Below are 57,671 nucleotides of genomic sequence, written 5' to 3' on the forward strand. Positions count from 1 at the left end.
CCTGATGCCAATTCTTCGGTTTCCAGGCGGATCAAAGCATCGGCATCGACCCGGAACGGATCGACAGGATCCGAAGAAAACGAGCCTGCAGCGAACATATTGATAGCGGCCAGCGCCGTGGCTTGCCGGCCAGTTGCAACTGTTCCGGCCATCGTGTCTTCATAGGACCAGCCAGGTGGTGTCGAAACATCCATATAGACTGCAAGAATCGCGAGGTCGGAAGCTGCGGTCAGCAACTCATCGGCAGTCTGGAACTCTCTTGCAGAGGCCAGAGCACTCCAGCGATCAACACCGCCAGCTTCAAACAAGCGCCAGACCCCGTAGGGAGGGATCTGGAAGTCGGGATACGTTTGTTTGGTGATCTCCAGGGTTTTGATTAGGGCCTGATCCAGCTTGCTGGAATCAACCGTTACATATTGGAGGTCGCCGCGTACCGCGCGGTTTAAAAACTCTTTCGAGAGTTTGCGAACGTATTCGGCCTTAAAGATCTCCAAAAGGCCGTTGTCATTTTGCGCTTTTGTTGTCATGGCCGGTGTATCTATCCGCCATTTTTTGCACTGTCGAGGCGAACCAGCAGCCTATTCCTCGTAGTCTCGTCACAAAAGGCAGCATCGATCGCCGTTCGGGTTACATCCAACTGGTCGTCGAGTGTCCAGCTGAACGTCTCGGCCACTGAAGAGTACTCTTTGCCCAAGGTGGTTCCAAAGAACGGCGGATCATCAGAGTTCAAGGTTATCTTGACGCCTTCCCGGCGCAGGATGTTCACCGGATGGAACCGCAGGACCGTATAAACGCCAAGCGCCGTGTTCGACCCGGGACAGACCTCGAGCACGATCTTCTCGTCCGCAAGGCGTTTGACAAGATCTTTGTCTTCAATGGCCCGGACACCGTGACCAAGCCGCTTGACCCGCAAAAACTCTAAGGCTGCGGTGATGCTCTCCGGCCCGCCGAATTCGCCCGCATGAGCCGTCGTTCCAAGTCCAGCTTCCTCGGCCATCCGGAACGCTTTTGCGAAATTGGCCGGATGCCCGGACCGCTCATCCCCAGCAAGACCAAATCCAGTTACCAGCGGATGCGGATTTCCGATGACTTCCTTTGCGACCCGCTCCACGGACGCAGCACCAAAGTGGCGTACACCAATGGCGATCATCCGCCCCTCAATGGCCGTGTCGGTCTTGGCCCGTTCTATCCCAGCCGCCAAGCCCTCGACATAAGACCGGTACGATAAGCCAGCGGCCTGCGCATGGTCTGGAGAGATAAAAATCTCGCCATAAATCGCTCCTTCAGCTGCCAGCATGCGAAAATAAGTTTCGGAAAGCAGCGAATAGTCGGCCGGAGTTTTGAAGACCGAACTGGCAACGTCATAGGCCTTCAAGAAGGTCGTGAAATCGGACCAGACATATTGCCCATTACCGTCGATGATCTCCGAGACATCAACTCCGTGCTGATCTGCAAACTGCAGAACGAGACGCGGCGGTGCGGCGCCCTCAATGTGACAATGCAGTTCGGCCTTGGGAACGCCGACGGTCTCGTTCATAGCTGGTCCTGCCACTTTCGTCCTTCGTCTTTGCCGTTACAGAAAACTGGTTCCGTGCGGCCCCAGAGCAATACCGAGGTGATCTGCAACGCTTTCGCCTATATCGGCATAGGTATTGCGTCCGCCGATTTTTTTGCCTGCGATCCCTGGCCCGGTTGCGATCACCGGAACATGTTCCCGCGTGTGATCCGTTCCTGGCCACGTTGGATCGCAGCCATGGTCAGCAGTTAAGATCAATAGATCACCATCCCGCATTTTGTCGATCATCTCAGGCAAACGCCGGTCAAAGTGTTCAAGAGCGGCCGCATAACCAGGAACGTCGCGCCGGTGGCCATAGAGCGAGTCGAAATCGATGAAGTTGGCAAAGATAAGATCCCCATCTTCCGCCAAATCCATCGCTTCCAATGTTTTGTCGAAAAGCTGATCGTTACCCGCGCCTTTCAAGACTTTGGCAACCCCTTGATGGGCAAAAATATCAGAGATCTTACCAATCCCGTAAACGGTCCGGCCTTCCGCCGTCAACCTGTCGAGAAGGGTCGGTTCTGGCGGGAGGACGGAATAATCCCTGCGGTTTGCCGTACGCTCAAACGTATCGGCGTTTTCGCCTAAGAATGGGCGGGCAATGACCCGGCCGATATTGTAAGGATCGGCAAATTCGCGTGTGATTTCACAAAGCTTATAGAGGTTCTCCAGCCCGAAATGCTGTTCGTGGGCGGCGATTTGAATGACCGAATCCGCGGAGGTATAAAAGATCGGCTTGCCGGTTTTGACATGTTCTTCGCCGAGTTCGGCAATGATTTCCGTCCCCGAGGCATGTTTGTCACCCAAAACACCGCTCAGGCCTGCCTTGTCACTAACCTTGGCAATCAGGTCAGCCGGAAACGTTGGGATGGTTTCCGGGAAATAGCCCCAATCGAACCGGACCGGGACACCGGCAATTTCCCAATGTCCAGACGGGGTATCCTTACCGTTGGAAACTTCAGCGGCATAACCCCAAAGACCTTCCGGCTCACCGGAAAAAGTTAGGCCCGGAATGTGTTCACCGGTCGATAAACGACCGGCCGCACCAAGACCCAGCCGGTCCATGTTTGGAACCGACAGAAGCCCGGATCGAAGATCCTCGCGGTCGCCTTTATCAGCGGCACAATGCTGCGCAATGTGGCCCAGCGTGTCGGAGCCCGCGTCGCCAAAGGCGTCCGCATCCGCTGCGCCGCCAATCCCGAAACTGTCCAGCACGCACAAGATCGCACGGGGCATGAGCATCTCCTCATTTTTTGTTGCCGGCAGCTTGCGCCGGAGATGGCCGGGATTTTTCCTCGGCCGGGCCGCGATCAGGGCGCGATGCGCTCCACGACACACGGCCGGTCAATCACATCGGCAGCTGCGCCAACTGTGTAGGCATTGCGCACCGCAATTGCAGCTTGCTCTGCATCTGCTTCACTCTTTGCATGAACAATCGCCAGCGGAGCATCTGCATCCACCGAATTGCCAATGCCTGCGAGCTCTACCAGACCAACGGACGGGTCGATGACATCTGCCGCTACCTTCCGGCCGCCGCCCAGTTCGACAACGGCAACCCCGACAGCGCGGGCGTCAATGCCGGTCACTACGCCCTCATGTCTGGCATAGATCGGAGCTTGAACCGGCGCCTTGGCAAGATAGACTTCGCTCTTGTCCATAAAGTCTGCCGGACCGCCAAGGGCATGGACCATCTGAGCGAATTTCTCAGCGGCTTGACCGCTCTCAAATGCAGCCCGCATCATGTCACAGCCCGCTTCTGCGGATGGCGCAAGGTTGCCGGTGGCCAGCAGCTCACCACCTTGGGCGACGGTGATGTCCCACAGCCGGTTGTCGACGGCGGTGCCTTTTAGGAAATCGACCGCGTTCTGCATTTCGATCGCGTTGCCGGCAGCTGATGCCAACGGCTCGTTCATGTCCGTCAGAAGCGCCGTTGTCTTCAAACCGGCACCATTGGCGACCAGAACCAGACTTTCCGCAAGGCCGCGCGCTTCTTCCAGCGACGCCATGAAAGCACCGGTTCCCCATTTCACATCGAGAACCAAGCCTTGAAGGCCGGCCGCCAGCTTTTTGGACAGGATCGATGCCGTGATCAGATCGATGCTTTCGACCGTCGCGGTCACGTCCCGGATGCCGTAAAAACGTTTGTCGGCAGGGGCCAAATTGCCGGTCTGGCCGATAACTGCACAGCCGACTTCCTTGACCACTTTCTTGAAGAGTGCGTTGTCCGGCTGGGTTTGGTAGCCTGGAATACTATCAAACTTATCGAGCGTACCGCCGGTGTGACCAAGGCCACGTCCGGAAATCATCGGCACAGCCGCACCGCAGGCCGCAAGCGCGGGCGCCAACATCAACGACACATTGTCGCCCACACCACCCGTAGAGTGCTTGTCGAGGACAGGCGCTTCAATATCGGACCAGTCCAGCACATCGCCGCTGTCCCGCATGGCAAGCGTCAGGGCAACCCGTTCGTCTATGGTCAGTCCCTTGAAAAAGACCGCCATGGCGAGCGCGGAGACCTGCCCTTCGCTGACGGATCCATCGGCAAGGCCCTTGACGAAGAAAGCGATTTCCTCAGCGCTCAATGCACCGCCATCGCGTTTTGTGCGAATGAGTTCTTGTGCAAGCATGCTCAGTACCCTTCACTTGCAGAGGCTTCTTGGCCTTCTATCGTCGCAATCAAAGCATCGAGCAGGCCACTTGCACCGAAGCGGAAGGTGGACGCCGCCACCCAATTGTGGCCCATGATCTTATCGGCAAGCGCGAGATAGGCAGCCGCATCTGCCGACGTCTTGATCCCGCCAGCTGGCTTGAAACCGATCACACGCTCGGCATGGTCCCGGCGCGCCTCTTCAATCGCGGTGAGCATGATTTCTGCTGCTTCCAAAGTCGCGTTCACAGCGACCTTGCCTGTCGAAGTTTTGATGAAATCAGCACCAGCGGCGATCGCAACATTGGACGCTGCGTGAATTAAAAGCGGATCTTCGATCTCACCCGTTTCCAGAATGACCTTCAGGATCGCAGGTGCCGGAATGGCATCCTTTACCTGGATGATCTGTTCCTCGGCGAACCCCTTTCGGCCTTCAACAAAGGCTTTATAGGGCATGACGAGATCGATCTCATCCGCGCCGTCGGCGATCGCCTGCCGGGTCTCAGCAACGACAGCCTCATTGTCCTCACCACCGGTCGGGAAGTTGACCACCGTCGCAACTTTCACGCCGGTTCCAGCCAGCTCTTTAACTGCTTGCGCTACAAAACGCGGCCACACGCAAACAGCAGCGACTGCGCCGTGTTGTGTCACAGTCCGTCCGGTCAGCTTGGTTATGTCTTCCGCTGTGCAATCGTCATTCAGGTTGGTGAGATCCACCAGACCCAATGCGCGTTTGGCCACTTCAATCATATCGGTCATTGTCCGACCTCTTTCACAAATGCGCGCACGAGCTGTTTCATCCGCTCCATGCCTTTGAGGGCCACAGACTTGGTTTCATCGTGAGACAAGGCATGTGTCTGCATACCGGCGCCGTAGTTGGTAATGATCGACATAGCGGCGACACGCATCCCGAGGAACCGGGCCATGATGACTTCCGGGACCGTCGACATGCCAACAGCATCGGCACCAACCATCTTGGCCATGCGAATCTCGGCCGGTGTCTCAAAAGACGGGCCGGAGAACCACATGTAGACGCCTTCAGCGACAGCATCACCGGTCCCTGCGGCGACTTTTTTCATCACCGCGCGCAACTCCGGATCATAAGCGGTGCTCATATCCAAAAAACGCTTTTCGTCTTCTTCACCGATCAGCGGATTTTTTCCGGACCAGTTGATGTGATCAGAAATCAGCATCGGATTGCCCGGAGCGACGTCTTCACGCAAAGAGCCTGCGGCATTGGTGGCCAGCAGGATCTCGCAACCTAGTTCCTTCAAGGTCTCAACCGGGGTGCGCATTACCGTCGGATCACCGCCTTCATAATAGTGCGCCCGTCCGGACAGGATCACGACGGGAACACCAGCGAGTGTCCCAGCCACCAATTCGCTGGAATGCGAGGTTACAGTGGACACTGGAAATTCAGTCAGATGGCCATAAGGGACGCGAACTGCATCCTCCACTTCCTCTGCCAAGGACCCAAGTCCGGAGCCAAGGATCATGCCAACTTTGTACGAACCCTCACGGGCGGCGCGGACAATATCCGCACACTCACGGCCATAACCACTCATAGTGATCAGTCCCTTTTGTCTTCAAGTTCAAATGCCGCCGGCAGCAACTCTTCCAAGGTAAAGCTGCGGCGAATGCCATTGAGGTCCGCAACATGGACCACAAGATTTTTTGTTCCGAATTCCGCGAACCGCTGGCGGCACATGCCGCACGGTGTGCAGAGTGCGGCGTCGCCAATGACCACCGCTTCTTCAATTTCCCGATAGCCAGCAGCTATCATCGCGCTGGCGGCACCGCCTTCAGCACAGACACTCACTGGATAAGACGCGTTCTCAACGTTGCACCCGGTAAAGATGGTGCCGTCCGGAGTGCGGAAGGCCGCCCCAACTAGAAAATTGGAATACGGGGCATAAGCCTTTTCACGCACCGCCTTGGCGGCTTCAAAAAGCCTATCCAGATCGCTCATGACCGCTCCTTCAGGTAAGGAATGCCGGCTGCTTTTGGCGGGATGGCTTTACCAATAAATCCAGCCAGAAGAATGACCGTCAGGATGTAAGGCAGCGCCTGGAAGAACTGGACCGGAATTTCACCAATGCCCGGCAGTTCCTGGCCTTGCATCCGGATCGCTGTTGCATCCAGGAAACCGAACAGCAAGCAGGCAAACATCGCACTTGCCGGCCGCCATTTGGCAAAGATAAGTGCGGCCAGAGCGATAAAGCCCTTACCAGCGGTCATATCCTTGATGAAGCCGGACGATTGCGCGATCGACAAATAGCTCCCCGCGAGACCACACAGGATCCCGCAAGCGATGACCGCCCGGTAACGCAGCCAGGTGACCGAAATCCCTGCCGTATCCACCGCAGCTGGGTTTTCACCAACAGCGCGCAGGCGCAAACCGAAGCGCGTGCGGAATAATATCCACCAGGTGACCGGAACGGCGATGAAAGCGGCATAAACCAGGATGTTGTGGCCGGATAAAAGTTCGGAATAGATCGGGCCGATGATAGGCGTGTCCCGCATCTGCTCAGCACCAGGCCAGACAACATCGCGGAACCGGCCGCCATCTGGTAGCGAAGGTGTTCGCCCCCCTTGCCTGAACCAGGTTTGGCCGAGCAGTGCCGTCAAACCAGCTGCAAGAAAGTTGATCGCCACACCAGAAACGATCTGGTTGCCGCGGTTGGTGATTGATGCAAAGCCATGGATCAGCGCCAAGCCGATCGATACGCCGATCCCGGCCAGCATACCAATCCAGGCATTTCCTGTGATGTAGGCCACCGCACCAGCACCAAAAGCAGCGCCAAGCATTTTGCCTTCAAGGCCAATGTCAACAATGCCGGACCGTTCGGAGTACAGCCCCGCCAGACAGGCCAACAGCAACGGTGTGGACAGGCGGACGGTGGAATCGAGCGTCAGGATTAAAGTCTCAAACATGATCAAGCCTCCTTCGCCGTTTTGGCCCGGGAGGGCATGAAGAAGCTGGCAATCGCCGGCCGGAACATATGTTCAAGTGCACCGGCAAAGAGGATCACCAGACCCTGGATCACGATGATCATGTCGCGGGTGATGTTCGGCATTTCAAAGGAGAGTTCAGCGCCGCCCTGATAGAGCATGCCGAACAGGATCGAAGCCAGCACAATACCTACCGGATGAGCCCGTCCCATCAATGCAACCGCGATGCCGACAAAACCGTAACCGGTGACAAAGTCGATCAGCAGCCGGTGCTGAGATCCCATGATTTCATTGATAGCCATCATCCCAGCGAGGCCACCCGAAATCAGCATCGTGATGACAATCGTGCGAACGGGTGAAATCCCGGCATAGACGGCAGCGGTCGCGTTGGCGCCAAATGACCGGATCTCAAAACCAAGTTTGGTCCGCCAGATCAACAACCAAACCAGAACACAAGCCCCCAGCGCCACAAACAGAGACAAGTTCACCGGCGCATAACCAAAACCGAAAGACGGGAACAGATCGTTCAAGAACGGCAGCCGTCCGCCATCTTCGAATGTGCGTGTCTCATTCTGCATGGATCCTGGTTTCTTCAAGAAACCGTTCAACAGATAGACCATCAACGACGAAGCGATGAAGTTGAACATGATGGTGGTGATCACCACGTGGCTGCCACGGGTCGCTTGCAGCCATGCCGGAATAAACGCCCAGGCAGCGCCCATCGCAGCAGATCCGAGGATCGCAAAGGGCAGCGTCACATACCAAGGTACATATTGGTCCAAGGCAAGGCACGCAAAGGCAACACCGAGACCGCCAATATAGGCCTGGCCTTCACCACCGATGTTGAACAGCCCGGCGTGGAACGCGACGGCCACAGCCAGTCCGGTGAAAATGAAGTTGGTCGCGTAAAAGAGCGTATATCCAAACCCTTCAGTGTATCCGAGTGAGCCCCAGACAAGGATCTTCACCGCATCCAGCGGGTTCTCGCCAATCAGGATCACGACGAGACCGGACACCAAAAAGGCGGCGGCTAGATTGAGAAATGGAATCAGGCCGTAATCGACCCAACGTGGCAGCTGCCCCCCACTCATTGGATGCCTCCTTGACCGGTGGTCTTATTGTCTTCAATCCCGGCCATGAGCAGACCAAGGTCACTTTCTTCCGCGTTGGCGCCACGTTCTCCGACGATCCTGCCATCGAACATCACCAGAACACGGTCGGACATGCCTCGGATTTCATCGAGTTCTACGGACACGAGCAGAATGCCTTTGCCGGCATCTCGCAGTTCAATCAAACGCTTATGAATGAACTCGATTGCACCGATGTCGACGCCGCGGGTCGGCTGCCCCACCAGGAGAACCTCAGGATCGCGTTCAATCTCACGGGCCAGGACGATTTTTTGCTGGTTGCCGCCTGAGAAATTGGCTGTCTTCAACATCGGGTTGGGTGGACGGATGTCGTACTTCTCGATCTCGTTGACCGCAGCTTTCTTGATCTCCGCCAGATCCAGCAACATGCCTTTGGAATAGGCTGGATCGCGGTGATAACCGAGAATAGAATTCTCGTATTCGGCAAAACTGTTGATCAAGCCCATGCGATGCCGGTCTTCCGGAACATGGCCCATGTTCTTGGCCCGCATATCCGCCGCATCTGGCGCACTCGCCGCCAAGTCGATGACCTCTCCATTGATCTTGATCGTGCCCCGGGTGGCCCTCCGGATGCCGGACAGGGTTTCCAGAAGTTCCGACTGGCCATTGCCCGAGACGCCGGCAACGCCGACAATCTCCCCGGCGTGCACTTTGAACGACACGTCCTTAACGACTTCAACACCGCGGCTGTCAGTGACCGTGAGGTTCTCCACCTCAAGCACTGGCGCTTCGGGTTCGGCCGGTTTCTTGTCGACGCGCAACAAAACACTGCGGCCGACCATCAGTTCGGCCAGCTCTTCCATCGAGGTGTTTTTTGTTTCCCGGGTCGCGACCATTTCACCGCGGCGCATGACAGACACTTCATCGGTGGCCGCCATGATTTCACGCAGTTTGTGCGTGATCAGCAGGATCGTTTTGCCTTCGTTTTTCAGAACATTGAGGATCTTAAAAAGGTGATCGGCTTCGGCCGGTGTCAGCACGCCTGTCGGTTCATCCAGGATTAAAACCTCAGCACTGCGGTAAAGCGCCTTCAGAATTTCCACACGCTGCTGCAAACCAACCGGGAGTTCACCTGTGATGGCCTCCGGATCGACGCGCAGTTCATATTCCATTTCCAGCCGTTGAAGTTCGGTTCTGGCTCGGGTCAGCCCACCGGCCAGAAGCGCGCTGTCTTCGGCACCCAGTACGACATTTTCCAAAACCGTGAAATTGTCGACCAGCATGAAGTGCTGGTGAACCATCCCGATCCCCATACCGATCGCGGCTTTTGAATCGGCGATCGTGACCTTGTTGCCATTGACAATAATGTCGCCACTGTCAGCTTGATAGAAGCCGTACAAAATGGACATCAAGGTGGACTTACCGGCGCCGTTTTCGCCGATAATACCGTGGATCGATCCTTTTTTCACCACAAGGTCAATGTCCTTGTTGGCGTGAACCGCTCCAAAGCTCTTGTTTATGTTGCGCAGTTCGATTGCCGGTGTTTCGCTCATGCCATCCCCCAGGCGTGACGATTGTTTTTTGTCATTGTTGTGCCCCGTTTGGTTGTCCAGGCTGCCCTTAGAAAGGGCAAGGTCCACCCGTCACCACATCATGGACTTCGATCTCGCCATTTGAGATCGCTTGGACCGCAGCTTCTGCCGCGGTTTTCATATCTTCCGTAATCAGGACTTCGTTGTTGTCGTCCAGCACCCAGTCCATGCCGCCTTCCTTAAGACCCAGAACCTGGATGCCCGGCACGAACTTTCCGTCTTTTGCAGCTGAAAAACTGTCATAGACCGCATTATCGACGCGCTTCCGGATGGAAGTCAGCACCTTTCCCGGGTGCAGACCATTTTGGTTGCTGTCAGTTCCAACACCCAGAATGTTCGCATCTGCCGCAGCCTGCAAAACACCAATGCCCGTGCCGCCGGCAGCTTGAATGATGACATCGGCACCTTGGTTGATCTGACCGCGGGCCAGTTCAGCCCCGCGCACCGGATCGGCAAAGGCGGCTGGCGTATCGCCGGTCATATTGGAGAGAACTTTGATTTGCGGATTGGCTGCCAGAGCGCCCTGTTTGTAGCCGCACAAAAACCGCTGGATGATCGGAATGTCCATTCCGCCAACAAAACCAATTGTGCCTGATTTGGATGCCATCGCAGCCAGCAAACCGCCAATGTACGAGCCTTCATGTTCCTTGAACACGTAGGACCGGACATTGGGCTGGTCGACGACCATATCGGCGATCGCAAAATCCGTTTCAGGAAAGTCTTGAGCCACTTGGCCAAGCGCATTTGCCTGGTTAAAACCAATGGCAACAACAGGTGCATGTCCACGGCTGGCGAAATTGCGCAAGGCCTGAAGGCTCTGCGCATCGCGCTCCAGCTCAAACTCACGCACTGTTTGACCGGTTTCGCTGGCATAGCGCGACACCCCGGTATAGGCGCTTTCATTAAAAGAGCCATCAAACTTGCCGCCAACAGAATAGACGATTGCCGGATCTGCCTGTGCCGGTAAAACCGTCAGGCAGCCGACCACTGCCGCCAATAGTCCTGAACGAAAACGGATCATGAGATCCCCGCTAGTATTATCCGGGAGAAATTCAAGCAAAGTAGACCCCGCGCGAAACCACGCGCGAGGCCCGATTGACTATCTAATTAAGATGGGCACTTCTGATCGGACATGTAATCGTGAACCACGATTTCGCCGGATTTGATCTTAGCGGATGCCTGCTCAACTGCCGCTTTCATCTCATCATTGATGAGTTCGGCATTGTTGTCGTCGAGCGCCCAATCAACGCCGCCCTCTTTCAGGCCAAGAACCTCAAAGCCAGAAGACCAGGCATCGTTGGAAGCATCTTCAAACGCCTGATAAACAGCAATGTCGACGCGCTTGAGCATGGAGGTCAAAACGGACCCCGGATGCAGACCGTTCTGGTTGCTGTCCACGCCGATGCCGAGTTTGCCAGCGTCAGCTGCAGCTTGGAGTACACCAATGCCGGTGCCGCCCGCAGCGTGGTAAACAACGTCTGCACCGCGATCGAACTGAGATTTCGCAAGTTCGCCACCCTTAACCGGGTCGTTCCATGCAGCGCCGGTAGTACCGGTCATGTTTTCGAAAACTTCTGCGTTGGGTGCAGCAGCCAGGACGCCCTGCTTGTAACCACAAGCAAAACGGCGGATCAGCGGGATGTCCATGCCGCCAACAAAACCGACCTTGTCAGCTTCCGATGCCATAGCAGCCAGCATGCCGACAATGTAGGAACCTTCGTGTTCTTTAAAGAGAATGGAGCGAACGTTCGGCAGATCGACAACCATGTCAACGATGGCGAACTGAAGGTCCGGGAATTCCTTGGCAACTTTCTCAACCGCATTCGCCTGCGAGAAACCGATCGCAACGATCGGGTTCATGCCGCGCTTGGCAAAGTTCCGCAGAGCCTGCTCACGCTGGCTGTCGTTCTGGATTTCAAAGTCGCGGTATTCAATGTTGTAGTCAGTCTTGAATTGCTCCGCGCCAGTGTAGGCGGCTTCATTGAAAGACTTATCGAAACGGCCACCCAGATCATAGAGCACTGCCGGTTTGATGTCTGCCGCAGAAGCTGCAACTGCCGAAATAGCCAGACCGGCCAAAGCCGTTCCAATGGTAAGAAACTTTTTCACTTATATGTCCTCCGACATGTGCGGGGGCCTGCGTTTTGCCGGCCCGTTTCCCCTCGAGACTCAGCTGCTTTATGCAGACTGTGCCAAGTTTAAGCCGACCTTGGCGCTGAGAGCCTTAGCAAGGGTCTCATCCGCCACTAGATCGGTAATGACACCGGTACGCAGCGCAGCAAGTGTTGCATCCACCTTGCTTTCGCCGCCTACCAGCGCAATCACCCGGCTCCCGCGCACTTCATCGAAATGAAGGCCGACCGCGCAATCTCCGAGCGGGTCGGGAGCCAATTCTCCGTCAATCGTCAAAAAGCGCCCCATCAAATCACAAACGGCGCCACCCGACATTAGATTTTCTTGTTCCTGCTTGGAGATCATTCCACGCTGAACCAAATGCCCTTCATTTTCGACCGAGCCGATGCCAATCAGAAAAGCATCCGACTGGCGCGCGCGGTTCATAAGGTCCTGGACACTGCGCTGCGTGAGAAACATGGCTTTTTCCTCCCGATTTTCAGCGAAATAAGGCACAGGAAGGTAATAACCGACACCGCCGGTACGGGCTTGAATCTTTTGAATGATATCGTACGGGTTCGCAGCCAGAGTGCGGGTCAAGGACCCGCAGATCGACATGATCTCCAGATCGCTGCGCTGGATTTTGGGCAACGCCTCTACGGAAGCGGTCAATGTACGGCCCATACCAACGCCAAGACGCTTGACGCCCGAGCCACTCAACAGCCCGGTGAGGAATTGAGACGCTGAGACAGATACAGCGCGCAGGGCACTGTCTTCATCATGGCCGCCAAGCTCCGGCGCGATGATGCAATTGGACAGATTAAAGTGTGCAGTCAGCTCTTTCTCCAACTGCAAACACTCAAGCGGCCGGCCATCAATTTGAAACTTCACGTGACCTGCCTTTTGGGCATGCGCAATCAGGCGGTGGACTTTGGCCGGCGACACACCGAGCTGGACCGCGATCTCTCCTTGGGTGCGCCCGCCGACAAATGACAGCCAGGCAGCCCGGATCGCCATATAGGAGGCCCAATCGTCGTCCCGCACCGTCATTGATATTTACGCTCCCCCAAATTTTTCAGTCTGGCCCTTCCGCTAATTCAAATCCGCAATCAGCTTCACAGCCTCTCCACGGCCTCGAATCATCGGCACCCATCCAGTCTGAAAAATTCTTCACCAAATGAGAATTTCTTCAGATCATGGTCTGACGGAGCGGCAGCGTCAATAAGAAAAGTTTACAAAAATGCAGCAAACAGCCGCCTTTTTAGGCAATTCAGAGTCAGGCCAGCCTGATTCTCGATAGGCAATTACTGCCCACCACCACCTAACAGTTGCAACCAGACCGGAAAAATATGCCTAGCAATCCGGCACTTAATTCCCATCTGTGGAATAAATGCACTCTGTGCGCGTCTGATTTTGCCGGTTAAACAGAAACCTAGTACAATTGGCACATCACTTGCTGAGTAAAACTCTAATAACCAGCAGGTCAGGATAAGACCCTAAGTAGGAATCGCGAGAAACGAAAAACTAATAAATTAGAATAGAAAATAACAAAAAGGGGAGACGTGGCAAAAGGTCAAAAAGACCTAATGATGGAGAAACCAATGCGTCTCGAAAAAACTAGACACTGTGCACATAACGTCGGCAGAATACTGCCCTTCCTTTGCGTGGCCTTCGCTTTAGCCATGCCAGCTCAAGCCCGGGATTACCTCCCGTCAAAGCTGTTTGCGAAACAGTACACCTATAATCCCGCCAACGAGGTTGATGTGGAATTGGTGCTTGCTGTTGATATTTCCCAATCCATGGACACCGAAGAGCAGGAGATCCAGCGTGCTGGCTATGTCTCTGCACTCACGTCCCAAGAGTTTCTAGATGCGATCCAGGTAGGGCCGATTGGCAAGATAGCCATCACCTATATGGAGTGGGGCGGTGTGGACGAACACTTTGTCGTCGCCGACTGGACCATCGTCCAGGATGCCACTTCTGCATCTCATTTTGCTTCTAAGATATCTGAAGCCCCCCTTCGCCAGGTTCAAAGAACCTCAATCGCCTCCGCTCTGGAGAAATCCGTTTGGATGGTTCAGCACAACGAATACCAAGGCCTGCGCCAGGTGATCGATATCTCTGGCGACGGCCCGAACAACCAAGGTGGCTCCGTGACAGAAATGCGTGACCGTATGGTGCAAGCCGGTGTCACGATCAACGGCCTGCCGCTGATGATGAAGTCGAACAAGAACACCTGGCAAGCCATGCTGAACCTTGATCACTACTACGAAGATTGTGTGATTGGCGGTCCTGGTTCTTTCGCGATCCCTGTCCGGTCCAAGGAAGGTTTCGCCGATGCCATTCGCATGAAACTGGTCATGGAAATTGCCGGGATCTCAATGCCGGAACCGGATAACTACTTCCAAAAAGTCGCCATGCGCGAACCGGTCCGCTGCAACCTGTTTGACTAACTTCCACGTCTCCATCGCGGTTCCTCAGGCTGCGCCTTGCAAAAGGCGCGGCTCTTTTTTGTTGGTGCAAACCCTTCACTCTTCCATTTTTTTTGATAGTTGAATAAAATCTCAGTTCTCCAAAGCGCATCTCCCTTTGCGCCCGGACCGCTTTGGCGTTAAACACTGGGACATTCCCCATTTCCTTGCTCAAAGGACGAGCCTCATGCCCGCAATCCCAACGCTTGCCCTGGTCGCTCACGATGCAAAAAAAGACGCCATGGTCGAGTTTGCTAAGCATCATGAGGAAAAGCTACGTGGGTTCGATCTGGTCGCGACCGGCACAACAGGAGGCCGGATACTTGAGGCGTGTCCTAATCTGAATATCAATCGATTTAAGAGCGGACCTCTGGGCGGCGATCAGCAAATTGGCGCTATGATTGCCGAGGGCCGATTACATGGCCTTATCTTTTTTGTCGATCCTCTGTCGCCGATGCCTCATGACGTTGATGTCAAAGCTCTGATGCGCCTTGCGGTCGTCTACGATATGCCCATGGCCCTCAATCCATCGACTGCGGCGATCTTGTTGCGTTCATCCCGGCTCACCGGACTGACAACGACATCCGATACGCCTGAAGTGAGCGTTGCTTCTTAATGACTCTCCAAGACCAAAACCCGTTCTCCTATCCAGTTCTGGTGGCCGATATTGGCGGTACCAATGCGCGTTTTGCGATGGTGGACAACGCAACGGCCCCGACCCGCATGTGTGCAAAAACGGCGACTGCAGATCATGCGGATATCTCCGCGGCCATTCGGGAAACGGTTTTGGCGGAAGCCGAAAAGAAACCAAGAACAGCAATCATTGCCGTTGCAGGCCCGGTCACTGGCAATACGATTCCGCTGACCAATGCCGCCTGGATAATCGAACCCTTGAAAATGATTGCGGAACTCGGCGTCGAACAGGTCATCGTGCTGAACGACTTTGAGGCGCAGGCCCTCGCGCTCCCTGGTTATCAAGGTGCCGATGTCGAGCAGGTCGGCCAAGGGTCACTGCGTGCAGATGCCACCAAATTTGTGCTCGGACCAGGCACAGGCCTTGGCGCTGCAGCGATGATCTTTGCAGCCGACACCTGGATACCGGTTCCAGGGGAAGGTGGCCATGTAGAACTCGGCCCAGTCACACCTGAGGACTTTGAAATCTGGCCGCACATAGCGCGCCGCAATGGCCGGATTGGCGCCGAAGAGATTTTGAGCGGCACTGGCCTGCCAAAACTTGCTCAAGCTGTGTCAGCTTGGATGGACGCTGACCGCGATTTTGGAACACCAGCCAGCATCACCAAAGCTGCAGACGAAAACGACGCTGTTGCTGTGAAAACACTGGAAGTGTTCGCCCGGGCACTCGGCAGAGTCGCAGGTGATTTTGCCCTGACCACTCTCGCGCGCGGTGGGGTATATTTAACCGGCGGCATCACACCGCGGATACCACGGTTTCTAACAGATGGAAATTTCAGAGCGGCCTTTGAGGCGAAGGCACCTCATGAAGCCTTAATGAACAAAATTCCGACCTTTATTGTACGCCACCCTGATCCGGCGCTTGAAGGTCTTGCTTCCTATGCCAGAGCGCCGGAGCAATTCGCTGTCGACCGGCGCGGCCGTGAATGGACCACCAACCCGGCTCAACAACCTGCCTAAGGTCAATAAACGTGGTCAAGGCAAAGACTTTCACGACCGCCCTTCCGATTGATGATGTGCTTCCAGAAGTTCTGGAAGCCCTCGAAACGACTGTGAATGCTGTTCTTGTGGCAGAACCGGGAGCGGGCAAGACCACCCGCGTTCCCTTGGCACTTCTCGATGCTGACTGGCGGCAGGACGGCAAAATCCTGGTTTTGGAGCCACGCCGTCTGGCCGCCCGGGCAGCCGCCCGCCGCATGGCAAGCGAGCTCGGCGAAAGAGCTGGCGAGACCGTCGGTTACCGCGTCCGCATGGAAAGTAAGGTCAGTTCAAAAACACGGATCGAGGTGGTAACGGAGGGTGTTTTCACCCGCATGATCCTGGATGACCCGGAACTCACAGGCGTTGCAGCCATCCTGTTCGATGAATTCCATGAACGGTCTCTTGATGGCGACCTTGGTCTGGCGTTGAGCCTGGAAGTGCAGTCTGCCTTGCGTGAAGATCTGCGCCTTATGCCCATGTCCGCCACCATTGATGCGGCCGGGATATCGAAACTACTCGGCGAAGCGCCTGTGATTATGAGCAAGGGTCGAAGTTTTCCAGTTGAAACCCGTTATCTCGGACGGTCCCAACAAGAGCGCATCGAACCGCAAATTGCGCGGGTCGTCCAGCAGGCCCTTCGCGAAGAAACCGGGTCCATCCTCGTATTCCTACCTGGCCAAGGTGAGATCAAACGGACGGCAGACCTTCTGTCCGGCAAAGTTCCCGGAAATTGTCAGATCGCTCCGCTTTATGGCGGTCTCGACAGCAAGACGCAGGATGCCGCCATCCGGCCCGCTTCCGACGGCACCAGAAAAATCGTCCTCTCAAGCGCGGTCGCACAAACGTCCCTGACCATCGAAGGCGTCCGGGTCGTTATCGACAGCGGGCAGGCCAGAGTGCCGAGATATGAACCACAAACCGGCCTGACACGGCTGGAAACCGTCAGAGTGTCTCGCGCTTCAGCCGACCAGCGCCGCGGCCGGGCTGGACGGACAGAGCCCGGTGTCTGTTACCGTCTTTGGGATGAAGCGCAAACCATCTCATTACCCGTTGCTGAAACGCCGGAAATTCTGGAAGCGGATTTGACCGGTTTGGCATTGGACCTTGCAGCCTGGGGAACGGCCAATCCGAGTTCGCTGATATTTCCGGACCCGCCCCCAGCTGCAGCTTGGCGCGAAGCAACAACACTGCTGACGGACCTCCATGCCCTCGATGGCACCGGCCGGTTGACGCCTGAAGGCAAAGCCCTAGCCAAACTGCCCTTACACCCGCGGCTGGCGCATATGTTGATCGAGGGCGTTACACGAGACTTGGGCAATACGGCTGCACTGATCGCGCTTATCCTTTCTGAACCCGGTCTAGGCGGCCGAAATCCAGATCTGCGGGCACGGCTTCAAGCCTTGAAGAACGACAAGAGCCAACGAGCCAAAGATGGCCGAGCTCTTGCCACCAGGTGGTTGAAACAGGCAGGCGGCACCGGCAACGCAATCGACGTGGAAGTGGCCGGCGTGTTGCTCGCTCTTGCGTATCCGGACCGGGTCGCGCAAGCCCGCGGGCAAACCGGCCGGTTCCGGCTGGCAAACGGCCGCGGCGCGGAGCTGCCTGTAGAACATGCCCTCTCCACAGCCCAATTTTTGACTGTTGCCGAAGTCCAGGGCAAAGCGGCAAGCGGGCGGATCCAGCTATGCGCACCAATCGCACGGACCGACATCGAAGACCTGTTTGCTGATGACATCGTCGAAGAAGACGAGGTTCAGCTTACCAAGGACGGCAATCTTAAAGCCCGCCGCGTAACACGCTATAAAGCAGTTGAACTGCAAGCCGTCACGATCGCTGCTCCGGATCCGGCCGCGATTGAAAGAGCACTGTTGGCCGAAGTGAAGCGCCGCGGTGTTTCACGACTCCCTTGGAGTAAGGATCAAGAGCGCTTGCGCAAGCGCCTAGCCTATGCCCGTGCCAATGGCGCCGAAGACTTGCCTGACTTGTCAGACACCGCCTTGAACAAGGATCTGGACACTTGGCTGGGCCCGTTTCTGGCAGGCATGCCAAACTTGTCCGCCATCGACGCTCAGGTGCTTGGAACTGCACTGGCCGCCCGACTCCCCTATGACGCTTCGGAGAAGATTAACGCCATTGCGCCCTCCCATTTCACCGCACCGACCGGCAGTAAAGTTCCGATCGATTACGGCGCAGCAGCCGGCCCCACCCTGTCGATCCGGGTTCAAGAACTTTTTGGCTTGAAAGACCATCCGTCCGTCTGCAATGGACAGCTGCCACTTCTCCTGGAGCTGTTGTCGCCGGCCCAGCGCCCGATCCAGATCACCAAGGACTTGCCTGGCTTCTGGGCCGGATCTTGGGCGGACGTTAAGGCAGACATGAAAGGCCGGTATCCCAAGCATCCTTGGCCGGACGACCCGACTTCGGCAGAGGCAACAAGACGGGCAAAACCTCGAGGCACCTAAAACTCCGAACGCTACCTGTGATAGAATGTTACTAGAGGATTCTTATGGACCGTTGGAACATTCTTGAAGATTTGGCGAGCCGAAACGCCTTTCCGGTAGAGACAATTCCATATTGTCTAAACAATCCCGAGAGGTCCGCAGCTATTTTCCTGCCGCTTCTGGGCAAGGCGGCTTCTGGGAGAGCATTGGAGGCGACCGAAGAAAAGTCGCTCTATCTCGGGATACATCTCCTCGCTGCTCTAAGGATTTCTGCCGCCTTCTCGCCCTTACTTGATCTGGCGACCAAACAGCCGCAACTGCTTTTTCAGATCCTTGGGGAAGTCGGCATTGCAACGACGCTCCCGCGTATTCTGATGTGCCTGGCAGACGGACGGGATGATGCCTTGTGGCAGGTGGTGAAACGCCATGAGCTCGACTTCCTGATTCGCGATGCGTGCTTACGAGCCTGGACATATGAAGCTTTGAACGACCGCATAAGTGCTGTTGCTGTAACGCAGGCACTTCGGGCCTACCTAGACGAGGACGATGCGCCTGAGCCTGACGATCCGATTTGGAGTGGCTGGCTGATCGCCATTGCAGATTTGGGACATTCCGAACTGGCACCAATCGCAGTGCGGGCAATTGAAACAGGCCGTATCCTTGCTGAGGATGGCGGCCGAGCGGAAAATGACGTCGCGGGTTTTAAGACTGCGTTGCAAGAAACAATATCGGCCACAGACCTTTCAGCTTGGCTTGAAAGGCGCGGTTACGTTCCCTTTGGAAAAGGGGAGCGTGACTGGGGCGATTGTTTCCTGAATGCACCCCAGCCGCCGCATGTGCTCTAATCGTCTGATGCGGCCACCAGGCTTGCATTGCCTCCGGCCGCAGCCGTGTTGATCGACACAACTTGTTCAAGCGCAAAGCGGGTCAGATAGGCCGGCCCACCTGCCTTGGGCCCGGTGCCCGACAGGCCCGAACCGCCAAACGGCTGGGTTCCGACAACCGCGCCAATCGTGTTGCGGTTGACGTAGACATTGCCGACCGACAGCCTGTCGACAACTTTCTTGACCGTTGCATCGATCCGGCTGTGCACACCTAGGGTCAGGCCATAGCCGGAGCCGGCAATCTGATCGAGGACGGCGTCAATGTCTTTGGATTTGTAACGCACCACATGCAGCACCGGTCCAAAGACTTCCCGGGTCAGAGCTTCGGCTTTGTCCAACTCGATGATGTGCGGCGCAATCCAGGATCCATTGGCCAGTTTTCCAGCTGGCGTTTCTCCGGCAAAACGCAGTGTCTGCCTCTCGCGCATTTCATCAATATGGGACTGAATGCCGGACTTGGCCTCATCATCAATCACCGGTCCAATGTCCGTGGACGGCAGGCGCGGGTCTCCAAGTTCAAGTTCCTTGGCTGCCCCTTCCAGCATAGCCAGCAGGCTGTCGGCCACATCATCCTGCACATAGAGCAGCCGCAGCGCTGAACATCTCTGCCCGGCAGAGCGGAAGGCCGACATCATGACGTCGTCGCACACCTGCTCCGGCAAGGCCGTTGCATCCACCAGCATGGCGTTGATACCGCCGGTTTCCGCAATCAGCGGCACAATAGGACCGCGTTTCATTGCCAGCGTTTTGTTGATCGCCCATGCCGTCTCGGTTGATCCGGTAAAAGCAACACCGGCGACCTTTGGATGCGCAGTCAAAGCTGCACCAACAGCACCATCACCCGGCACCAGAAGGAAAACATCTTCCGGCACACCGGCTTCATAAAGAAGCTTGGCGGTCTCATAAGCAATCAGAGGCGTCTGCTCGGCTGGTTTTGCGACAACCGCATTGCCGGCCAGCAGAGCGGCACTGATCTGGCCAAGGAAAATCGCCAGTGGGAAGTTCCAGGGCGAAATACACACAAACACGCCGCGGCCGCGATGGCGGTAGCGATTCTCTTCGCCCGTTGGCCCAGGCATCAGGCGTCCGTCACCAAATTGCGTGCGGGCTTCGTTGGCATAGTACCGGCAGAAATCTACTGCTTCCCGTATCTCGGCAATGCCGTCCGGCAAGCACTTGCCCGCTTCGATCGATAAGATCGACATGAGGCGATCTCGGTTTTCTTCAAGAAGATCCCCAACTTTCGACAAGATCGCAGCACGCTCTTCGACCGGACGGCGGGACCAGCTTTCAAATCCGGCTTGGGCGATCTCGATGGCCGTTTCTGCCATCGCCTTGTCTGCAAAACAGACGCTGCCAGCCTTGGTCGTTCCATCCATCGGCGCAAACACGGGATTTGCCTCGCCGGACGTTGCCAGGCCCTTGCCAAGAGGCGTTGCTGCCGTGAACGGTGCCGTCGTCTTTGCCATCCCCGAGACAAGCATTGTACGCTCTGCCGCCCAACCGAACTCAACACCGTCGGAATTCTTGCGGCTGTCGCCATAAAGGCCGTCAGGCATCGGAATCGACCGGTTCACTGCGTGATGGCCGTTGTCCAGAATTTCCTTTGGCCGCTGCAGCATGCTTTCGACCGGCACGGACATATCGCCCACAATCGTGACGAAAGACGAGTTAGCGCCATTTTCCAGAAGGCGGCGGACAAGATAGGCCAGCAGATCCTTATGACCGCCCACCGGTGCGTAGATACGGGTCGGGAACCCATCCCTTTCGCAGACCGATTTGAACAGGCTTTCGCCCATGCCGTGGAGGCGTTGGAATTCATAGCCTTCGGAGCTGCCTCCGGCCAATTCGATGATTTGTGCAACAGTCAGCGCGTTGTGGGTCGCAAACTGCGGATACAAAACATCGCGGGCCGCCAGCATCCGTTTTGCGCAGCAGAGATACGATAGATCCGTTGCCGCTTTACGGGAAAACACCGGATAACCGTCAGCCCCATTTTCCTGAGCATGTTTGATTTCCGTGTCCCAATAAGCGCCCTTAACCAGACGCACCATGAGTTTGCGGTTGGTTTTACGGGCAGCGGTGATCAGCCAATCAATAACATCGACACCCCGCTTTTGATATGCCTGAACGGCCAGGCCGAAGCCATCCCAGCCTTCGGTGACCGGATCAGACAACAGGGCGGCAATCACATCGAGCGAAATCTCAAGCCGGTCGGCTTCTTCCGCATCAACGGTAAAATTCAAGTCCCGGTCACGGGCCATCTGCGCTAGTTCTTTCAAGCGCGGCAACAGTTCTTCGCGGACCCTGTCACCCTTGATGGCTTCATAACGCGGATGCAGAGCGGAGAGTTTGACAGAGATTCCCGGACGGTCCGGCAAATTCTTGTCACCAGCCGATTTGCCGATGGCTTCAATGGCATCAGCATAGGATTTGAAATAGCGCTCGGCGTCCTTCTGGGTGCGGGCGCCCTCGCCCAACATGTCGTAGGAATAACGATAGCCTTTGGCTTCCTGTGTTTTTGCCCGCTCTAGCGCTTTGCCGATGGTTTCGCCAAGCACAAACTGGTGGCCGAGCAGCTGCATGGCTTTCCGGGTCGCAACGCGGACGGTCGGCATGCCCATGCGCTTGACAAGACTGGAAAGAATGTTCTGCGGCGTATCACCGGGGTGCAGCAGGCGGGAGGTGATGCCCAGTGCCCAGGAGGAAGCCGACACAAGCCAGGTGTCGGATTTCGGCCCACTCGGATCATCAAACTTTGCGGCAGCCAATTTGTCTTCAATCAGCCTATCTGCAGTCTCAGCATCCGGCACGCGCAACAAAGCTTCGGCCAAAACCATCATTGCCAGGCCTTCGCGGGTCGTCAGCCCGAACTCACGCATGAAATCTTCGACACCACCAAGACCGACTTGGACAGACCGCATGTCGTCGATGTATCCGCGAGCGCGTTGATCGATCAGTTTTTCGACCACCGGATCTCCGGCCGCTTCTTTTATAAGCGCTTCGACTAGCGGTTTATCGTCCGGCGCATAAGCAGCCCGGAACGGCTCCAAGCCAATTTCTTCGCCTCCCGGCAAGACAGCAGCTGTCACAGACATAGGCACCTCCCTTCAGGCCCTAAAGCCAAAACCAAACATTTCCCTAAATTACCTTTTTATTTCTCGCGTTTTTCTCTATTTTTTGCCTAATTACTCGCCTATTTCCCGGTTAAAATCAAAATTTCGGAGAATATTCACTATGCTGGATGCCACAGACCGGCGTATTCTGAAGGTGCTTCAGGAAGATGGCCGCATCACCAACACCGAGCTGTCGGAACGGGTTAGCCTTTCAGCCACCGCAACGGCTGAACGGGTGAAGCGTTTGACCCGCGAAAAATACATTGAGCGGTTCTCTGCCAGCCTTGATCCGAAGAAGGTGGACCGCGGACTGCTGGTCTTTGTTGAAATCAGATTGGAACGAACTTCGCCGGAGATATTTGATGCGTTCAAGCGGGCCGTTGAACGGTCACCCGATATTCTGGAATGCCATATGGTTGCCGGCGGTTTCGATTACTTGATGAAAAGCCGGGTCAAGGACATGGAGGCCTATCGCGCGTTCCTGTCCGATGTGGTTCTCGCGCTACCTGGTGTTCGAGAAACACATACGTATGCGGTCATGGAAGAGATAAAGGACACACATATTCTCCCTGTCTAAGGCCGCCTTGGGATCGGAGCATCGATCACAAAGCCTTGTCTTGACCGTGTCCGTCGGCCTGCAGGAGAGAGAACGCAACATTCTCGTGAGGTCTCATATGAAACGCTTGTTTACAGCCTGGACTGCCCTGCTAGCTCTCTCTGTCTCAATACTGCAGGCTTCTGCGCAGGATCGAGATTGGCAAGCGACCGAGACTGAAGCGAATGGCCAGACCGTCTACTTTCATGCGTGGGGCGGAGAGCCACGGATCAATGCTTACATTCAGTGGGCGGCAAGAGAAGTCAAAGACCGGTATGGTGTTCGTGTTGTTCATGTGAAAGTCAGCGACACAGCAAGTGTCGTATCGCAAGTTCTGGCTGAAAAATCCGTCGGGAAAACAAGTGGTGGCGCTGTAGATCTCGTCTGGATCAATGGCGAAAACTTCGCCGCTATGAAAAAGCATGATCTACTTGCCGAAGCTGGATGGGCTCATAGCCTGCCCAACTGGTCCTTTGTCGACACAGAAAACAAGCCGACTGTCTTGATGGACTTCACCGTTCCAACCGACGGTTTGGAAAGCCCCTGGGGCATGGCCAAGTTGGTTTTTATGCATGATAGCAGCCGGCTCAAAACACCTCCGAAAACTCTTGATGACTTCCTGAATTTCGCAAAAGCCGATCCCGGCCGGTTTGCCTATCCGCAGCCGCCTAACTTCTATGGCACCACGTTCTTGAAACAGATCCTGATCAGCACAATCAAGGATCCATCCTTGCTAAGCAAACCCGTTGACCCGGCGCTGTTTGGCAAACACACAGCCCCGCTATTTGATTACCTCGACGCCTTGCACCCGCATCTTTGGCGGAAAGGCCAAGCTTTTCCAAAGAACGCCGCGCACATGCGCCAACTGCTGGCTGACAGCGAACTGGATATCGCGTTTTCCTTCAATCCTGGAGATGCGTCCGGTGCAATCGCCAACGGCGAACTGCCGCCAACGGTGCGCACATTTGTGCTGAATGGCGGCACAGTCGGCAACACGCATTTTGTTGCCATTCCTTTTAACAGCTCCGCGCAAGAAGGTGCCAAGGTTTTTGCCAACTATCTGTTGTCGCCCATAGCACAAATGCGCAAACAAGATCCACAGATCTGGGGTGATCCCACAGTTCTCAATGTTGCGGATCTGCCGGCAAATGAAAAAGCGCTGTTTGACACTTTGGATCTTGGCCCCACGACACTTTCACCTGAAGACCTTGGTCCGGTGCTGCCCGAACCTCACCCAAGCTGGGTGACGGAACTGGAGCAAGCCTGGGCAACCCGTTACGGTGCTGGAGGGGAGTAAGCCTTTGGCTGTGGCCCTGCCAGTGTCCAAAGCTCCAACATTGGTAGTGACATTGTTGCTCGCTGGACCGGTCATTGCAGGCTTCGCCGGAACCATCTTACCGGCTTTTGGGTTTCTACCGGCACTTGGTGAAACCCACTGGTCGCTGGCCCCTTTCAAGCGGCTGCTCGCTATGCCGGGCCTGGAACATTCCATTGCCTTGAGTTTTGCGACCGGACTGATTGCGTCGCTGTTATCTCTTTCAATCGTGCTCTTGTTCGCAGCCGGATGGAGCGGAACGCCCACCTTTCAAGCCATCAGCAGGTTTTTGTCTCCCCTTCTATCAGTTCCGCATGCAGCGGCGGCGATTGGCCTTGCTCTCTTAATCGCGCCGTCCGGTTTTTTAGTCAGGCTGAGTTCTCCCTGGGCCACGGGTTGGAACCGGCCGCCGGACCTGTTGTTGATCAATGACTCGCTTGGGATTGCCTTGACCTTTGGTCTGGTGGCCAAAGAGGTTCCTTTTTTATTTCTTATGACCCTTGCTGCCTTGAACAAGCCGGGTATCAAGGACTTTGCCAAAGCAGGCACCAGCCTGGGTTACGGCCGAATGGCAACTTTCTTTAAAGTGGTTCTGCCGCAAATCTATCCCTTGATCCGCTTACCGATACTTGCAGTGATTGCCTACGCGACTTCTGTCGTTGATGTAGCGCTCATTCTTGGGCCAACCACTCCGGCCCCGTTAGCCCCACGCCTAATCGGCTGGATGAACGACCCGGATCTTTCTATGCGGCTAACTGCTTCGGCAGGCGCGATTGTTCAACTGGCTGTCAGCATTTGCGCAATCTTGGTCTACCTGGTTCTGGAATTTACGATCACGCAGCAGGCCAGACGCCGGCTATCACTCGGACGGAGGAAACCTGCGGATCAGTACGCAAGAGGGATTGCCCTCGGAATGATGGCTGCAATCATCGGCGCAATGTTACTGGCGTTTCTGGTGCTGTGCTTGTGGGCAGTCGCCAAATCCTGGTGGTATCCGGCAGTCTTGCCACAAAGCTGGGACTTCACGGCATTTACAAAAGCACTGCCTGAGACAAGGGGAATTTTCGCAACATCACTTATATTGGGGATCCTCGCAGCCGTGCTCAGCACGGGCCTGACGTTGTGGCTTTTGGAAAGCCATACCAATCAAAGCAAACAGACTGGCATATGGCTGCGGACCCTAATCTTTGTGCCACTTGTGCTGCCTCAGGTCGCATTCCTATTCGGACTTCAGATCCTGTTTCTAACGCTCGGACTAGATGGCAGTTATCTTGCCGTGTTGCTCGCCCATCTGGTTTTTGTCCTTCCGTATGCCTTTCTTGCCCTCAGTGACCCCTGGCAGCGGCTCGATCCGCGTTATGCACGACTCGCGGCCTCCATGGGCGCTTCCCGGCTCAGGATCTTTTTCAAAGTGCACATACCAATGCTTCTAAGACCGATCCTGGTGACTTGTGCAGTCGCGCTGGCTGTCTCCATCAGCCAATATCTGCCAACCCTTTTGATTGGCGCTGGCCGACTGATAACTGTCACGACCGAAAGTGTTGCCTTGGCCAGCGGTGGCAATCGGCAATTCGCGGCACTCTACGCCCTATTGCAACTTTTAATTCCGCTGGCCGGGTTTGCACTGGCCGCGTTGATCCCGGCCATCGTCTACAGACATCGCAGCGCAATGCGCCTGGAGCCATGACGTCATGATTGCCCCGACTTCCAGCTCAACAGCCGGCCTTGTCTTTAAGAAGGTATCGCTGCGCCTTGATGACCGGCTGTTGCTGACATTCGATCATGTCATCCGCCCAGGAACCGTGCTCACTGTGATGGGTGAAAGCGGCAGCGGCAAATCTACTTTGCTTGACTTTGTCGCCGGTTTCCTCAAGCCGGACTTCTCGGCCTCAGGGCAGATCCTGTTGGACGGGAAAGATATCACCAGCCTGCCCCCACAGAACCGGCACATTGGGTTGATGTTTCAAACACCGCTCCTGTTTCCGCATATGTCCGTTTTGCAGAACCTGATGTTCGCAATTCCGCAACACATCAAAGACAAACACAAGCGCAGGAGTTTGGCAGAAGAGGCTTTGCAAGCCGTCGGTCTTTCAGGTTCGGGTCTAAAAGACCCGGCAAAACTGTCCGGCGGACAGCAAACCCGGATAGCCTTGATGCGCACACTTCTGGCCGAGCCTAAAGCGCTTTTGTTGGACGAACCTTTTTCCAGCCTTGATCAGTCGCGGCGCGCAACCGTCCGCGAGCTGGTCTTTTCCGTTGCGCGCGACAAGAATCTTCCCATTTTACTGGTTACCCATGACGAAGAGGATGCAGAGGTCGCTGGCGGGCAAGTTTTCCGGCTGGAAAACAATAAGGCCGGTCCCTCAACCTGACTGCAATCCATTATTCAGCTGAGTCTGCAGACTTCGCCTGAAGCAGGGAGTAGTTGTCGATCCCGATCCGTTCAATGAGGCCAAGCTGAGTTTCGAGGAAGTCGATATGGCCTTCTTCATCGCTCAGCAGCTGCTCAAACAGCGCCATCGATACATAGTCGCCCTCTTCCCGGCACACTTCGCGGGCTTCGTGATAAAGAGACCGTGCAACATATTCGGCCGCAAGATCGCCCTCCAGGCATTCTTTCACAGATTGACCAATGCGCAGCGGATCGAGGGTCTGCAGATTTGGAAAGCCTTCCAGAAACAGGATCCGATCCATCAGATCCTGCGCATGCTGGCGCTCTTCTTCAGCTTCCTCCAGCTCCTTATCGGCAAGATTGCCGAAGCCCCAGTCAGACAGAAGCCGTGCGTGCATCCAGTATTGATTAACCGCAGTCAACTCGTGCCGGAGAGCCTTGTTCAAATAGTCAATGACCCGCGCTTCACCCTTCATCAGTCCCTCTCAATGCTCAACCAGCTGCTGCCGAGCGCCTGCGCCGCGCAGGCTTTTCGTTTTTCACTTCACTCTCTGGAGCATCTTCATGAATGATGTCAATAACACTTGGAAAACATCCACCACAGCGCGGCCGGCATCCCAGATGGCGGAAAACCGCGCCAGGGGTCGGAATTTTACCGTTTGGATCTGCACGCATTTCAGCCGCGGCTTCGCGCAGCTGCTTGTCAGTCAACACATTACAAGAACAAATGAGCATTCTAGGGTCTGGCCGTCACCGGGTCTTGAGAGCATATTGTGGTTGACTGATTGCAGCGCAATACAGAAACCATACTATAAGAGTCAACTTTTATGTCCACGGTCTTGTTTTGGTAGGCGAACGAATGAACATTGAAAACCCTTCTGACGAACGGCGTACGTTGGTTTTAACAGGAGCAAGCCGGGGCATTGGCCATGCAACGGTTAAAAAATTCTCGGCGGAAAACTGGCGGGTGATTTCCTGCTCCCGCCAAGCCTTCTCGGAAAAATGCCCCTGGCCGATGGGACCGGAAGATCACATTCAGGTCGACTTAGCGGACCCCGAAAACCTGGGCTTTGCCGTTCAGGAGATCAGGAAACGGCTTGAGGCCCACGGCTCCCGCCTTCACGCCCTGGTCAATAATGCTGGCATCAGCCCTAAAGGAAATGACGGAGAACGCCTGATGTCGTTGAATACGCCAATGCATGAGTGGCGCAATGTTTTCCAAGTGAACTTTTTTGCCCCAATCCTATTAGCGCGCGGCCTCTTTGAAGAACTCAAAGCTGCATCTGGTTCAGTGGTGAATGTCACCTCGATTGCCGGTGTCAGGGTTCATCCGTTTGCCGGAACCGCCTATGCGACCTCCAAGGCAGCCCTCGCGTCCCTGACCCGCGAAATGGCTGCAGACTTCGGACCACATGGGGTGCGAGTCAACGCAATTGCCCCTGGGGAAATTGATACGTCAATCCTGTCTCCTGGAACAGAAAAACTGGTCGAGGAAATCCCTCTGCGGCGTCTTGGCCAAACAAACGAAGTCGCGGATACGATTTTCTATTTATGCAGCGAAAACTCGTCCTACGTCACCGGCTCTGAAATACACATCAACGGTGGCCAACATGTTTAACAGGAAGGAAATTCAGTCAACCAGAAATAGTATTGGATAATGTTCCTTGATAAAATTATTGAGACTGTCTGGCGGAACACTAAAATACCGCATAGTAATTTTCCGCATTTTTACCTAATCTTCACAGCTCTCATCGAATTTAAGCCTAATGGACGAGGTTTACCGGTAGCACGGGGTTTTCGATGAGACGCGCATTGAAATGGTTGGTTGATCTGAAATTTGGTTACAAGGTCAGCGGCGGGTTCGCAGCAATTCTTTTGCTGACAGCGGTAGTTGGTGGTGTCGGTTACTTTGCGATATCCACTCTCTCCGGACGTTTTGAAGTTGCGGATCAATCCGCAGATGTCAGCAGAATGGTTCAATCGACCTCTCTGGTTCGCGAGAATTATCTGAATTCTCCTTCCTCTGAGCTAGCCGATACAACGCGTCAGGAAATCTCTGGATTGAATGGCGCCTTAGATACTCTGGCACAAAGTGTTGCCGGAGATACCGAGGCGGCGGAACAGGTAAACACTGCAAAAGCAGCTGTCGGACAATTTGCTTCTACATTTGATGAGGTGGTGGAGCAAACCAACCAGCAAGCGGAGCGCCTGGCAACAGTGCGTAGCAGCGTCCACGATCTGGAAAAACTGGCCGCCTCTATTACCGAAGCCGTTCTGACTGAAGAAAAGAAAGTCAGTGCTGAGGTGTTTTCTGCAAACGGCACTTTGGAAGATGCCAATTTAATGCTGCGCAGCGTTTTTGATTTGCAGGGTGAAGTATCCACCATTCAGTTTGCCTACCTGAAAGGCAGCGGCAATCTAGATGGTGATGATCTGAAGCAAAGCATGGAAATCAGTTTTGCGCTCGTCGACCGCACGAAGGAAATGCGGTACCGGCAAATTGAAGGTATCGAGCGCAAGACCGTAAGCAAACTGGCCGGTGCAGCTAAGAAACTAGACAAGGCGATTGCACGGCTTGGAGACGACTTGGGCTTTGCCGAGGCTTATGAAGCACGGACTGCCGTTGGCACTCACCTCGATGCTATTACCGCTCTGGCCGAAAGCATCCGTGAGCAGGCAATTTCTGCTGTCAGCAAATCCAAAGCGACGGTTCTGACTGCCAATACCCGACTTGCCACTATTAAAGCCATCATGGAACAAGCGGCCGAGCTGGACCAATATGCTCTAAAGGCCGAAGCTGAAACGTACAATTTGTTCGGCAACTTTGGTGTCACAGACCCTGCTGGTGTGCAGGAGCAAATCGCTGGGCTAGTAAAGCTGGACGAAAAACTCGTCACTTACGCAGACGCACTGCCTGCGGCCGCTGACGCTATCAATGGTATCGCGGTGTCCGTCGCGACTTTTGATCGCGCATTCAAGGAAATGCTGACGACAAAAGCAGATCTTCAAGCGAAGAGAAATCAACTTGATACGCTGACCAAACAAGTCAGCGCGGATATTGCTGGAATTTCACAAGCACAATCGGCAGCAGCCAAATCAGCGGCCACTGCAGCAGAAGTGCAAATCGCAATGACCGTTCTCCTTTCAATCCTTGGCGGCATCGGTCTGGCGATTGTTCTCAATCTGGCAATTACACGTCCAATCCGCACCATCACAAATGTGATGAACAGCCTGGCTGGCGGCGACAATGAAGTCACCATTCCTGGACTTGACCGCGGTGACGAGATTGGCGACATGAGCCGAACAGTTCAGGTCTTCCGGGACAATGCAATCGAGCGCGCAAATCTACAGGCGCAAAACGCACAGGAAGAAGCCTCACGCCAGGAACGGCAGCAGCGGATCGACAGTTTGATCAACAACTTCCGCGCAACTGCAGAAGATGCGATTGGCTCTGTTGCAACAACCGCCGGCAGCTTGGACACGACCGCGCAGGCATTGACCGATATTGCCCGCGACAGCGCGGGACACGCCAGCGAAACACAAGATTCCTCCAATGAAACCACCCACAATGTTCAGACCGTTGCAAGTGCGGCGGAAGAACTGGCGGCATCCATTGGTGAAATCTCGCGGCAGGTTTCCCAGACGACCGAGATCGTCGAACGGGCGACTGTTGGTACACGGGAAACCAATGACAAGGTCGAGGGCCTTGCCGAAGCTGCCACAAAGATCGGCGAAGTCGTCACGCTCATCCAGGCTATTGCCGAGCAAACCAACCTTTTGGCACTCAACGCAACTATTGAGGCAGCGCGTGCTGGTGAAGCAGGCAAAGGCTTTGCTGTGGTCGCCGCAGAGGTGAAGGAATTGGCGACACAGACCTCCAAAGCAACAGAGGAAATCAGTTCGCAAATTACCGCCATCCAAACTGCGACCAAAGATTCTGTTGTTGCAATCGGCGAAATCGCCGAGACCATGGACGAAGTCAACAACTATACTGCAGCGATCGCTTCGGCTGTTGAACAGCAGGGCGCGGCAACTGCGGAAATCTCGCAGAATGTCCAGCGTGCGGCAGAAGCCACTGGGACCGTTTCCAACAATATGACTCAGTTGTCTCAAGCCGTTGATCAGACCGCCTCCTCTGCGGACATGGTTTTGTCTGCGTCAGGCGAATTGACCGAGAAGACCGATGAGTTGAAGACTGAGGTCGAGAGCTTCCTGTCTGAAGTCGCAGCTGCGTAAACGGATATTCATCACTTAAGAAAAAGGCGGGCGTGCCAGGCACCCCGCCTTTTTTGTTGCCGAGCCAATGCCACAGCGTTGACGTTGGAACGTCAGACGACTAAGGCGTGGACAAGACCCTTTGCGCAAGAATTGAGAGAGAATCGTGGCGGAGAAAACCGACGCGCCAACCTTTGCCCCAACCGGCCAGCCTCCCGTACAGGCCTGGCCCGTGATCCTGGAAACCCCAGGCTGGAAGGACTACCGCCTTCTAGATATGGGCGAGGGTCAAAAACTGGAACGCTACGGACGCTACACGATCGTTCGGCCGGAACCCCAGGCCATGGGCAGCCGCCGCCTGAAGAACGCTACGTGGGACCGCGCCAATGCGGTCTTCTCAGGTGACACGGACGAAGAAGGCCCAGGTCGTTGGAAATACTCGGGCAATGTCTCCGAAACCTGGCCCATGTCCTATGGTCCGGTGACCTACAATGGCCGGTTCATGTCGTTCCGCCATGTCGGAGTCTTTCCCGAACAAGCGGCTCATTGGAATTGGGTGAATTCCAAAATACGGGCAGAGAAGCAAAAAACGCCTGAAAAGCCGCTGAAAATCCTCAATCTGTTCGGCTACACCGGCCTGGCCTCCCTGCTTCCTGCAACGGAAGGCGCGCACGTCACCCATGTCGACGCATCGAAGAAGGCAATCGGCTACGCGCGGGAAAATCAGACCCTATCCGGACTGGAAGATCTCCCGATCCGATGGATCTGCGAAGATGCCTCCAAGTTTGTTGCCCGTGAGGTTCGCCGTGGCAACACCTACGACGGCATCATTCTGGATCCGCCAAAGTATGGGCGCGGCCCAAAGGGCGAAGTCTGGGACATCTACACCAGCCTGCCAGGCATGCTGAAAGACCTGCAGCAGCTGCTGGCGAAAGACGCTCTCTTCATGATCCTGACCGCTTACGCGATCCGCTCCAGCTTCGTCTCGATCCATGAGCTCATGGCCGAAACCTTGTCCCGGCAAGGCGGACGGCTGGAATCCGGTGAACTGGTCATCCGGGAAGAAGACGGCGCACGGGCTCTTTCCACGTCTCTCTTCTCCCGCTGGAGCAGCCGCTAACGCCTACTCAGCTGCGAGTGCTATGGGGCGGTTGTCGTTCGACCAATCCGTACCGTTATCCTGAATTGGGGCCTCTTCGGCTTCTATCTTGCTCCTCCGCGCGTAGACCAACGCGAACATGGGCGGCGCGAAGTAGAACGAGATCACGGTCGACAACAACACGCCGCCGGCGATCGACATGGCGAACGGTGGCCAGAACCCGCCACCGGCCAGGATCAACGGTAAAAACCCTCCGAAGGTCGTAAGCGTTGTGGAGATGATGTGCCGGCCCGACCCCATCACTACGTCTACCATTGCCTCCCGATCACCGTCGACCGCCCGGCTGTTTTGCTGAAGACCGGTCAGGATGATGATGGCTGCGTTGATAGATACGCCGATCGAGCCGATCACGCCGATGATGGCGTTGATGCCAAACGGGTACTGGAAGACCGCCAGGGCCAGAATGCTGAGCCCCGCCGACAGCCCCGACACGACCAGCGTGACAGCGGACAATCGGAACGAGTTGAAAGTCAACACAATCGCGGCAATCGACAACGGTACGATCAAGCCGAGCGAGCCAATCAGATTGTTCAACGTATCTGAGCGTGCATCGGAGTCACCGCCCGTTTCGATACGATAGCCTTCCGGCACTACAAAGCCGGCAAGTTCCATCTCGCTCTGGAGCTTCTTCAGGGCTTCTTCCGGCAAAACACCATATTGTACGAATGCCTGAACAGTGTTGGTGCGTTCTCCATTCCGCCGATTGATCTCACCCTCCGAGGGCTCCAGGCGAATGTCCGTGATCGCGGACAGCGGCACCCCCTCATAGCCAGCTGTTCCGGCTGCTCCGATCGCGGGCAACAGAGGCAGGCTCGCAATGTCAGACAAGTCGCCGCGGGAAGTCTCGCCGATCCGAACGCGCACCGGCAGTTCCTCCGTTCCTTCGATCAGACTGCCTCCGACCGCGCCTTCCAGAGTAGCCTCGAGTTGGCGAGCGACATCCGCCAGGCTCAACCCTACAAGCCGTGCCTTATCCTCATCGACCGAAAACTTCAGTTGCGGTGCGCCGCTTTCCAACGTTGTCCGCACAACGGTCACTTCCTCGATCCCGGATGCGAGTTGGCGCAGGGCATCTCCGCGTTCGCGCAAGACTTCCAAGGACGGGCCGACAAGGCGCAGCTCGACAGGCGCATCCACCGGCGGCCCTTGCACGAGATCCCGCACCAGTATTCGAGCGTTCGGGTAAAGCGCGGTCAATTCCCTTTGCAGCCGAGGCACGAGATCTGTTGTCGTATCCGGTGAGCTGGTGGTGACAAGTGCCTGAGCGAAAGCCGGGGCGCGATCCTGGTTGCCAACGATGTTGTAATAGAAGGCTGGGGCGCTCTTTCCCACAACCCAAACCACTTTTTTGATGCCCTCCTGATCGGACAGGAACCCGTCCATGGCACGAACCACATCGGATGTTTCGGCAATCGCAGTGCCGTCAGACAGCTCCACTTCTATGTGGAACTGATCCCGGTCCACACCCGGGAAAAACTGCGCGGTTAACGTCGGCATGCTCATGAAACCAATCACGGGCAAGACCAGTGCAAAGGCAACGGAACTTGCCGGGTTTCTCATGGCGAGCTGCAACGAAAACCGGAAGGGTACGGACACCAATTTCCCGGGTTGGAAAGAGCGCCTTTGGGTCTGGGAGTTGGTTTCGGGCAGCAGCCATCCGGCAATTGCCGCCGTCAAGGTCACGGCAACCAGGAACGACCAGACAAGCATGATGATAACGGCGATTGCAATCGCCCCGACAAAGTCACCAGCTGGTCCCGGCAGCAGAACCATGGGCAAGAAGGAAAGGGCCGTGGTTGCGGTCGATGCCAGCAGCGGCGCAAAGAGCCGACGGACGGCCTTGCGCACAGCCTCACGCCTTTCTTCTCCGCGCGCAAGGGCCTGACCGATTTCATCGGTCATGACAATACCGGCATCAACCAGCAGGCCGAGAGCTACGATCAGTCCGGTAAGCGACATCTGGTGGAGCGGTAGGCCGATCATGCTCATCGTTGCAAAGGACGCCAGAGTGACCACAGGCAAGACCATTGCAACGATCACGGCCGACCGTAGCCCCATCGTGACAAGCAGCACGCCAATCACCAAGGCCATGCCGATGGCTATGTTGGCGCCAACGTCTGTCAGCCGATCGATCGTGTAGCGGCTTTGATCGAACACGAGTTGATGCTCGATCGAATGCGGCATATCCGTTTCATAGGCAGCAATGCTATCCCGGACACGGGTCATCCAGGTGTCGACCTGAAGGCCATCGGCAATCTTCGCAGCGACAAGAATTGCCGGACGCCCCCCTGAAAAGGCCAGCTCTTCAGCGGGTTGGCGGATGCCCTTAGTGACGGTGGCAACATCGCCAACACGGGTCACCAGTCCATTGCTCCCAGTTGTCACCGGGATGGCGCGAATCCGATCAAGCGCGGCAATTTCTCCAGACACCTCGATCAAAAATTCGCGGTCCGAACTGCGCAGGCGGCCAGCGCGGACCTTGGCATCCGCGTTTTGTATGGCCGAGGCGACCTGATCCACCGTCAGAGACAAGGAAATGAGCGTCGCCGGATCTATGCGGACCAGAATCTCTTCTTCCTGCTCTCCGAAAATCTCGACGGACTTTGTACCGGGCACATTCCGGAGTGTATCAGACAAAACCTCGGCATATCGAAGCATGACTGCCTGAGAGACCGCCTCATGCTCCGGAACAAGTGCGCTGATCGATGCGAAAGCGCCAGCGCCGTCAGTGCTGAATTCCGGCTCCAGAACACCTTCGGGAAATTCGCGTGTGGCGTCGCCGATCTTGTCCCGGATTTCCGACCACGCCTGTTCAATCACGTCTTCGGTCAACGTATCGAGCAGCTCAATCTGAATAATTGAAATCGAGGAGGCAGACGTCGATTCAATCACATCAATCTCTTCGATTTCACGAAGCTCTTCCTCGATCTTTTCCGTGACCAAAGCCTCAACACGACCCGGATCAGCGCCTGGGTAGACGGTCGTAACCGTTGCAAAGAGATTGGTGATCGTCGGATCTTCCTGCCGGCCAATGCCGATCAGGGCCGTTGCTCCGGCCGCCAGGATGACAAGAAGAGTCAGAACCACCAGACGGGGTTGGCGAAAGAACAGGGTTTCCATGCCTCAGCCTCCTGCCTTCGCCAGGTCTACAGCTTGGCCAACGACAACCCGGTGAACGCCATCCCGAACGATCCGGCTGTCTGGTGTCAAGGTCCCGCGGACAAACGCCCGCGCCTCTTCCGCATACAGGACTTCCACCGCTTCGCGCACCACAACGTATGCCGGGCTGGGCGCTGAGATATCCACATCCTCGGCAACTGTCAGCACGGTCCAAAGACCGCGCGGACCTTCTTTCAATGCGGAAACCGGGATCCAGGCGCCTTCCGTCTCCACGCGCTCAACAATTGACAGTTCCGCCAGTCGTCCAAAAGCGGGTGTTGCCTCCGGTGTATCGAGTTCAAACAAGGTCTCGATTGTCCGGGTACGGGTTTGAAGGTCTGGACGAAGCGCTGCCAAGCCGGCTTTGAACGTCCGGCCCGAGATCTGAATGTCATAGCTTTGCGACCGATCAAGCCGGTTGACCACTTCCGGCGACAAACCGATGCGGACTGTTGGCCGTGAGCTCTCCAGCAAACGCAAAACGGGCGTTGCCGGAGACGCCGTTGCTCCGTCATCCAAAAGCCGTTCTCCAACCCGCCCCGAAAACGGCGCTTTCAAAACAGCCTTATCAAGATTGATGTCGATGTTCTCGATCGTAGCATCGATCTGCGCGATCGTGGCGTCCAACCGGCTGAGGGTCAGGCGGGCTTCGTCGAGCACCTGTGCGCTGACGTGACCATTGTCCTTCAGCAGCTGCCGCCGGTTCAACGTCAGCGAGGCCAGTTCCCGGTCACTTTCAGCCGCCTGACGATTGGCGACCTGGCGCCGGCGGTCCGCCTTAAGTGTCCGTGTGTCGAGTAAAGCAATGACGTCGCCTTCCTCGACAATGTTACCCTCATCGACCCGAACCTCTCGAACTGTTCCGGAGAGCTCAAAAGCAAGGTCCGTGCTGCGTGCCGGCTCAAGCCTGCCAACAAAACTGCGCTCAATATCATAGCCGGTCTCCCAATCAGGCGAGAACACGTCCACGACGGCCAAGGGAAAGGGGTCCACAGACGGCTTTTCTTCCGCACGCATCTGGATGGTGGTGACACCGATCATCACTGCAGCGGCGGCAAGGCCAACATTGATCGAGAAGGTCGCCGCACTCAGCGCCATTCTGCCAATGCACCGGAGTTTGCTCTTCCCGGTCGTCTCTGACGCGGGGGTCTGATCATCCTTCGACATGGCACGTTCTCACCTTGTCCTCTGGCTGCCGGTACGATTTTGGGGAATATCACCTTCCCAATGTAAGCAGCGCTAACTATGTTATCGTTGTTTACATATGTTAACGAAACTAACTTCAGCAAGAGACGCAACAAGAAAAAATTCGGAAACGCCTTACATGGCCAAAACAGAAATTCACAAAAAAGCGGGCTATCACCATGGTGATTTGCGTGGTGAATTGATCGCAGCAGCGCGCCAACTTATTGAAGAACATGGGCCAGATGGGTTTTCCATGTCGGATGCTTGCCGCCTTGCCGGGGTGAGCACAGCTGCGCCCTACCGGCACTTTTCATCCAAGCAGGATCTCTTGAGCGAAATCGCCATGGACGGCCTGAGGCGCCTTGGTCAGGATATGGAAGCCAGAGCCTCTGGGCAGCCACGCGGCACCGTGGAGTCAATTGCCGCGATAGGGCGGGCCTATGTCGCGTTCGCAAGACGCGAGCCTCATACGTTCCGGCTCATGTTCAGCACGATGTCCCATCATGACCGCATTGATGAGCTCAAACAGGTCGGCCGTGGCTCCTACGGTGTCTTGCTCCGCGAGGTAGCAGACTATCTGGGGAAGCCGAACATAGACGAGACCGTACTCCAAACTTCCTTCCCGCTATGGACACAAGTTCACGGGTTGTCGTTCCTCGCCATCGATGGCAAGCTGGAGGTGACAGAGTTTCCAGTCGACATTGAAGGCTCTATTCTTATTGCGACAGAACGGCTGCTTCCGCCGGTATCTTAGGTCGCTTCTTGACCCGGCCGGTCGCGAAGACTAAGCCAATCCAAACTGTCATTTTCGAATTCAGCTGGCTCAAGAAGAGCCTTTGGAGCTCCTGCATGCCGCAAACCGGCAAACCTCAAAAAACCGGCGCCGTCAAACAGATCACCAGCCATTCCAATCCCATCGTTAAGGAAATCAAGGGGCTGGTCGCCCAGCGCAAACACCGGAGCCAGTCCGGATTGTTTGTGGCCGAAGGATTGAAACTTGCAACGGATGCCATTGCAGCCGATTGGGGCGTGCGTTATCTGGCCCTTGGCCCGGACGCCCGCGACAATCCCATCGCGCAGAAGGCGGCCGCCACTGCTAAGGCCAGAGGCGCTCTGATATTGGAAGTCTCGACCGCAGTCTTGAGCGCCATGACCCGAAAAGACAATCCGCAAATGGTTGTCGGTGTCTATGAGCAAAAACTACTTGGCGCCAAGGATATTGATCCGGCCGGTGCGACTGTCTGGGTCGCGCTCGACCGGGTTCGAGATCCCGGCAATCTTGGAACAATCATCCGCACAGTTGACGCTGTTGGCGGCAGCGGTGTCATGCTGGTCGGCGACTGCACCGACCCCTTCGCGGTGGAAGCTGTCCGTGCCACGATGGGATCGCTGTTTCACGTACCGCTGGCGAAACTCTCCAAGGACGAGTTCAAATCCCTCGCCAAGAACTGGCCCGGAACCGTTGCCGCGACCCACTTGAAAGGCTCGGTTGATTACCGGACACCGGATTACCAGGTCCCTTCGCTTCTGGTTATGGGGAATGAACAAAAGGGACTGGAGGACGACATGGCGGATGCTTGCTCGACCTTGATCCGTATTCCGCAGGTCGGCGAGGCCGACAGCCTCAATCTTGCCGTTGCCACCGGAATTTCCCTTTATGAAATCCGCCGCAATCACCTGGAGCTTTCTTGATGCGTTTGTTTGTTTTTGGTGCCGGATATTCCGGCAGGGCCATCATGGAAGAGGTGCGGGACCAGTTCGAGTGGATCGGCGGCACAACCCGCGCGGCGGACAAAGTGAACGAGCTCAAGGCAGCGGGTTTTGAAGCATTCCTATTTGACGGCGAAACCCCCGGCACAGGAATAACCGATGCCTTGTCCAAGGCAACGCACGTCCTTATCTCCATCGCTCCGAACGACACCGGCGATCCGGTCTTGAACCACCACGCCAAAGACATCGCCGCCGCCAATCCAAAATGGATCGGCTACCTTTCGACCGTCGGCGTTTATGGCAACCACGATGGCGCCTGGGTCGACGAGACGACTGATTGCAAACCTGTGTCCAAACGCTCGGTTCAACGAGTTGCTGCTGAAAAAGCGTGGCTGGACTTTGCCGAAGAGCATCAGTTTGCTGTTCAAATATTCCGCCTTTCTGGAATTTATGGCCCCGGCCGCAATGCGTTCGAGAACTTCAAAAAAGGCCGGGCTCGCCGTCTTGTAAAACCGGGTCAGGTGTTCAACCGCATCCATGTGGCCGATATAGCCGGGGCTGTTGCTGCCGCGATGCAACACCCCAGTACGCGGATATTCAACGTCACGGATAACGAGCCAGCCCCACCGCAGGATGTGGTTGCCTATGCCGCTGAGCTTCTGGGCGTTGCTCCACCGCCAGAAATTGCATTCGAAACCGCCGACCTCACACCAATGGCCCGGTCGTTTTATGGCGAAAACAAACGTGTCTCAAACCTGCGAGTTAAAGATGAACTTGGCTATACGTTCCGCTTTCCAGATTATCGGATTGCTTTAAACACTCTCATTCAGAACTACGCTTGACACCAGGCAGCTGTTTTTCCAGTTTCTGCGCCAATGATGCGGTGATCCTATCGCACCTTCAATTTTAGAAAGGCAAAACGATGAGTGAATGGCGTGTCTACCTGTCGGGTGAAATTCACACGGATTGGCGCGAACAGATCATAACCGCAACAAAGGAAGCTGGTTTGCCGGTCAGTTTCTCCGCCCCGGTTACAGATCACGATTCCAGCGACGATTGCGGCGCTGCGATTCTTGGCAGTGAAGACAACAAGTTCTGGTACGACCACAAAGGCGCCAAGGTGAATGCCGTGCGCACCCGGACGCTTATCGAGAAGGCCGACATCGTCGTTGTCCGCTTTGGTGACAAATACAAGCAATGGAACGCTGCATTTGATGCCGGTTGTGCATCAGCGCTCGGCAAGTCTTTGATTGTTTTGCATGATCCGTCTCTGACACACCCCTTGAAAGAAGTCGATGCTGCAGCTCTTGCGGTTGCTGAAACACCGGATCAGATCGTGCGTATCCTGAAGTACGCGATCCGCGGCGAACTCTAAGAAGCGGCCCTCGTTAATCGGCCGATCTTGAAATTAATAATTTAGAAACCATATTCTCTGAGTCTGAGCAGTCTGAAGCAATCACAACTGCTCAGACCGGCTGCAGTGCCATAGCTACCGGCGCATCAATATTGTTCCCCAAGAGGAACCAGCGCCAGGCAAGCCTTCTGCTGCAGACCTGTTTTTTAGTATTACAATAAATGACTGTCATCAAAGCTTTGAACTCTCATTGTAGATGGTCACGCTGTTGCTTTGATGCAAAGAATTGGAAAGTAGGCTCCATGCTGCATGGAAACGTAAAATGGTTTGATATGGGCCGCGGTGTCGGCACCATCGAACCCGAAGATGGGGATGATGTTCTCGTCGAAATCACCGCATTGCGCCGGTCCGGCATCGACACTTTGAAAGAAGGCCAACTGGTGGCTTTTGATCTGGAGTGGCGCCGTGGCCAGATGGTCGCAGAGGATCTTAAGGTTCTGTAACGGCCTCAAAGGTACTGCGGATTTTGGAGGGCGGTTTCACCGCCCTTTTTTAATATCTGGGGTTTACACCATAGGTGCCTCAAAGGTTGCGTGTGCACCAAAATTAGGCTTCCCTTTTCTCCAAATCTAAGGAAAGCCTCTTGTCATCCAGTCCGAACAGATCCAGCGCATTTGTGTTCATTTTCATCACGCTGACTATCAATGCGATGGGCATTGGCTTGATGATGCCTGTACTCCCCAACCTCTTGACTGAACTGACCAGCTTGCCGGTTGGTGAGGCAGCACGCTGGGGCGGCGCGCTCAGTGTTATCTTTGCATTGATGCAGTTCCTCTGCGGTCCAACACTCGGCAATTTGTCCGATCGTTTTGGCCGGCGCCCGGTTCTGCTAATATCCATGTTGACCGTTGCAGCGGATTATCTTCTCATTGCGCTTTCCTGGAACCTCGCGGTGCTTTTCATTGCCCGTATGATTTCCGGAATCGCCGGGGCAACACATTCTGCAGCTTCCGCATATATCGCGGATATTTCCGACAAAAAAGACCGGGCAAAAAACTTCGGTCTGCTGGGTGCCGCCTTTGGCGTCGGATTTGTTCTTGGGCCTGTTATCGGCGGGCTGCTGGGCGAGTTTGGATCCCGGGCGCCGTTTTATGCAGGTGCGGCGCTATCGTTTCTCAACTTCGTCTTCGGCTATTTCATTCTTCCCGAAACACTAAAGCCGGAAAACAGACGCTCCTTTGACTGGAAGCGCGCCAATCCATTCGGCGCCCTAAAACACGTTTCGGCGAACAAGGATGTTCAAGTCCTTCTGCTGGCCTTGTTGTTGTTTGACATCGCACACTACGTCTACCCATCAGTCTGGAGCTATTTCACAACGGAGGTGTTTGCCTGGACACCAAGTGATATCGGCTTGTCCCTTGCCGTCGTCGGATTTGGCTATGCCTTTGTTCAAGGATATCTGATCCGGGTTCTCGACCATCGCATCGGAACCGGAGCCATTTTGATGATTGGCCTGACCTGCAATCTGATCGCATTTGCAGCACTCGCCTTTATCAGAGACGGCTGGCTTGCCTATGCGTTTATCGGATTTGCGATCATGGGAGCTTTGGCCACCCCGGCCTTCACCGGTCTGATGTCCAACCTGGTCGCTGACGATGCGCAAGGTGAACTTCAAGGCCTGATTGCCAGCGCGGCCGGACTTTCGATGATCATCAGCCCGTTCGTGATGACACAAAGCTTTTCCTATTTCACAAGCTCAAGCACGGTCTATTTCCCGGGAGCACCTTTCGTAATTTCTGCAGTCCTCATTATCTTAGCTGCAATGATTGCCTTGCCGTTCTTGAAGAAACAGGCCAAGGCCACCGCAGAAAACAGTCCAAAGAGCCAGAAAACACCAGCCGAGTAATGACGTCCTCCTTTTCTCCACCCCCGCTTGATGGACCCCGCCTTTCGCCACGCTCCGGCGGTCCAGCCCGGCAGCTTGTTGTCATCCTGCATGGCTATGGCGCTGATGGTGCCGACTTGATCGATTTGGGACGAGCCTGGCAAGGACAACTGCCCGATGCCGCATTTGTTGCGCCCAATGCGCCAGAACCCCTCCCTTTTGAAGCCTTTGGCGGCCGGCAATGGTTTCCGCTCTCCGAGCGATCTCCTCAGGAATACGTGATAGGCGCGGAGGCAGCCCAAGCATCGCTTGACCGTTTTCTGGATGCTGAATTGTCAAAACTGCGGCTTGATGACTCATCACTTGCACTGGTCGGTTTCAGTCAAGGCGCAATGATGACTTTCCAGGCAGGTCTTCGCCGCAAAATGCCACCAGCTGCTCTACTCGCCTATTCCGGATTGCTGCCAGGCGCTGCCCAGCTAAAAACCATCCAGACGGCCACTCCTGTTTTGATTGTTCACGGTGAAGACGATGACGTTGTCCCCGCCTATCATTTGGACGCCGCTAGAACCGCGCTGACTCAAGCAGGTGTTTCCGTGGACACCCATTGCCTTGCCGGTCTTGGACATTCCATTGACGAACGCGGCATGGTGCTCGGCGGCAGGTTTCTGGAAAAGGCCTTTCAGTAAGGCGTTGCGGCCACAGCACAATTGGTTAATGGCTTCTTAACGGTTTTGCGTCATGCTTTTCCGGATTCGCCGTCCCAGAAAGGGATGGTTTCTCCGGAGCGCGCCATGCAGATCTCAATTGAAACCACCACGCAGAGCACCAGCTTGATGTCCGCGTCGTTTCAAGGATCTGGCAACCCGTCGCTGAAACCGGAAAACGAGGATGGCAAACCGGGTGCTGCACCTAAAGACACCGCAGTCAGCCTGTTAGAAGCCGCCTCCCAAAAAGCCGAAGAAGATGCCGTTGTTATCGCTGCCCTTCGCGAAGCTGTTGAAGAAGGCAAGGGCGATGAAGACGATGATGAGGATGGCGCGCTTGCGACGGTTGAGGACTATCAAAAAACGGCCGGCCAAATAGCCGCCGCGCTTGGCGAAGACGCGCCAGGTTCTGCCGCATCGCTTGCCTATGAAAGCGCAACGATTTCCACGACAACCATTGAAGCGGAAATTGGCGGGGAAACACTCACGGCACAGTTCGTGTCCTTTGAGCGGGTTTCCTACAACAGCGAAACCGGTCTTTCAGCCCGCTCAGCCAGCGCATCGACCATCGAAGGCGACTTTAACAACGGATCCTTCAGCTACCAAAGCGCGTCCGTCAGCGAACTCTACGCTGGTACCGGCAACCAGGTTTCCAACTTGGCCGGGCTCACAGCTTAGAGCCTCAGGAATTAACCAACTCAGAGCTTCAAATTAAACTCAGGGAAACCGTAAGCCTCCCTGAGTTCGAGCAATCACGCTTTTTTCAGATAAGCCGCCAAGATGTCGAGCGCAGCCTGAAGATCTGATTTATGGATCATTTCGGTGACCGTATGGATATAGCGGGTCCCGACAACAATCCCGACCGCCTTGGCACCAGCTGCTGCTTGTTGAGCAGCTGCGCCATCCTGGCCACCGGCTGCCAGCATCGTCCGCTGGAACGGGATTTTTTCCTTTTGCGCAATCGCTTCGATTTCCTTGACCAGGCCCCGGTCGGCAATGAAGCTGGAATCCTTCACATGCAAGCCGAACCCTTCACCTTGAACCGTAGTCCGGTCTTGTTCGGGAACACCCGGGGTGTCGCAGGCCAAAGTGGTGTCGACACCAAGTCCAATATCCGGTTTGATCGCAAAGGACGCTGTACGTGCACCGCGCAGTCCGACTTCTTCCTGGCACGTGAAACCGACGTGGATTTCGCACTCGTGTTTGGCCTTGCCCAGCGCCCGGATTGCCTCAATGCCGAGCCAGCAGGCGATGCGGTTGTCCAAGGCCTTTGAGACGACCTTTTCGCCAATCTCGATCAGCGGTTCGTCCATTGTCACCATGTCACCGACCTTGACGACATCCTTGGTGCCTTCGCCCAAACCAAGGTCAATCACAAATTCTTTTGGTTCTGGAATCTTCTTGCGTTCCTCGGGCGAGGAAATGTGGATCGGCTTGCCGCCGGGGTTCATGACACCTTTGTAGTCACCCTCGTCGGTGGAAACCAAAACCCGGCGGGAGAACAGATTGCGGGCATCAAATCCACCAACAGGCTGAACATGCACAAAGCCTTTGTCGGTCACATGAGAGACAAGAAATCCGATCTCGTCCATATGACAGAGCAGCATGACCTTCTTGGGGTCTCCGTTCTTCGGTTTCTTGCGCGAATTGCGGCGGCACAAAAGCGATCCCATCGGATCAGTAGTGACCTCATCAAAGAGGCCTTCGATTTCAGATTGAATCAAGTCCCGCACGCGGTGCTCGTGACCCGGCACACCCGGTGTTTCGCAAAGGCGTCGAAGAAGATCGATATTCATGGAACATCCCATTTGTTTGAAATTCGGCCCGATCCTAATCCGATTTGCCGCGCTCTACAAAGGTGGAATGAACCCGCTCCTCCTTCCTATAGGTCAGCTGATTATTAGAATTGTGAGGCAAAGATTTACGATAATTAGGCCATATCCGGTTTTCGGAACGTGTTTCCGGTGTTTGCCATTGCTGTGACGCATTTCATGGCAAATATTGGATTTCAACAATTGGGCCACCGGCCGCTCGGGCCGGACATCGCTGCTCCATAATCTAAATTACTATGCAGGGGAAATTCCGATGACCCAGAAGAAACGCTTCATTCTCTCCATTGACGGTGGTGGTGTCCGCGGATTGATCCCCTTGCGCATCCTGGAATCATTGGAAAGCCGCCTGATGCACCGGGGGATTGAACAGCCGCTGCATGAGCTGTTTGACCTGATGGCGGGAACATCGACCGGTGGCTTAATCGCAGCTGGCCTGAGTGCACCGCGGCCCGGCGGCACCAATGGGGACGCGGCTGCAACAATATCCGAACTCCGGTCTTTTTATGAATGCGAAGCCCGGGAGATATTCTCCTATTCTATCAGCGCCCGCTTGGCGCGCGCCTTCACCAATCCGCTCGGCCTTTTTGACGAGACTTATGACGCCCGCCCGCTGGAGAAACTTTTGAAAGAGCGCTTCGGCTGGACCTCCATGGCCAGCGGATTGTGCAAGCTGGTGCTGACGGCCTACGACATTGAGCAGCGCAAGGCGGTGTTCATGACCAATGGCCTGGAGGAAAACGGCAGCCGGCCGGACGACTACTATTTCTGGCAGGCCGTGCGCGCAACAACTGCAGCGCCGTCCTATTTCGAACCGGCCCGGATCGACAATCTCACCCGCAAGAGCCAAGAAGCCATGGTGGATGGCGGTGTCTTTATGAATGACCCGGCAATTGCCGCTTACCTGGAAGCGCGCAAGCTTGGCTGGGACGAAGACGAAATTGTGATCATTTCACTTGGTACCGGCCGGGCCAAAGAACATCCGTTCCGCTACGAGGATGCTGTTGGCTGGGGTGCTTTGGGCTGGATGCAGCCGTCCAAGGGCGTGCCGATCCTGTCGATCTTCTCCGACGGCCAGACCCAGACAGCGTCTTACCAGGCAACACATCTGTTCAACGAGGTGCCGAATGTGTCTTATCACCGGATCGACGGAGAGCTGGAACCGCACGCCGAGGATTTCGCGAACGCCCGGCCAGGCAACATTATTACGCTCAATGGTGCCGCCGATCGTATGATCCGCGACAACACGGTGCTCTTGGATCAGCTCGCAGATCTGTTGACGGATCACGTTGAAACGCGGGAAAGAGATGCCACCTCGGCCGTTTTAGGGCATGCTGCTTGATAGGTTGCCGGATACATAGGAATCGATTTTCTGGTGCACATGGTTCCGGCGGACAGGCGCGAGGTCCATCGTGACATACGGCACTTTGTTTTTAGGCAAGACCAGCTTCATTCAAGCAGCAATTGGCGCATTAGCGCTGGTGACTTTTGTCCCGGCGGCGGCTGCCGCGCCCACCCCTTCGGCAAAGCCCGGCCAGCTGTCGTTGACAGATCCAGGTCTCACCATTCAGAAAGTTGCCGGTGTTCCTGTTCCAGTGGAAAAACGCGCGGTACCGGAAGGCTATCAAGCCGCAAAACCCCGCCTTGTTTTGCGCGGCAACCAACCGGCCAAAGACTATTTCGGCTATGTTGACGGCCCGGCCCCGCTGAAGGCTCGGGCGATCGGTTCTTACGCCAAGGGCTGCCTAGCGGGCGGCGCTATGCTGCCGACCGATGGTCCGACCTGGCAAGCCATGCGGCTGTCACGCAATCGCAACTGGGGTCATCCAGAGCTCATCAGTTTCCTGAAAGCTTTGGCAGCGGATGCACCCGGCCTTGGCTGGAACGGCCTTCTGGTCGGCGATCTGGCACAGCCGCGCGGGGGGCCAATGGTGTCCGGCCATGCCAGCCACCAGATCGGGCTGGACGCGGATATCTGGCTGACGGAAATGCCGCAGCGCCGTCTGACGGCTGAAGAAAGGGAACAAATCTCCGCGATTTCCATGCTGAAAGGCCGGCTGGATGTGAAAGGTGCAGACCGGCGGGTTGATCCCAAAAAATGGTCCGACACCCATGCAAGGCTCATCCGGAGAGCTGCGTCTGACAAACGGGTGGCCCGGATCTTTGTGAACCCGACCATCAAAAAAGCCCTGTGTGAGTTTGAAAAAAGCCGCGACCGGGCATGGCTCCGGAAAGTGCGCCCTTGGTGGGGACACCACTATCACTTCCATGTGCGGCTGGCCTGTCCATCGGGAAGCGGCGGCTGCAAAAACCAAAATCCTCCGCCTCCTGGCGATGGCTGCGGGAAAAATCTGACCTATTGGCTGTCCGACAAACCCTGGGTGCCAAAAACCCCGCCAAAGAAAGGCAAAAAGCCTAAGGTGGTCAAAAAACGCCCGATGGCTTTGGCAGCTCTACCGCAAGCGTGTCAGACGGTTTTGAAGGCAAACTGAACACCTTTGATCAGAAAGACCTTCACTTCGGCGGGCTCGCCATATCCGGCGTAATGACCTTGGATAAAAATACGAGATCGAGCCAACGCCCGAATTTTGTGCCAGCTTCGGGCAACCGGCCAGAAATTTCGAAACCCAGCTTCTTATGGAGCGCGATTGAAGCGGTGTTGTCGCCGTCCACGACACCAACAATCACATGTACATCCTGGTCCCGCGCTGCGTCGATCAAACACTCCAGCAGCTTGACGCCAATTCCCTGTCCTTGGAATCCAGGATCCACATAAACCGTGTGTTCAACGGTATTCCGATACCCCTCACGCGGACGGAACGGGCCATAGCTGGCAAAACCAATCACCTGATCGTCTTTATCGACAGCAACAATCACCGGCCTGCCGCTGTTGCGGCGATTTTCAAACCAGGTGATGCGCTCATCGAGTGTCTCTTCCTGGCTAGTCCAAGCTGCGGTGGTCTCACGCACAGCCAGATTGTAAAGCGCCAGGATCGCTGGAATATCGCGCGGCTCTGCGTCTCGGAGCGCCATGGCGTGTACATTCTTTCGTATTGGGTGCAAATTCTTCCACCACACCAATTAACATATTGAACTGATTGCTATTATCCGTCCGCACTTTGGCAGCCTTGTCAAGTTTCCAAGAGCCAAGTGAAGATATCCAGGATCGACAGCGAGCCTCAGCAATTCAGGAACTTCAAAAATCCTCGGCTTTTCCGCAGTATCGGGCCGCAATCCTCTAGTCGAAATGGAATTGCGGTGGTAAACGGGCGCCATGACGACGAAGACGCTTTCCAACATCCGCAATTTCTCCATCGTGGCGCACATCGATCACGGCAAGTCGACGCTCGCCGACCGCCTGATCCAGATGACGGGAACGATGACCGACCGTGAGATGACCGAGCAAGTGCTCGATTCCATGGACATCGAGCGCGAGCGCGGCATCACGATCAAGGCGCAGACCGTGCGGCTGGTCTACAATGCCAAGGACGGTCAGCAATACATCTTGAACCTGATCGATACTCCGGGACACGTGGACTTCGCCTATGAAGTCTCCCGGTCGCTCGCCGCATGTGAAGGCTCCCTTTTGGTGGTCGATGCCTCGCAAGGCGTGGAAGCGCAGACCCTGGCCAACGTCTATCAGGCCATCGACAACGATCATGAGATCGTCCCTGTCCTGAACAAAGTTGACCTGCCGGCCGCTGAGCCCGAGCGGATCCAGGAGCAGATCGAGGATGTCATCGGCATTGATGCGTCCGAAGCATGCATGATCTCCGCCAAAACCGGCCTCGGCGTCGACACGGTTCTGGAAGCCATTGTCGAAAAACTGCCGGCGCCAGTAGGCGATCCGGACGATACGCTGAAAGCCATGCTCGTCGACAGCTGGTACGACACTTATCTCGGCGTGATGGTCCTTGTCCGCGTCATCAATGGGTCTTTGAAAAAAGGCCAGAAGATCAAGATGATGGGTACGGGTGCAGCCTATGACGTCGACCGTGTGGGCGTCATGACACCAAAATTCCTGCAAGTTGAGGAATTGAAGGCCGGCGAAATCGGCGTCATCACCGGCTCCATCAAGGAAGTGGCGGATACCCGCGTCGGGGATACCATTACCCTCGACAAAAAGCCCTGCGATGAGGCGCTCCCCGGCTTCAAACCGGCGCAGCCAGTCGTTTTCTGCGGCCTTTTCCCGGTCGATGCCAACGATTTTGAAGACCTGCGCGCTGCCATGGGCAAGTTGCGGCTGAACGATGCCAGCTTCTCCTTTGAGATGGAGACATCAGCCGCACTCGGATTTGGCTTCCGTTGTGGTTTCCTGGGGCTTCTGCATCTGGAAATCATCCAGGAGCGCTTGTCGCGTGAATTCAATCTCGACCTGATCGCAACGGCTCCGTCCGTGGTCTATCAAATGTCCATGACCGACGGCACGGAATTCGATCTGCACAATCCGGCCGACATGCCGGATGTGGTCAAGATTTCCGAGATCCGTGAACCATGGATCCGGGCGTCGATCATGACCCCGGACGAGTATCTCGGCGGCATTCTGAAGCTTTGCCAGGAACGGCGCGGCATTCAAGTTGATTTGTCCTATGTCGGCAGCCGGGCACTGGTCGCCTATGACCTGCCGCTCAACGAAGTTGTCTTCGATTTTTATGACCGGCTGAAATCCATCTCCAAGGGTTATGCGTCGTTCGATTATCAGATCTCCGATTACCGCGCCGGCGATCTTGTGAAAATGTCGATCCTGGTCAATGAGGAACCGGTGGATGCCCTCTCCGTTCTTGTACACCGCAGTCAAGCCGAGCGCCGTGGCCGGGCAATGGTGGAAAAGCTGAAAGAGCTTATCCCGCGCCACATGTTCAAGATCCCGATCCAAGCAGCAATCGGCGGCAAGGTGATTGCCCGTGAAACCCTGTCTGCGCTGCGCAAGGACGTGACGGCGAAGTGTTACGGCGGCGATGCTACCCGTAAGCGGAAGCTGCTTGAGAAGCAGAAGGCCGGTAAGAAAAAGATGCGCCAATTCGGCAAAGTGGAGATTCCACAAGAAGCCTTCATTCAGGCCCTCAAAATGGACGAATGAGCCGTTCAAGTGCATTCAAAAAACAGAAACGGCGCCGGGTCTTAGCTCGGCGCCGTTTTCTGTTTCCAAAGGTATAACCGATCGGCCATGGCCGATCAGGAAACTTTAGGACCAGCGCGAATGCTGGCCGACTGGATTAGCGCCGGTTGAACGGCAGATCCGCAAGTTCACGCGGGTTCATGCGCTGGACTTCCGGATGCGACAGCGGATCGCGGCGGTCAAAAGCACTTGCGGATTGCGCGGTCAGCTGGCGGCGTTTGAACAGTTTCAACATGATCATTATTTTCCTTCTTGTTGTTTTTCTCATGGCCAAATTCCTTATCTTGAATTTAGCATGTCTATAAATAGACTCGATTTACCCCGATAAAAATCGACTTCTTCTGATTTTCAGTTTAGTTTTTCTAATATGAAAACTCTCAATCAAATTCATCTGTCCGGCTTGCGCGCAGTTGAAGCTGTCGGCCGTTTGGGGTCCGTTAAAGCAGCCGCTGACAGTCTTGGGGTGACAGTCGGCGCCGTCAGTCAGCAGGTGCAAAAAACGGAAGCCCAGCTTGGTGTTCAGTTGTTTGAGAGAAAAAACCGGCTGCTGCTCCCAACGCCACAGCTTCTGGCCATGCAGCCACACTTGACGTCAGCCATGTCTTCCCTGGCAACAGCGGTGGCGACGACAGTGCGTGGACGTGAAGATGCACTCACGATCTCGGTTGCCCCGGTATTTGCCGGAAAGTGGCTGGTTTGGCACCTAAAAGAATTCAACAGATTGAATCCGGGAATCCGGGTCCGTGTGGAAGCAACTGTTGACTTGGTCGACCCGAACACCAGCGATGTGGATCTGTGCATCCGTGTCGGCCACGGCCCTTATCCGGGCATGAATGCAGAAAAACTGCTCAACCAGAGGGTTTTTCCCGTGTGCAGCCCGACGCTTGCAAAAGAAATCAAACGCCCGGAAGACATCGGCAAACTGCCGATCATTCATGATCCCGGGCAAATGTTTACCTGGAAAACATGGCTCGATCTCTTTGGTCTTGATGAAACCATTCTCCAGGACGGTCCAAGTTTTTCTGATGGATCCTTGTGCCTGGATGCAGCGATCGCTGGGCAAGGGGTCTTTCTGGCCTGGGAAACGCTCGCCGTTTATGCCGTGCAATCCGGACAGGTCATTGCGCCATTCCCCGAACGGCCGGCGACGGGCTTGGGATATTGGCTCATCAGCGGGAAAGATGTACCCCGGACCAAAGCCAAGGATGCCTTTGGCTCCTGGCTAAAGGATGAATTGCAGCGCTCTATTGGGCGGCCCAAAGGCGCGGATGTGGCACCAGAGCAACGGCCATCTTCCTAACCCCTGAATTTCGGCGTTTCGCCTTGCCTTCCCACGCGCAGTGCTTATTCTGCCGCATATGGTTTACCCAACGCTCCATATGGCTTCTGCCAGCGAAAGCGGTTGCTCGAATGCATTACGGGCAGGTCAGCAGCGCTTTTCCAAGCGTCAAGGACCGGCGTGCGGGCGATTTATGGGCTGACGCGCCTGATTTTCTCCAGCGCAAATCTCTTCACCGGGGTTCACGCAATAATGCGTTCGAAGCCGTGGCATTGTGCGCCATTATTCGCTAAAAGACCCCGACTTTCCGTTTCGATGACACCGCGCACCGCGCGCGAACTGACCTGAGCACGCATGTCCAATCTCGATACTCTTGAATCCGACCTTCTTTCCGCCATTGAAAACGCAGGTGACGAATCCGCTCTCGAAGAGGTTCGTGTTGCCGCGCTTGGCAAGAAGGGCAGCATCTCCGAGCAAATGAAAACGCTTGGAAAAATGACCCCAGAAGAGCGCCAGGTAATGGGCCCGGCCCTCAATGGCCTGAAAGCTAAAATCACCGACGCCGTCACGGCCCGCAAACAGGTTCTGGCGGAAGCCGCCTTGGAAGCGCGGCTAGCCAGCGAAACCATTGATGTGACCCTGCCGATGCGGCCATCACCAACGGACACCGGGCGCATCCATCCGGTCAGCCAGGTGATCGATGAGCTCACCGCGATTTTCGCAGATATGGGCTTTTCGATCGCCGAAGGCCCGGACATTGAAACCGACGAGCTGAACTTTACCGCTCTCAACTTTCCTGAAGGCCACCCGGCACGCGAAATGCACGACACTTTCTTCTTCAACGAGAAGGAAGACGGCGAACGGCTGCTTTTGAGAACCCACACGTCGCCGGTTCAAATTCGCACCATGCGAACTCAAGAACCACCGATCCGGGTCATCATTCCGGGCCGCACCTATCGCTGTGACAGCGACCAAACCCACACACCGATGTTCCATCAGGTCGAAGGACTGGTGATCGACAAAGAAAGCCACCTTGGCCATCTGAAATGGATCCTGGAAGAGTTCTGCAAGGCGTTCTTCGAAGTCGACGACATCAAGATGCGTTTGCGGCCGAGCTTCTTCCCGTTCACCGAACCGTCCATGGAAGTGGACATTCAGTGTGATCGCTCCGGCGGAGAAGTGAAAATCGGCCAGGGCGAAGACTGGCTGGAAATCCTCGGCTGCGGCATGGTGCATCCGAATGTGATCCGCAATTGCGGCCTCGATCCGGATGTCTATCAGGGGTTTGCCTGGGGTATGGGGATCGACCGGATTGCAATGCTGAAGTACGGCATGCCGGACCTGCGTGCCTTTTTCGACGCCGATGTCCGCTGGATCCAGCATTACGGCTTCCGGCCGCTCGATTTACCAACGTTGTTTGGCGGGCTGACCAGCTAATTGGGACCTTCAAAGGGGCATTCTCATGTCATTCTTGACCCGACTATTTGTGGCTTTCGTTCTGATCGCGTCGGCACTCGTTCCGGCTGCAGCGCAAACGACCGATCGCGATGCCCGTGTCGCATCACCAACGTCGTTTTTGGAAGCTTGTGCTGAAAAGATAGAAGAACGCGGCCGGCTGCGCTTTTGCGGCAGCTATTTCCGGGAAAAACTCGGGACGGAAGCCGATGCACTGCTCTATCTCCGGGACAGGATCACTCGTCTGCGCGCCTCACATGAGGCCAGCTCGGCTGAGAAGTATCAGAGCTTCCTTCAGGCGATCTACATTGTTGCGTTTCTGACAATTGCTTCGATTGTGCTGGTTGCCAGCGAGCGCCGGATTTCCGGCACAGCCAAATGGGCAAGCCTTGCCAGCACGGCCGCCCTTCTCGTTATGGTGATCATTGTTGCAATGGGCTGGCTTGGCAAATATCGGGCGGAATATGCCGCTCAGGTCGAACTTGGCATCCTTCGCGACCGCATTGAGACAGAAGCTGCACAAGCGATTGCGACCAAACAACAGATCACGCCGCAGATGGTGGGCGGCTGGACCCAGGAACTTTCCATGATCGGACGTCGATTTGCTGAAAACTATGGTGAAGCGACAGTCCTGCCCGAAGTGGACCGGTTTGGCCAGTAACGCACCTGTTGAATAAAAATTCGCGGCCAAGCCGCACGACCGATAAAGAGATCTAGTTATGAAATTCACTCTGTCCTGGCTCAAGGACCATCTGGAGACCGACGCCAGCCTTGAGGAGATTTTGGATCGCCTGAACATGATCGGCCTTGAGGTGGAAGAGGTCACCAATAGGGCAGATCGGCTGAAGCCATTCAAAATCGCAAAAGTTCTGGAAGCCGAACAGCACCCGAATGCCGACCGCTTGCGTGTTTTGAAAGTAGACACCGGCGAAGGTGACCCGGTTCAAGTCGTCTGCGGCGCACCAAACGCGCGGGCGGGCCTGGTCGGCGTACTCGGCAAGCCGGGTGATTATGTTCCTGGCCTTGATGTCACGCTTTCCGTTGGCAAGATCCGCGATGTCGAAAGCTTCGGCATGATGTGCTCTGAACGTGAACTTGAGATGTCCGACGAGCACGATGGCATCATTGACCTGCCGTCAGACGCTCCAGTGGGAGTCAACTATGCGGAATGGGCCGGACTGGATGAACCGGTCATTGAAATCGGCCTTACGCCGAACCGTCCAGATTGCACTGGTGTTTATGGTATTGCCCGTGACTTGGCGGCTGCAGGTCTTGGAAAGCTAAAAGAACGTTCGCACGAACAGATCCGCGGCTCCTATCCCTGCCCGATCGATGTAGCGCTCGATTTTGGCGACAAAAAACCAATGTGTAAGGCCTTCGGTCTTCGAATGGTCAAAGGTATCAAGAACGGCCCGTCGCCTCAGTGGCTGCAGGATCGCCTGACCGCTATCGGCTTGCGTCCGATCAACGCGCTGGTCGACATTACCAACTACATCACTTTTGACCAAGGCCGCCCGCTGCACGTCTTCGACGCGGATAAGGTCCATGGCAATCTCGTCGTGCGCCGCGGCAAGCAAGGCGAGAAGATCGACGGACTGAACGACAAGTCCTATGACGTTGACGATACGATTTGTGTCATCTCCGACGACAATGGCGTTGAGAGCCTTGGCGGCATCCTGGGCGGCGTACCGTCGGGCTGTACCGAAGACACCGTCAATGTACTGATCGAATCCGCGCTTTGGGACGAAGACGATATAGCCGCCACTGGCCGCAAGCTCGGCATCAACACTGATGCCCGATACCGGTTCGAGCGTGGCGTCGACCCGGACTACATGATGCCTGGCCTCGAATATGCGACTCGTATGGTTCTGGATCTGTGTGGCGGTGAGCCGTCTGAAGCCATCCGGGCCGGCGATATTCCGGACAGCACCAACATCATTGATTTCCCGTATTCTGAAATCAAACGCCTGTCTGGGATCGAAACCACTCCAGCCGAAGCCAATGTCACCCTGAAAGCGCTCGGGTTCTGGATTTCTGGAACCGGTGACACGGTTAAAGTTGCCGCCCCAAGCTGGCGCCCGGACATTGAAGGCAAAGCCGATCTGGTTGAAGAGGTCACACGGATCGTGGGGCTGGACCGGGTACCGTCTACACCGCTGCCGCGCATAGGAACGGTGGCACAAACGGTGCTTACGTCCGGCCAGATCCGCCGCAGCAAAGCCCGCCGGGCACTTGCAGCCCGGGGCTTCAACGAATCTGTCACATGGTCCTTCATTGCAAAGGAGCATGCAGAATTGTTCGGCGGCGGCGGCGCGACGCTGTCGCTTGCCAATCCGATTTCACCGGACATGTCGGACATGCGGCCAAGCCTTCTGCCGGGTCTGTTCATGGCAGCTCAACGCAATGCGGATCGCGGCTATGGTGACGTGACCTTGTTTGAGATCGGCCAGGTGTTTGAATCGGATACGCCTGACGGTCAAAAAACGGTTGCTGCCGGCGTTCGCCGAGGAACAGCGAAGATGGCCGGCAGTGGCCGCCACTGGTCTGGTGCTTCTGAGGCTGTCGATGTTTTTGATGCTAAAGCGGATGCGGAATCCGCGCTTGCAGCAATCGGTGCTCCGGTCGACAAACTGCAGGTGGTGGCCGATGCGCCGAACACATTCCACCCCGGCCGCTCCGGCTGCCTGAAGCTGGGCCCGAAGAATACGCTCGCAGTCTTTGGCGAGGTTCATCCGCGTATCTTGCAGAAGATGGATATCGAAGGCCCGCTGGTCGCCTTTGAAATCAATCTGGATGCCCTGCCACAGCCAAAAGCAAAAGCCGGCCGGTCGAAAGGTTCGCTGAATGCCTCCGACTTGATGCCGGTTCGCCGTGACTTTGCGTTCCTGGTTGCCAAGGACGTCACAGCCGAAAAACTTCTGCGTGCGGCCCGTGGTGCGGAGAAAAACCTGATCGCGGACGTTACTCTGTTCGATATCTATGAAGGCACCGGTGTCCCTGAAGGACAAAAATCCGTCGCGATCGATGTCGTTCTTCAACCGCGCAAGAAAACACTCACGGACGAAGAAATCGATGCCGTGGCCAAGAAGATTATCGCGAACGTCGAGAAAGCGACCGGCGGTACGCTTCGCGGCTAATTGATCTCTTTGATCGCCGCGCGGAAATACTGCGCGGCGATCAATCAGGTTTAACGCCTAACAAATACAAACGAAGTGACGACCTTAGCGGGTAAACCGCTTTGGTGTGACGCTGACGCAGCGGCGCACCGCACACCGCCCAACATCTTTGGTGGGCACATAGTCCACCTTTGCGAATTCATTGTGTTGGCAGAAACCTCTGTGCTCAACATACCGGTCAAATGTGTGCTGGCCGGTACTCATAACGGCAGCGCCGCGTTGTGCAATGAATGACTGCACCTGACCGCAGCTCATAGTCGTTGTGTTTGCCCGCCGGGACTGGGCCTCAGCCGGCAGGCTTACAATCACCGTCATTCCAAACATTGCACTTGCGGCTATGACACGGGACCATCCCGTTTGTGCCGCATTAAATCCTTGCCGTGCCATAGGCGCCTCCTGATAAACACCAAATGAAATTTGGTTCTGTAGATTGCCAGATCAAGTTGAAAACCAGTTTTGATTATAGCCGCAGGCTGTCCTTCACAAATACGATTTCAGTCTGATGTTATATTATCCCGGCTTCAAGACACCCCATCAAGAATCGTTTACCGGTCTATGAGCGTTCGAATTTTCTGGATTTCAAATGTTGCCTTCAGCCGTTTCCAATTTCGATTACAACATTCTTGCAGATACAGCCTCGACCGAAGAAACAACACGCCTGAAGCACCTGGCGGCTCTTCTTCAGGAAATTCCGCATATCATGGACATCCTCAAGTGCATCAAGGATCTTGATCTAAGGGATGGCTGGCTGGTGTCTGGCGGCATCTATCAGACTGTCTGGAACGTAATAACCGATCGGCCACTTACGCATGGCATCAAGGATTATGACGTCATTTATTATGACGGCCGCGACTTGTCCTATGAAGCAGAAGATGCGGTCATTCAGCAGATTCAATCTGCATTGCCAAAGCTCGGCGAGCTTGTGGAAGTGCGCAACCAAGCCCGGGTCCATCTTTGGTACGAACAACGATTTGGCCGACCATACCGCGCGCTGGACTGCGCAATGGATTCCTTGACCACTTACGCATCACGAACCCACGCGGTCGCCGCACGGCTCGGCGATGATGGCCAAATGATCATCCACGCGCCCTTCGGACTTGCAAACATCTTTGCGATGCGCCTGGTGCCAAATTACTTCCAGCCCAACCCTGAAACCCACTCGGAAAAGGCCGCCCGGATGAAAGCTCTCTGGCCGGAGTTAGAGGTTATCCCCTGGGACGACACACAAATGTTGGCCTAAACCTATAAGCTTTAGCCAGACAGCCGGTTTTCTTCCAAAGCGCCAGCGTTTTGCAACGTGCTCGCCGGTTCGGTCTTTTCGGTGGCGATCATACGCCCTCGAACCAAACCACGCACCGAATTCCCGACAAAAACCGCCTCTGCTCTTTCAAGGTCTGCTCGGGATAAATCGGCTTCAACAGCAAGCCCGCGTTCGAGTAACCCCTCGCGGAATGTCCCTGGCAGAACGCCATGCTCAAGTGCGGGTGTCAGCAAGCGGCCACCGATTTTCAGGAACAGCGTCGTAAAGGAGCCTTCGGTCAAATGGCCCCTTTCATTTGCAAACAAGACTTCCTGGCAGCCAGTTTCTGCCTGATACCGCGCGCGGGTTTCATCATAAAAAGCCCGGTTGGTGGTCTTGTGGAAGAGGAATCTGTCATCAGATCGGGTGGTTTCGGTGGCGAGCACCAAATTGAATAAGGTACCCCGGTCGACCGGCGGCAACTCCGTCGCTGAAATGGAAATATCGCCACTTCGGCCAAGCAGGAGCCGGACACGCTGCGAACCTTTGTAGTTTGCCGCTTCACGTGCGAGCCGGTCGTTCAAGGCCGGCCGGTCAAACTCAAATCCAAAATAGGCCGCAGACTTTTGCAGCCGCTGCATGTGGCGATCCAACAGCATGTAGCCAGTATCCGGGGCATATGCCATTGTCTCGATCAAATCGAATTCCGGCACATCTTCCGTCATGAATTTCAGCTTGAGCGCACATTCGTCGTATTCCTGATCCGCCTTGGAATCAAAGATGACACCCGAACCAGTGCCAGCTTCCCCGGTTCCATCGTTTCGCAACACAAGCGTCCGGATCGCCACATTGAAGCGGAAATCCCCGCCTGGTGCCAAATAGCCAATGGATCCAGTGTAGACCCCGCGCGGCCCAGTCTCCAGATTATGTGCAATTTGCATGGCGCTCAGTTTGGGCGCTCCGGTAATCGACCCACAGGGAAACAAATGCCGGATGATCTCTGAAAACCCAGTCGTTTTCGGAACCGCGGCCTCCACGGTAGACGTCATTTGTTGAACACTCTGGTAGCGCTCAACTTCACACAGTTTTTTGACTTTTACCGATCCCGTTTCGGCAATCCGCGAAAGGTCATTGCGCATCAGATCGACGATCATGATGTTTTCAGACCTCTGCTTCGCATCCTTCGCCAGATCCCGCGCAATGCGCGCATCTTCAGATGCAAACCGGCCGCGCGGTTCTGTTCCCTTCATCGGACGGGTTCGCAAGGTCTCACCGTGACGCTCCAAAAACAACTCCGGTGAAAGAGACAAAACGGTCCGGTCCTCAAGTTTTAGGAAACTTGCAAATTCGACCGGTTGCCGC

At 55.6% G+C, this 57,671-nt stretch carries 51 protein-coding genes (2 of these 51 running past the window's edge); 28 read left to right on the plus strand and 23 right to left on the minus strand.

Annotated features, from left to right (window positions below; all coding sequences use genetic code 11):
• The 13 genes from FJ695_RS00700 to FJ695_RS00760 all read right to left on the minus strand — a co-directional run.
• Window positions 1-527, minus strand: the start of a protein-coding gene (locus FJ695_RS00700) for a DUF1688 family protein (protein WP_141183652.1). 727 nt of this gene lie to the left of the window's left edge; the window shows 527 of its 1,254 coding nt (coding positions 1-527); its start codon is at window positions 525-527; its stop codon lies off the left edge, out of view.
• A gap of 11 nt (window positions 528-538) precedes the next feature.
• On the minus strand, window positions 539-1,537 hold the full coding sequence (locus FJ695_RS00705) for an adenosine deaminase (RefSeq protein WP_141183653.1): 999 nt from the start codon (window positions 1,535-1,537) through the stop codon (window positions 539-541).
• A gap of 36 nt (window positions 1,538-1,573) precedes the next feature.
• Window positions 1,574-2,794: a phosphopentomutase gene (locus FJ695_RS00710; RefSeq protein ID WP_141183654.1), complete on the minus strand. Its 1,221-nt coding sequence runs from the start codon at window positions 2,792-2,794 to the stop codon at window positions 1,574-1,576.
• Window positions 2,795-2,868: 74 nt separating this feature from the next.
• Complete coding sequence (gene deoA / locus FJ695_RS00715; RefSeq protein WP_141183655.1) at window positions 2,869-4,185, minus strand: thymidine phosphorylase; 1,317 nt, start codon at window positions 4,183-4,185, stop codon at window positions 2,869-2,871.
• A gap of 2 nt (window positions 4,186-4,187) precedes the next feature.
• Window positions 4,188-4,964, minus strand: coding sequence for a deoxyribose-phosphate aldolase (gene deoC, locus FJ695_RS00720; protein ID WP_141183656.1), 777 nt, complete (start codon window positions 4,962-4,964; stop codon window positions 4,188-4,190).
• A complete protein-coding gene (locus FJ695_RS00725) occupies window positions 4,961-5,770 on the minus strand; it encodes a purine-nucleoside phosphorylase (RefSeq protein ID WP_141183657.1) in 810 nt (269 codons plus the stop codon). The genes deoC and FJ695_RS00725 overlap by 4 nt, the downstream gene beginning before the upstream one ends.
• A gap of 5 nt (window positions 5,771-5,775) precedes the next feature.
• The gene (locus FJ695_RS00730; protein WP_141183658.1) at window positions 5,776-6,174 is read right to left on the minus strand and encodes a cytidine deaminase; all 399 of its coding nucleotides are present in this window, start codon (window positions 6,172-6,174) and stop codon (window positions 5,776-5,778) included.
• Window positions 6,171-7,139 (minus strand): ABC transporter permease, encoded by a 969-nt coding sequence (locus FJ695_RS00735; protein ID WP_141183659.1) that lies wholly within the window; start codon window positions 7,137-7,139, stop codon window positions 6,171-6,173. Before FJ695_RS00735 ends, FJ695_RS00730 begins: the two co-directional genes overlap by 4 nt.
• A 2-nt stretch (window positions 7,140-7,141) precedes the next feature.
• Window positions 7,142-8,248 (minus strand): ABC transporter permease, encoded by a 1,107-nt coding sequence (locus tag FJ695_RS00740; RefSeq protein ID WP_141183660.1) that lies wholly within the window; start codon window positions 8,246-8,248, stop codon window positions 7,142-7,144.
• Entirely contained in the window at window positions 8,245-9,798 is a 1,554-nt protein-coding gene (locus FJ695_RS00745; RefSeq protein ID WP_141183661.1) for an ABC transporter ATP-binding protein, read from the minus strand. The genes FJ695_RS00740 and FJ695_RS00745 overlap by 4 nt, the downstream gene beginning before the upstream one ends.
• Before the next feature lie 67 nt (window positions 9,799-9,865).
• Window positions 9,866-10,858 carry a BMP family protein gene (locus FJ695_RS00750; RefSeq protein ID WP_141183662.1) on the minus strand — a complete coding sequence of 331 codons (993 nt, stop codon included), beginning with the start codon at window positions 10,856-10,858 and terminating at the stop codon, window positions 9,866-9,868.
• Between the two features lie 86 nt (window positions 10,859-10,944).
• The gene (locus FJ695_RS00755; protein ID WP_141183663.1) at window positions 10,945-11,946 is read right to left on the minus strand and encodes a BMP family protein; all 1,002 of its coding nucleotides are present in this window, start codon (window positions 11,944-11,946) and stop codon (window positions 10,945-10,947) included.
• Between the two features lie 69 nt (window positions 11,947-12,015).
• Window positions 12,016-12,999: a sugar-binding transcriptional regulator gene (locus tag FJ695_RS00760; RefSeq protein WP_209010860.1), complete on the minus strand. Its 984-nt coding sequence runs from the start codon at window positions 12,997-12,999 to the stop codon at window positions 12,016-12,018.
• A gap of 551 nt (window positions 13,000-13,550) precedes the next feature.
• Here FJ695_RS00760 and FJ695_RS00765 point away from each other — a divergent pair.
• The 5 genes from FJ695_RS00765 (at window position 13,551) to FJ695_RS00785 (ending at window position 19,380) form a co-directional block, all read left to right on the plus strand.
• Complete coding sequence (locus tag FJ695_RS00765; protein WP_209010861.1) at window positions 13,551-14,402, plus strand: DUF1194 domain-containing protein; 852 nt, start codon at window positions 13,551-13,553, stop codon at window positions 14,400-14,402.
• Between the two features lie 205 nt (window positions 14,403-14,607).
• Window positions 14,608-15,036, plus strand: coding sequence for a methylglyoxal synthase (locus FJ695_RS00770; protein ID WP_141183664.1), 429 nt, complete (start codon window positions 14,608-14,610; stop codon window positions 15,034-15,036).
• The gene (gene glk, locus FJ695_RS00775; RefSeq protein ID WP_141183665.1) at window positions 15,036-16,073 is read left to right on the plus strand and encodes a glucokinase; all 1,038 of its coding nucleotides are present in this window, start codon (window positions 15,036-15,038) and stop codon (window positions 16,071-16,073) included. Before FJ695_RS00770 ends, glk begins: the two co-directional genes overlap by 1 nt.
• On the plus strand, window positions 16,040-18,556 hold the full coding sequence (gene hrpB, locus FJ695_RS00780) for an ATP-dependent helicase HrpB (RefSeq protein WP_141183666.1): 2,517 nt from the start codon (window positions 16,040-16,042) through the stop codon (window positions 18,554-18,556). The genes glk and hrpB overlap by 34 nt, the downstream gene beginning before the upstream one ends.
• Window positions 18,557-18,600: 44 nt before the next feature.
• Window positions 18,601-19,380 carry a DUF1186 domain-containing protein gene (locus tag FJ695_RS00785; protein ID WP_141183667.1) on the plus strand — a complete coding sequence of 260 codons (780 nt, stop codon included), beginning with the start codon at window positions 18,601-18,603 and terminating at the stop codon, window positions 19,378-19,380.
• Here the strand turns inward: FJ695_RS00785 and putA are convergent.
• On the minus strand, window positions 19,377-22,517 hold the full coding sequence (gene putA, locus FJ695_RS00790; RefSeq protein ID WP_141183668.1) for a bifunctional proline dehydrogenase/L-glutamate gamma-semialdehyde dehydrogenase PutA: 3,141 nt from the start codon (window positions 22,515-22,517) through the stop codon (window positions 19,377-19,379). The two genes, FJ695_RS00785 and putA, sit on opposite strands and share 4 nt — an antisense overlap.
• Window positions 22,518-22,656: 139 nt before the next feature.
• Between putA and FJ695_RS00795 the strand changes: the two genes are divergently transcribed.
• The 4 genes from FJ695_RS00795 to FJ695_RS00810 all read left to right on the plus strand — a co-directional run bounded on the left by FJ695_RS00795 (window position 22,657) and on the right by FJ695_RS00810 (window position 26,817).
• Window positions 22,657-23,112: an Lrp/AsnC ligand binding domain-containing protein gene (locus tag FJ695_RS00795; protein WP_141183669.1), complete on the plus strand. Its 456-nt coding sequence runs from the start codon at window positions 22,657-22,659 to the stop codon at window positions 23,110-23,112.
• Window positions 23,113-23,209: 97 nt separating this feature from the next.
• Window positions 23,210-24,427, plus strand: coding sequence for an ABC transporter substrate-binding protein (locus tag FJ695_RS00800; RefSeq protein ID WP_141183670.1), 1,218 nt, complete (start codon window positions 23,210-23,212; stop codon window positions 24,425-24,427).
• Between the two features lie 10 nt (window positions 24,428-24,437).
• Window positions 24,438-26,132, plus strand: a complete 1,695-nt coding sequence (locus FJ695_RS00805; RefSeq protein WP_371709000.1) for an ABC transporter permease — start codon at window positions 24,438-24,440, stop codon at window positions 26,130-26,132.
• Window positions 26,133-26,136: 4 nt separating this feature from the next.
• Window positions 26,137-26,817, plus strand: coding sequence for an ATP-binding cassette domain-containing protein (locus FJ695_RS00810; protein ID WP_141183672.1), 681 nt, complete (start codon window positions 26,137-26,139; stop codon window positions 26,815-26,817).
• Between the two features lie 10 nt (window positions 26,818-26,827).
• Here FJ695_RS00810 and bfr read toward each other — a convergent pair whose 3' ends face one another.
• Complete coding sequence (gene bfr, locus FJ695_RS00815) at window positions 26,828-27,313, minus strand: bacterioferritin (RefSeq protein ID WP_141183673.1); 486 nt, start codon at window positions 27,311-27,313, stop codon at window positions 26,828-26,830.
• Between the two features lie 16 nt (window positions 27,314-27,329).
• On the minus strand, window positions 27,330-27,572 hold the full coding sequence (locus FJ695_RS00820; protein WP_141183674.1) for a bacterioferritin-associated ferredoxin: 243 nt from the start codon (window positions 27,570-27,572) through the stop codon (window positions 27,330-27,332).
• Between the two features lie 124 nt (window positions 27,573-27,696).
• On the opposite strand from FJ695_RS00820, the gene FJ695_RS00825 reads away from it, so the two are divergent.
• From FJ695_RS00825 to FJ695_RS00835, 3 genes are all read left to right on the plus strand, one after another.
• Complete coding sequence (locus FJ695_RS00825) at window positions 27,697-28,455, plus strand: SDR family NAD(P)-dependent oxidoreductase (RefSeq protein WP_141183675.1); 759 nt, start codon at window positions 27,697-27,699, stop codon at window positions 28,453-28,455.
• A 182-nt stretch (window positions 28,456-28,637) separates the two neighbouring features.
• A complete protein-coding gene (locus FJ695_RS00830) occupies window positions 28,638-31,073 on the plus strand; it encodes a methyl-accepting chemotaxis protein (RefSeq protein ID WP_141183676.1) in 2,436 nt (811 codons plus the stop codon).
• A gap of 145 nt (window positions 31,074-31,218) precedes the next feature.
• Window positions 31,219-32,172 carry a class I SAM-dependent methyltransferase gene (locus FJ695_RS00835; protein ID WP_141183677.1) on the plus strand — a complete coding sequence of 318 codons (954 nt, stop codon included), beginning with the start codon at window positions 31,219-31,221 and terminating at the stop codon, window positions 32,170-32,172.
• Window positions 32,173-32,175: 3 nt separating this feature from the next.
• On the opposite strand, the gene FJ695_RS00840 is transcribed toward FJ695_RS00835, so the two are convergent.
• Window positions 32,176-35,331 carry an efflux RND transporter permease subunit gene (locus FJ695_RS00840; RefSeq protein WP_141183678.1) on the minus strand — a complete coding sequence of 1,052 codons (3,156 nt, stop codon included), beginning with the start codon at window positions 35,329-35,331 and terminating at the stop codon, window positions 32,176-32,178.
• Window positions 35,332-35,334: 3 nt separating this feature from the next.
• Window positions 35,335-36,537 (minus strand): efflux RND transporter periplasmic adaptor subunit, encoded by a 1,203-nt coding sequence (locus FJ695_RS00845; protein WP_141183679.1) that lies wholly within the window; start codon window positions 36,535-36,537, stop codon window positions 35,335-35,337.
• 157 nt (window positions 36,538-36,694) lie between these two features.
• On the opposite strand from FJ695_RS00845, the gene FJ695_RS00850 reads away from it, so the two are divergent.
• From FJ695_RS00850 to FJ695_RS00885, 8 genes are all read left to right on the plus strand, one after another.
• Window positions 36,695-37,309, plus strand: coding sequence for a TetR/AcrR family transcriptional regulator (locus tag FJ695_RS00850; protein WP_168206226.1), 615 nt, complete (start codon window positions 36,695-36,697; stop codon window positions 37,307-37,309).
• A 95-nt stretch (window positions 37,310-37,404) separates the two neighbouring features.
• Entirely contained in the window at window positions 37,405-38,247 is an 843-nt protein-coding gene (locus FJ695_RS00855) for an RNA methyltransferase (RefSeq protein WP_141183681.1), read from the plus strand.
• Window positions 38,247-39,107 (plus strand): SDR family oxidoreductase, encoded by an 861-nt coding sequence (locus FJ695_RS00860; protein WP_141183682.1) that lies wholly within the window; start codon window positions 38,247-38,249, stop codon window positions 39,105-39,107. The genes FJ695_RS00855 and FJ695_RS00860 overlap by 1 nt, the downstream gene beginning before the upstream one ends.
• 80 nt (window positions 39,108-39,187) lie before the next feature.
• Window positions 39,188-39,640, plus strand: a complete 453-nt coding sequence (locus tag FJ695_RS00865) for a YtoQ family protein (RefSeq protein ID WP_141183683.1) — start codon at window positions 39,188-39,190, stop codon at window positions 39,638-39,640.
• A gap of 281 nt (window positions 39,641-39,921) precedes the next feature.
• Window positions 39,922-40,122 (plus strand): cold-shock protein, encoded by a 201-nt coding sequence (locus FJ695_RS00870; RefSeq protein ID WP_141183684.1) that lies wholly within the window; start codon window positions 39,922-39,924, stop codon window positions 40,120-40,122.
• A 140-nt stretch (window positions 40,123-40,262) separates the two neighbouring features.
• Entirely contained in the window at window positions 40,263-41,525 is a 1,263-nt protein-coding gene (locus FJ695_RS00875) for a TCR/Tet family MFS transporter (RefSeq protein ID WP_141183685.1), read from the plus strand.
• Window positions 41,525-42,193 (plus strand): alpha/beta hydrolase, encoded by a 669-nt coding sequence (locus tag FJ695_RS00880; protein ID WP_141183686.1) that lies wholly within the window; start codon window positions 41,525-41,527, stop codon window positions 42,191-42,193. Before FJ695_RS00875 ends, FJ695_RS00880 begins: the two co-directional genes overlap by 1 nt.
• 105 nt (window positions 42,194-42,298) lie before the next feature.
• On the plus strand, window positions 42,299-42,889 hold the full coding sequence (locus tag FJ695_RS00885) for a hypothetical protein (RefSeq protein WP_141183687.1): 591 nt from the start codon (window positions 42,299-42,301) through the stop codon (window positions 42,887-42,889).
• A 74-nt stretch (window positions 42,890-42,963) separates the two neighbouring features.
• Here FJ695_RS00885 and FJ695_RS00890 read toward each other — a convergent pair whose 3' ends face one another.
• Window positions 42,964-44,007, minus strand: coding sequence for a M42 family metallopeptidase (locus FJ695_RS00890; RefSeq protein ID WP_141183688.1), 1,044 nt, complete (start codon window positions 44,005-44,007; stop codon window positions 42,964-42,966).
• 289 nt (window positions 44,008-44,296) lie between these two features.
• Between FJ695_RS00890 and FJ695_RS00895 the strand changes: the two genes are divergently transcribed.
• Window positions 44,297-45,382 carry a patatin-like phospholipase family protein gene (locus FJ695_RS00895; protein WP_141183689.1) on the plus strand — a complete coding sequence of 362 codons (1,086 nt, stop codon included), beginning with the start codon at window positions 44,297-44,299 and terminating at the stop codon, window positions 45,380-45,382.
• A 109-nt stretch (window positions 45,383-45,491) separates the two neighbouring features.
• Window positions 45,492-46,532 (plus strand): penicillin-insensitive murein endopeptidase, encoded by a 1,041-nt coding sequence (gene mepA, locus FJ695_RS00900; RefSeq protein WP_371709001.1) that lies wholly within the window; start codon window positions 45,492-45,494, stop codon window positions 46,530-46,532.
• A 22-nt stretch (window positions 46,533-46,554) separates the two neighbouring features.
• On the opposite strand, the gene FJ695_RS00905 is transcribed toward mepA, so the two are convergent.
• Window positions 46,555-47,073 (minus strand): GNAT family N-acetyltransferase, encoded by a 519-nt coding sequence (locus FJ695_RS00905; protein WP_141183690.1) that lies wholly within the window; start codon window positions 47,071-47,073, stop codon window positions 46,555-46,557.
• 241 nt (window positions 47,074-47,314) lie between these two features.
• On the opposite strand from FJ695_RS00905, the gene lepA reads away from it, so the two are divergent.
• Window positions 47,315-49,120 carry a translation elongation factor 4 gene (gene lepA / locus FJ695_RS00910; protein WP_141183691.1) on the plus strand — a complete coding sequence of 602 codons (1,806 nt, stop codon included), beginning with the start codon at window positions 47,315-47,317 and terminating at the stop codon, window positions 49,118-49,120.
• Window positions 49,121-49,256: 136 nt separating this feature from the next.
• Here lepA and FJ695_RS27935 read toward each other — a convergent pair whose 3' ends face one another.
• Window positions 49,257-49,400 (minus strand): hypothetical protein, encoded by a 144-nt coding sequence (locus FJ695_RS27935; protein ID WP_168206212.1) that lies wholly within the window; start codon window positions 49,398-49,400, stop codon window positions 49,257-49,259.
• A 126-nt stretch (window positions 49,401-49,526) separates the two neighbouring features.
• On the opposite strand from FJ695_RS27935, the gene FJ695_RS00915 reads away from it, so the two are divergent.
• From FJ695_RS00915 to pheT, 4 genes are all read left to right on the plus strand, one after another.
• A complete protein-coding gene (locus FJ695_RS00915) occupies window positions 49,527-50,459 on the plus strand; it encodes a LysR substrate-binding domain-containing protein (protein ID WP_141183692.1) in 933 nt (310 codons plus the stop codon).
• Window positions 50,460-50,792: 333 nt separating this feature from the next.
• Complete coding sequence (gene pheS, locus FJ695_RS00920) at window positions 50,793-51,875, plus strand: phenylalanine--tRNA ligase subunit alpha (RefSeq protein ID WP_141183693.1); 1,083 nt, start codon at window positions 50,793-50,795, stop codon at window positions 51,873-51,875.
• Window positions 51,876-51,900: 25 nt separating this feature from the next.
• On the plus strand, window positions 51,901-52,554 hold the full coding sequence (locus tag FJ695_RS00925) for a phenylalanyl-tRNA synthetase subunit alpha (RefSeq protein WP_141183694.1): 654 nt from the start codon (window positions 51,901-51,903) through the stop codon (window positions 52,552-52,554).
• Window positions 52,555-52,612: 58 nt separating this feature from the next.
• A complete protein-coding gene (gene pheT, locus FJ695_RS00930; RefSeq protein WP_141183695.1) occupies window positions 52,613-55,030 on the plus strand; it encodes a phenylalanine--tRNA ligase subunit beta in 2,418 nt (805 codons plus the stop codon).
• 84 nt (window positions 55,031-55,114) lie between these two features.
• Here the strand turns inward: pheT and FJ695_RS00935 are convergent, their stop codons facing one another.
• The gene (locus FJ695_RS00935) at window positions 55,115-55,456 is read right to left on the minus strand and encodes a hypothetical protein (protein ID WP_141183696.1); all 342 of its coding nucleotides are present in this window, start codon (window positions 55,454-55,456) and stop codon (window positions 55,115-55,117) included.
• 196 nt (window positions 55,457-55,652) lie between these two features.
• On the opposite strand from FJ695_RS00935, the gene FJ695_RS00940 reads away from it, so the two are divergent.
• The gene (locus FJ695_RS00940) at window positions 55,653-56,309 is read left to right on the plus strand and encodes a nucleotidyltransferase family protein (protein WP_141183697.1); all 657 of its coding nucleotides are present in this window, start codon (window positions 55,653-55,655) and stop codon (window positions 56,307-56,309) included.
• 11 nt (window positions 56,310-56,320) lie between these two features.
• On the opposite strand, the gene pabB is transcribed toward FJ695_RS00940, so the two are convergent.
• On the minus strand, window positions 56,321-57,671 hold the 3' portion of the coding sequence (gene pabB, locus FJ695_RS00945; RefSeq protein WP_141183698.1) for an aminodeoxychorismate synthase component I. It continues 509 nt past the right edge of the window; the window shows 1,351 of its 1,860 coding nt (coding positions 510-1,860); its start codon lies off the right edge, out of view; it ends in the stop codon at window positions 56,321-56,323.

Origin of the sequence: Labrenzia sp. PHM005 (genome assembly GCF_006517275.1) — a bacterium.
Lineage (GTDB): Bacteria > Pseudomonadota > Alphaproteobacteria > Rhizobiales > Stappiaceae > Roseibium.

Excerpts from the sequence above, each read along its gene's own strand:
- FJ695_RS00705 (WP_141183653.1), bottom strand. The coding sequence starts at position 1,537 with ATGAACGAGACCGTCGGCGTTCCCAAGGCCGAACTGCATTGTCACATT.
- FJ695_RS00710 (WP_141183654.1), bottom strand. The coding sequence starts at position 2,794 with ATGCCCCGTGCGATCTTGTGCGTGCTGGACAGTTTCGGGATTGGCGGC.
- deoA (WP_141183655.1), bottom strand. The coding sequence starts at position 4,185 with ATGCTTGCACAAGAACTCATTCGCACAAAACGCGATGGCGGTGCATTG.
- deoC (WP_141183656.1), bottom strand. The coding sequence starts at position 4,964 with ATGACCGATATGATTGAAGTGGCCAAACGCGCATTGGGTCTGGTGGAT.
- FJ695_RS00725 (WP_141183657.1), bottom strand. The coding sequence starts at position 5,770 with ATGAGTGGTTATGGCCGTGAGTGTGCGGATATTGTCCGCGCCGCCCGT.
- FJ695_RS00730 (WP_141183658.1), bottom strand. The coding sequence starts at position 6,174 with ATGAGCGATCTGGATAGGCTTTTTGAAGCCGCCAAGGCGGTGCGTGAA.
- FJ695_RS00735 (WP_141183659.1), bottom strand. The coding sequence starts at position 7,139 with ATGTTTGAGACTTTAATCCTGACGCTCGATTCCACCGTCCGCCTGTCC.
- FJ695_RS00740 (WP_141183660.1), bottom strand. The coding sequence starts at position 8,248 with ATGAGTGGGGGGCAGCTGCCACGTTGGGTCGATTACGGCCTGATTCCA.
- FJ695_RS00745 (WP_141183661.1), bottom strand. The coding sequence starts at position 9,798 with ATGAGCGAAACACCGGCAATCGAACTGCGCAACATAAACAAGAGCTTT.
- FJ695_RS00750 (WP_141183662.1), bottom strand. The coding sequence starts at position 10,858 with ATGATCCGTTTTCGTTCAGGACTATTGGCGGCAGTGGTCGGCTGCCTG.
- FJ695_RS00760 (WP_209010860.1), bottom strand. The coding sequence starts at position 12,999 with ATGACGGTGCGGGACGACGATTGGGCCTCCTATATGGCGATCCGGGCT.
- FJ695_RS00765 (WP_209010861.1), top strand. The coding sequence starts at position 13,551 with ATGCGTCTCGAAAAAACTAGACACTGTGCACATAACGTCGGCAGAATA.
- FJ695_RS00770 (WP_141183664.1), top strand. The coding sequence starts at position 14,608 with ATGCCCGCAATCCCAACGCTTGCCCTGGTCGCTCACGATGCAAAAAAA.
- glk (WP_141183665.1), top strand. The coding sequence starts at position 15,036 with ATGACTCTCCAAGACCAAAACCCGTTCTCCTATCCAGTTCTGGTGGCC.
- hrpB (WP_141183666.1), top strand. The coding sequence starts at position 16,040 with ATGGACCACCAACCCGGCTCAACAACCTGCCTAAGGTCAATAAACGTG.
- FJ695_RS00785 (WP_141183667.1), top strand. The coding sequence starts at position 18,601 with ATGGACCGTTGGAACATTCTTGAAGATTTGGCGAGCCGAAACGCCTTT.
- putA (WP_141183668.1), bottom strand. The coding sequence starts at position 22,517 with ATGTCTGTGACAGCTGCTGTCTTGCCGGGAGGCGAAGAAATTGGCTTG.
- FJ695_RS00795 (WP_141183669.1), top strand. The coding sequence starts at position 22,657 with ATGCTGGATGCCACAGACCGGCGTATTCTGAAGGTGCTTCAGGAAGAT.
- FJ695_RS00800 (WP_141183670.1), top strand. The coding sequence starts at position 23,210 with ATGAAACGCTTGTTTACAGCCTGGACTGCCCTGCTAGCTCTCTCTGTC.
- FJ695_RS00810 (WP_141183672.1), top strand. The coding sequence starts at position 26,137 with ATGATTGCCCCGACTTCCAGCTCAACAGCCGGCCTTGTCTTTAAGAAG.
- bfr (WP_141183673.1), bottom strand. The coding sequence starts at position 27,313 with ATGAAGGGTGAAGCGCGGGTCATTGACTATTTGAACAAGGCTCTCCGG.
- FJ695_RS00820 (WP_141183674.1), bottom strand. The coding sequence starts at position 27,572 with ATGCTCATTTGTTCTTGTAATGTGTTGACTGACAAGCAGCTGCGCGAA.
- FJ695_RS00825 (WP_141183675.1), top strand. The coding sequence starts at position 27,697 with ATGAACATTGAAAACCCTTCTGACGAACGGCGTACGTTGGTTTTAACA.
- FJ695_RS00830 (WP_141183676.1), top strand. The coding sequence starts at position 28,638 with ATGAGACGCGCATTGAAATGGTTGGTTGATCTGAAATTTGGTTACAAG.
- FJ695_RS00840 (WP_141183678.1), bottom strand. The coding sequence starts at position 35,331 with ATGGAAACCCTGTTCTTTCGCCAACCCCGTCTGGTGGTTCTGACTCTT.
- FJ695_RS00845 (WP_141183679.1), bottom strand. The coding sequence starts at position 36,537 with ATGTCGAAGGATGATCAGACCCCCGCGTCAGAGACGACCGGGAAGAGC.
- FJ695_RS00850 (WP_168206226.1), top strand. The coding sequence starts at position 36,695 with ATGGCCAAAACAGAAATTCACAAAAAAGCGGGCTATCACCATGGTGAT.
- FJ695_RS00855 (WP_141183681.1), top strand. The coding sequence starts at position 37,405 with ATGCCGCAAACCGGCAAACCTCAAAAAACCGGCGCCGTCAAACAGATC.
- FJ695_RS00860 (WP_141183682.1), top strand. The coding sequence starts at position 38,247 with ATGCGTTTGTTTGTTTTTGGTGCCGGATATTCCGGCAGGGCCATCATG.
- FJ695_RS00865 (WP_141183683.1), top strand. The coding sequence starts at position 39,188 with ATGAGTGAATGGCGTGTCTACCTGTCGGGTGAAATTCACACGGATTGG.
- FJ695_RS00870 (WP_141183684.1), top strand. The coding sequence starts at position 39,922 with ATGCTGCATGGAAACGTAAAATGGTTTGATATGGGCCGCGGTGTCGGC.
- FJ695_RS00880 (WP_141183686.1), top strand. The coding sequence starts at position 41,525 with ATGACGTCCTCCTTTTCTCCACCCCCGCTTGATGGACCCCGCCTTTCG.
- FJ695_RS00885 (WP_141183687.1), top strand. The coding sequence starts at position 42,299 with ATGCAGATCTCAATTGAAACCACCACGCAGAGCACCAGCTTGATGTCC.
- FJ695_RS00890 (WP_141183688.1), bottom strand. The coding sequence starts at position 44,007 with ATGAATATCGATCTTCTTCGACGCCTTTGCGAAACACCGGGTGTGCCG.
- FJ695_RS00895 (WP_141183689.1), top strand. The coding sequence starts at position 44,297 with ATGACCCAGAAGAAACGCTTCATTCTCTCCATTGACGGTGGTGGTGTC.
- FJ695_RS00905 (WP_141183690.1), bottom strand. The coding sequence starts at position 47,073 with ATGGCGCTCCGAGACGCAGAGCCGCGCGATATTCCAGCGATCCTGGCG.
- lepA (WP_141183691.1), top strand. The coding sequence starts at position 47,315 with ATGACGACGAAGACGCTTTCCAACATCCGCAATTTCTCCATCGTGGCG.
- FJ695_RS27935 (WP_168206212.1), bottom strand. The coding sequence starts at position 49,400 with ATGATCATGTTGAAACTGTTCAAACGCCGCCAGCTGACCGCGCAATCC.
- FJ695_RS00915 (WP_141183692.1), top strand. The coding sequence starts at position 49,527 with ATGAAAACTCTCAATCAAATTCATCTGTCCGGCTTGCGCGCAGTTGAA.
- pheS (WP_141183693.1), top strand. The coding sequence starts at position 50,793 with ATGTCCAATCTCGATACTCTTGAATCCGACCTTCTTTCCGCCATTGAA.
- FJ695_RS00925 (WP_141183694.1), top strand. The coding sequence starts at position 51,901 with ATGTCATTCTTGACCCGACTATTTGTGGCTTTCGTTCTGATCGCGTCG.
- pheT (WP_141183695.1), top strand. The coding sequence starts at position 52,613 with ATGAAATTCACTCTGTCCTGGCTCAAGGACCATCTGGAGACCGACGCC.
- FJ695_RS00935 (WP_141183696.1), bottom strand. The coding sequence starts at position 55,456 with ATGGCACGGCAAGGATTTAATGCGGCACAAACGGGATGGTCCCGTGTC.
- FJ695_RS00940 (WP_141183697.1), top strand. The coding sequence starts at position 55,653 with ATGTTGCCTTCAGCCGTTTCCAATTTCGATTACAACATTCTTGCAGAT.